The following is a 57,671-nucleotide window of genomic DNA, read 5'->3' on the forward strand; positions in this document are numbered from 1 at the left end:
TACCAGATTATCGGTAGTGTAAGTCTGGTTGTTTTGATCGTCGCGTTTTGGATTTCCATGCGCGCTTGGGTTAATCGCGGACTATCAAACGTATCTAAGCACCTAAATCGACTTACCGAACACAACTTCGCATCTTATATGACTTTACGTGGGCCAAATGAGTTAAAAGATGTCGCGTCACTCATTAATCAGGTGATCGTTTCGACCAGAAATTCACTCATTGTCGTGCGAGACAACAGCGAAAGCTTAAACAAAGTGGCCCAGAAAGGGTCAAGAGCAGCCAATCTTTCACACCATGGTATCAATGAACAACACAACGCTTTAACCAAAATGGTTACCACGGTTAGAGAATTAGAAGAATCGATCGGTGAAATCTCTAAGATTACCTACGACTCTTTTAATGATTCAAACAATGCGATTGAGAGGTGTAGCCACGGGGTGGGCGCCATAGATGAAAACCAAACCACTTTAATGTCTCTACAACAAACGCTCGATCTTAACGAAAAAACAATGAGCGAACTTGATGAACGCGTAGGGCAGATTAGCCAAATGGTCGATTTGATTGCAGGTATCGCTGATAATACCAATCTACTCGCACTTAACGCGGCGATTGAAGCAGCAAGAGCAGGTGAACAGGGTAGAGGTTTTGCAGTGGTTGCAGATGAAGTCCGCAAATTAGCCAGTGATACCTCAGATCAAACCAATCAAATACGCGAACGCATGCAAGGTTTGATATCCGCAGCGGAACAATCTAGAGAAGCGGTTGTTGAAACGCGTAAAGAGATGGATATGGCGATCCAATCGAGTAATGATGTTAAAGCCACCTTCCACGCTATCGAAAAAGCGGTCAATGAGATAGGTGAGCGGATTGGCGAAATTTCCGTAGCAACGGAACAGCAGGAAACTTCTACTGCAGACTTCACTCAGGCGATCACCAAAGTTCAAGAGCAAAGTCAGCAAACGCGAACTCAACTAAATGCATTAGTCGATACTTCAGAAGAAGTCGCGCAGATCGCGTTAGAGCAAAATGGTATGTTACAAAAATACCGTCTCAACCAAGTCTAATTATTTCTCTCTGAATGGCTGGGTCATCATTTGGTCCAGCCTCTGTTCCTTTCTTCCCTTAAACCGATCAATGCCAATTTTTACTTTGTCGTGTCCCTTTTCCGGTTGGGCAATGTAAGTACCAAACCAGCGATCCCAGACCGATAAACAGAAACCGAAATTTGAATGGGTTTCTCGCGTTATCTGAGAGTGATGAACGCGATGCATATCTGGAGTTACAACGATTTTTCGCAGCCATTTATCAAGGTTCAAGGACAGATAAGCGTTACTGTGATTAAACATGGCGCTGGCGTTTAGTAGTATTTCAAAAAGTAATACAGTCAGTGGTGAGACACCGAGCGCTATCACGACACCTATCTTAATCCACATAGAAATAAGGATTTCAATTGGGTGAAAACGAGCGCCAGTGGTCACATCAATATCTTGGTCGGCGTGATGCATACGGTGTAATCGCCAAAGCCAAGGAAGCCTATGAAAAATAAGGTGTTGAATATATATCGCTAAATCGAGTAATACGACACCCAGCACTACTTCTACCCAAGTCGGAAGAGCAAGCCAATAAAAAATCCCAATATGATTTTGCATCGCCCAATAAGCAGTTTCAAAAGCTAAAACAGGCATTGCCAATGTAAGCAACACCGAGTTAAAAGCAACCAAACCTAAGTTATTTAACCAGCGATAAACCTTATTTTGTGTTAGCCGCTTGCGGGGCGTAGCCCACTCCCAGAGCGCACAAAGGACCAAGACTGAGATAAAAATACTCAAACGTGCAGAATTAGGGTCCATAACTGACTACCTTACTTTTGCCAAAAGCGTATGCGAAATAATAATTGATAAAAGACTCCAGCCCAGTAAAATCGTGGCCCCAGTTAACTGAGAAACACAAACGATGCGCATTCACCAGTTTCACAAGCTTATTCAACATAGACAGGCTATTTCAACCAAACCTTTCAATGCAAGAGGAAGTAAAGTTGAGCGTTGTCAGTTGTGTTGTGTGAGCCTTTCACACTGTATATGCGAATTTTTGAAACCCTCTCAGTCTGACTTTTCTGTTTTGCTAATCGTATCTGGTAATGAAGTTTTAAAGCCGAGTAACACCGGACGACTAATCGCCGACATAGTGGAAGATACTCACGTCTACCAATGGCATCGTACAGAACCACAACCGAGTATGCTCGACTTACTCAATGATGAGAATATGTGCCCTATACTGGTTTTTCCAGAGCAGTACATAGAAAACAAAGACCGCATCGTGACTCATCCATCTGATTTACCGTTAGCAGACAAAAAGCCGCTTTTTGTACTGATCGATGGCAGTTGGAGAGAAGCGAGAAAAATCTACAATAAATCGCCTTATTTGCAGTCACTGCCTGTCGTGTCAGTCGCGGCTGAACGCGTGTCCGAATACATAATGAGGAAATCAGAAGGTGAGAACCATCTCGCGACTGCAGAAGTGGCCACCATGGTATTCGAGCAATTTGGCAAAAGCGCGGTCTCTAAAGAGTTATCCCTATGGTTTGAGGTGTTTAGAGAGGCATACTTGCTAAGCAAAACACGAATCAAGCCCGACTACACGCGCCCTGCGTTACATCGTTACCTGGAACTCGAACGGTAAAACCTTGAAGTGCCTCTAAAAATTTTCCCTTCATTGATGACGTCTTAATCAAGTATCACCCGATTCCATAATAAATCTGTTCTAGGTCACGGAACGTAGGCTTGGCTATGTGGATAATGCGAGGAGTTTTGAGATCAGGATTACTGTACTTCTTGTCTAGCGTTTTCTAGGTAAAAGTCGAGGCTAAAATAAAAGCGAAAGCTTGGGTTTGCAGGAGCGCCAAGACTTATCGTCAACATATCGAACTCGATTTTTATTCGTTCCTTATCCTTTTGCCTGTTTAGGGGAACTGCAAGTAGGGTTAGGGGGCAAGATTAGCCATGAAAGTACAAAGGTCCGCCTTATTTTATATCTGGGAGAGAACACATGTATTACGGCTTTGATGTCGGTGGCACTAAGATTGAATTTGGTGCATTTAACGAAAAGTTAGAACGCGTAGCGACAGAGCGCGTACCAACCCCTACAGACGACTATTCACTCTTAGTCGAAACAATCGCAGGCTTAGTTGCAAAATACGACCAAGAGCTGGGGTGCGAGGGTAAAATTGGTCTTGGTCTACCCGGTATGGAAGACGCTGACGACGACACTGTACTTACGGTAAACATCCCTGCGGCAAAAGGTAAGCCGTTGCGCCACGATCTTGAAGCGCGCATTGGGCGAAGAGTAAAAGTTGAAAACGACGCTAACTGTTTTGCGCTGTCAGAAGCTTGGGATGACGAACTGAAAGACGAAGAATCCGTGATGGGTTTGATCTTAGGTACTGGCTTTGGCGGCGGTCTTATTTACGAAGGAAAAGTGTTCTCTGGTCGCAACAACGTTGCCGGTGAAATGGGGCACATGCGTTTACCACTTGATGCTTGGCTCCACTTAGGAGAAAACGCACCAATGCTGGACTGCGGATGCGGTAACAAAGGGTGTATCGACAACTATTTGTCAGGCCGCGGTTTCGAACTTCTGTACGCTCACTACTTTGGCGAGAAAAAGAAAGCCATTGATATCATCGGAGCGTATAACGAAGGAGAAGCTCAAGCCGTTGAACATGTAGAACGCTTTATGGAGCTACTTGCCATCTGTTTTGCAAACCTATTCACTGCCAACGACCCTCATGTGGTAGTTTTGGGTGGTGGGTTGTCTAACTTCGAGCTGATTTACCAAGAGATGCCAAAACGCGTACCTAAACATCTACTATCTGTTGCTAAGTGCCCTAAGATTGTTAAGGCTAAACACGGCGACTCAGGTGGTGTAAGAGGTGCAGCGTTCTTGAATATCAAAGACTGATATACCTCAGATTCAAAAAAGGCTTGCTCAGGGCAAGCTTTTTTATGTGCTATTTTTTGCCGACGCCTCGGTTTTCTTTTTGCTTCATGGTTATTTTTTCAAACCCGAGCTTTCTAAAGTGGTTGTCGCGATAATTTCTTACTGCTTTGGTATCTGAAACCGCTTCAATCTGCTGCTCCATTTTCAAGTAATCTGAAATATCGATGCCTTCGGCATCGGCAACCGCTTCGTGAATGGATCGAAACTCTTGGTATGAAAATGTCAGTGTTTTTTCTTCACCCTTATAGGTGTAAATAATTGTGCGAGCCATAACTCTCTCTGTAGAACCTAGTGGTCATCAAATCTGGCTAGATTCTGCCTTGTAATGGGATAATTGTCACGGTTTCTCCTTCTTTTAGAGTATCTATGTGGGGCGGTATTTCTATTAAGCAGTTGGCCTCACTCATTGAGCGTAAAATTCCAGAACCTTGCTTGCCCGTCGTTGTTACCACCAATTTACCGTCATTGGCGATTGTAAACACACCCCGTGTAAATTCTGTTCGTCCTTGCCTAGAGCGCATATCCTCTGTAGCAACCGCGGTTATTTTTGTGCTTTCCCATCCTTGTTCTCCTTGGAGCTTTCGAATAGCTGGCTCGACAAAATTGATAAAGGAGACCATGACGCAACGGGATTGCCGGGTAATCCAAAAAATGGCACCGAACCAATTTGACCGAATGCAAGAGGGCGGCCCGGACGCATGTTGATTCTCCAGAAATCAATTTTTCCAAGTGTCTCCATTGCTTGTTTGATAAAGTCGGCATCACCAACGGATACACCACCAGAGGTGATGACAAGGTCACAATCACTAGCGGATTTCTCAAGTGCTTGAGTCATGCTTTTTTCATTGTCGTCTAGGATCCCAAGATCGACAATTTCGCATCCGAGTTGTTTGAGCATACCGTGAAGGGTATAGCGATTTGAATCGTATATAGAGTCTTCTTTCAATGTCGTACCGGGTAGTTGAACTTCATCTCCGGTAGAGAAAATAGCAACTTTAACCCTGCGATAGGTTTGACATTGTTTTAGTCCTAATGAGGCTAACATACCCATTTGAGAAGACTCAATACGGGTTCCCTTGGCGAACACCAGTTGACCATTTTTCAAATCTTCTCCGGCACTACGGACGTTCTGCCAGATCTAATTTTTGCTCCAGAAAACGTTACAATGTCACCATTTCTTTTCGATTCTTCACGCATAACTACCGTGTCAGCGTGCTCGGGTAGCGGAGCGCCTGTCATAATTTTAACGGCTTCTCCTTTTAATAAAGGCTTAGCGTAATGGTATCCCGCTTTAACCTCAGCCATTACCTGATAGCAATCTCTGCCAATGTCGTCACCGCGAATAGCGTAACCATCCATTGCTGAATTAGTGTATGCAGGCACGTTGATGGGTGAGATTACATCGTTAAACAATACTTTTTTATGCGCTGATGCAACGTCTTCTGTCCTCGAATCATCGATCGGCTGAATCCTAGCTAGGATTTTTTCCACACCTTCTGCAACTGATAGGAACGCAGGAGAAAGTGCATCGCAGCTAGTCGGTGTTACGCTCGGTTTGTTATTAAACTTATCCACGTATTGTTGAACAAAGGCTGCAATCGCATCCAAATTATTGATGTCCATAAACGGACAATTGGCGCCTTCTGGTCGAGAATCGGCAGCGATCGCAATGATGTTTGAATCATTGGCATACAACCAAGGTTTACCAACCACTTCACGATGCAATTCGATTTTTGGAAAGCAGATGTTTTTACATCCTTCAACCAACACAATATCGAGCTGTGTAGTGTCAAAGCGACTTAATAGATAATCAAATTCAGATTCTCTATCGGGAGTTTCTGTCATTAAAGCAAAACGATTTCTTGATGAAATCAACATTTGACTCGCACCGGCTTTTCTCAAACGGTAACTGTCCTTGCCGGGCTTATCGACGTCGAAGTTGTGATGTGCGTGTTTAAGTACCCCAACTCTTAGCCCCATATCAGTGAGCTTGGGCAAGAGTTTTTCGAGTAGGGTGGTTTTTCCTGTACCAGAATAGGCAGCAAAACCGAGTAGTGGGATTTCGAGTCTCTGTTTCATGAACTGATGTTTCCGTATTCTTCTAGCTCTTGCAAAGTATTGAGATTGATAAAACAGGGTTTGTCATCACTAAAATCGACGTAGTGGGTTCGGCACTCTTTGTAGAGTAGGATGATCTTTCTGTCGCCTCGCTCTAGAAACGCGGTAAGTTTTGCAAGTACCCGTTTGTGGTAGAGGGTAAAAACCGGTTGCTGATACTCTCCATCGTGGGCAACTAGGATATCCAACTCGTCCGTTGCCTGTTGGCTAAAGCGTTGAACCAGATCTAGAGAAATAAAAGGACTATCACAGGGAACAAACCCGACCCAATCACTATCGCAATAATTTAAGGCTGCGTGAATTCCGCCTAATGGCCCGGGATAATCCGAGATGTTGTCCGCGAACACCTCACCGTATTGACCGTAGATATCTGCATTTCGATTAGCGTTGATAAAAATGCGGTCGGTTTGCGTAGCCAACCGACTCAATACGTGTTCGATTAGAGGCTTGCCGTTTAGTTCGACCAAGCCCTTATCAATACCGTTCATTCTACTGGCTCTGCCGCCAGCTAAAATCACCCAACTAATTTGCGTTGGAAGTAACATATTCTTGCTCATGTGCTGTTTCTGGAATCACTTGTAAAAGTGGTGATTCCACAAGTGTGGCATTTTCAATTAACCAACGTTTATGACATAAGTTAGTTAACTCATTTTTTTGATGGCTTGTAATAACGATACTGGCGCCGCGATCGAGTAAGTCTTTGGCCATCACTACAATTCGCTTGATGGACTCTATATCTAGAGAGGCACTAGGTTCATCCATTAGAAGTATCGAAGGTTTGATCACCCACGCTCGTGCCATTGCAACTCGCTGGCGTTCTCCACCGGATAAAACCGAAATGTGTTCGTCAGCTAACGTTTCTAATCCAACCATTCTAAGCGCTGTTATTACACTATTTCTTTGTAGTTTGGAATCGTTACTATCGTATTTAATGCCATAAACCACATTGTCGTATACGGAACCATCAAACAGGTATGGCGATTGATGCAGATAGACGACGTCTGTGCGGCCTCTACGCGCCCAGAGTGTTTGTAGCCATGAGTCGTGACTCGCATTCACTTTACCCGTTGATGGTTTAATAAGGCCTGCCAATATCTTAAGTAGTGTAGTTTTACCTACACCATTATCACCGCTGAGATAAATCGCGTCGTTTGGTCCAATGCTCAAATTGGGAATGTGAAACAGAACCCGTTCTTTGTATCGCATCGAAAGCTGCTGAGCAGTAATTTGGATCGTCATAATTAGGTCCTCAGATAGCCTCTACCGCGCACGCTAGTCAGCAAAAAGTTGAGTAACAGGGCTAACGAGAGTAATACGAATCCCAACGCAACACCTTGAGCAAAAGCGCCTTTATGACTTTCCATTGCAATTGCGGTAGGGATATTGCGAGTTACGCCCATAATGTTACCGCCCACCATCATTGAGCAACCGACTTCCGTCACGATTCGTGAGAAGGCAGCAATGGCAGCTGCAACAAGTGGAAACCGCATCTCCCAAACCATAGTGGCGGCAACTCGCGGAATCGAAACCCCAAGAGTGATAGAAGTTTCTAACGCGCGTCTGTCACTGGATTGCAATGCTCCATGCATCATGGAAACAAGTAGTGGGAAACTGATCAGCATTTGTCCGAAGATCATCGCTTTTTGCGTAAATAGCATTTGCCAATCACCTAAAGGACCAGCTCTTGATAGGAGCATGTAAAGCAATAATCCGATAACAACGGTTGGGATCGCTTGAAGGGTATTAATAATAGAGAGAAAGAGCCACTTACCCCGAAAGTCGCAATAGGCCAAGACAAAAGAGAGTAGTATCGCTGGGAGTAAAACCAAGGAGATAGCCGTCAAAGAAACGCTGAAGGAGACCGCAACGATCTCCCACAGCTCTCTATCAAAACTAATTAGCAAAGCTAAAGCATCGGAGCTTGTTTGCCATAGATCCATAGACTATTTCTCGTTCGCGTTAGCAACGAACAGTTGCTTGCCGTTTAGCTTGAAATCGTTGATTAACTGCTGGCCGCGAGAGTTCACTAACCAATCGCTAAATACTTTTGCACCTTGATAATTAATGCCCGGATAACGTTCTGGATTGACTAGAATCACTTGGTAGGGGTTAAACAAGCTTTTGTCACCTTGGAACAGCACCGTGAGCGATAGTTTATTGTGGTAAGCCAACCAAGTGCCGCGATCTGTCATGGTATATCCCTGCATTTCTGACGCCATGTTTAGGGTGGGCCCCATACCTTGTCCAACGGATCGGTAACCGCCGAAATTAGGTTCAATCTCTGTTTGAGCCCACAGACCTTTTTCTTTTTTATGGGTGCCAGAGTCATCTCCACGAGAAACAAAAGTCGCGTTGGCATTTGCGATGTTTTTAAAAACTTGAGCAACGCTTTTCTCTTGCCCTACTTTTGCAGGATCGTCGCTCGGTCCAACGATAACAAAATCGTTGTACATCAGCTTGCGCGGTAGTACGCCGTAGCCTTTGTCGACAAAAGTCGCTTCGGCCTTTGGAGCGTGTGTCATTACCAAGTCAACATCGCCGTTTTGACCCATTTTGAGTGACTTACCCGTACCTGCAGCAATCACATTTACTTTGTACCCAGTGTCTTTTTCAAACTCAGGTAAAAGGTAATCGAGTAAGCCGGAGTGATAAGTACTAGTAGTAGTGGCTAAGCGTACTTGCATATTTTCTTCAGCACTCGTCGCTGAATAACTGACGATTGAAAGAGAGGCAATCACTAATGAAGTGGTTAGGTTTTTCATTTAGATAGTCCATTTTTTATTGTTAGGTTAGACATCCCGTACACCGTAGGGGAATGACTACATTTATACGTTCCAACAGGCATATAGCAAGCACGATGCCAAAAAAATGCCATCGAAATCGATATAAAAATCATGGCGTTACAATCCCGAAATTTGAACTAGGACAAAATGTCTCACATAAACACTAGGGACTTTTTGATTTCTTGGTACACTCTGTCCCAGTCACCTAGCACGAGAAAAAGTCCATGCCTCAATTGTTTGATCCAGTAAAAACCTCACAATACAAAGCGTTTTCTGTTTTAGTAGTTGACGACGAAGTGGGGATGCAGGCCATATTAAACAAAGCCCTTAGCAAGTGGTTTGGAAGAGTAGACTGCGCAGAGAGCGTAGAAAAAGCGGAAGAACTTAGGGTTACGGTCCACTACGATCTCATTATTCTTGATATCAACTTACCCGGCCGTTCAGGTATTGAGTGGGAAGAAGCCTTTAACGATCCAGAGCGCAAACCGGATATCATTTTTATGACGGGTTATGCCGACTTGGAAACCGCTATCAGTGCTCTTAAACTGGGTGCTAACGACTTTATTCTCAAACCGTTTAATCTCGACCAAATGCTTCAGGCTGTCAGCAACTGCATGGACAAAAAGCTGACCGAACGAAATTACCAAGCCCTACAACACGAGTTCCAACGCCACGTCGCTACCGAAATTATCGGCGGCTCGGATAAAACAAGACAACTTAAGCAGCTTATAAGCCAGTTCGCACCATCGCGAGCTGCGGTACTGATTGAAGGAGAATCAGGTACAGGTAAAGAGCTAGTTGCTCGCGGCATCCACGACGCTAGCTTGCGCAATGGCCCATTTGTTGCGATTAACTGCGGTGCAATCGCCGCTGAACTTTTAGAAAGCGAACTGTTTGGTCATATTTCAGGGGCGTTTACTGGTGCGAAGAAAGGGAGAGAAGGGCTCTTTCGCGTAGCAAGCGGCGGAACCCTTTTCCTCGATGAAATAGGTGAAATGCCCCTTGCTATGCAAGCGTCTCTGCTTAGGGTTTTGGAGCAAAGAGCGATACGACCTGTCGGTGGAGAAAAAGAGATTCAAATCGATGTACGTGTAGTCGCAGCAACCAACCGGAACTTGCAAGAAGAAGTGAAGGAAGGCAACTTTAGAGCCGACCTCTATTATCGATTAAATGTGCTCAAAATTGATGTTGCTCCTTTAAATGAGCGCAAGTCAGATCTTATTGAGCTTGTGCCACACTTTACTCGTATCCTATCGAAAGAGCTGGGTATTGAAGATCCCAAATGGGCACACGAAGACATTCAGGCAATGCATGACTATGACTGGCCGGGAAATATCCGAGAACTTAAAAACCTGATAGAACGTTGTTTATTGCTGCGCCAACCGCCAGCGCATTATTGGCGCGAATCGCTGGGCGCTCAGCCTCCGGCACATATTTCTATGACGGTATCTCACAGTACCGAAATTCCAGAAATACCCGAAAGACTAAGTAACCCTCAGGCGGGCTATCCCGACAGTTGGACGCTCAAGCAAGTAGAAAAATCCCACATACAGCAGGTTGTGTCTCTGCACGACGGCAATAAGTCTGCGGCTGCTCGCGATCTCGGCGTTGCAAGAAAAACACTCGAGCGCAAATTTAAAGAGTGGGAATTAGAGGAAGACGATTATGCATAACAATCGATCGTTCCTTGGTCTATGGCACCATAGATTTAAAACCATGGTGCGCTATCGACTTCTATTTCTGACTTCGGCTCCCATTCTTCTCACCTTGTTGGCACTGATTGCGATTACAATTTACTGGTCGATTCACTATACATGGCAAAGTGCTCTTATCGATGTATCTGAGCGCTTGGAAGTCGCAAACAACAGTATTGACCTGATCCAAGAAAAGCAAGTGAGCAGTATTCGTTCCCTGTCCGAGTCCTATCAATTTCAGATGCAACGACAAGAAGCACACAAGATACAAACCTGGGTAAAGAATCAAAAAGAGCGATATGAACTCGACTTCCTTACCTATAGGCCTATTAACGCGATCAATGATCCTGAGCGTTTAGAAAAGCTCGCCAAGCAACCCTCCTTTTTCGATGTTCTTTCTCCCCAAGAGTTGCGACAACTCGATAAAGACCTCACGGTTAGAGCGCAAATTCCTATTTTAAATAGCCAAAGCATAGAAGATCGCGGATTGGTCAGTCGCACGGTACTCCCTGTTATCGATGAATACAACAACACTATTGGCTACTTAGACGGGGGGCTAATACTCAACAACAGCACGGTGCTAGTCGATCGATTAAGAGATTTGATTTACCCCAGCTCTCAAGACTCACTAAGGCCGGTTGGCACGGTAACGGTATTTTTGGACGACTTGCGCGTTAGCACAAACGTTCCACTCGACAGTAACGAACGCGTTGGTCGAGCGATAGGAACCAGAGTATCTAGTGAAGTTAATCGCACTGTTCTCGGTCAGGGAAAATCATGGATTAATCGAGCTTTTGTCTATGACGCATGGTACATCACAGCATACCAACCTCTGGTCGACCATGAAAAGAACGTTATTGGCATGCTGTACACCGGCTACCTCGTTTGGCCTTTTATCTCTGCTTACCTCACTAATATCGTTGAAATCAGCGTCTTTACTATTGCACTGCTAATTTTATCGGGAATCGCAGTGTATCGAGGCTCAAGAGACCTTTTTAGGCCGATTGAACGGATCCACCGTGTTGTTAAGATGGTTCAACTGGGCAAAGATCAAAGGATTGGTCAGTTGGGACTTGATGAGCAACATGAGTTGGCGCAACTGGCTAAGCAATTTGACAATATGTTAGATCTGCTAAATCAGCAAAAAACAGAGCTGGAAAAGTCGGCGATAGAATTAGAAGGCAAAGTGGAAAAACGAACCGCTAGCCTTAAAGACAAAACGCAACAATTAGAGCACCACATTGAACTACTTAATGACACTCGTGACAAACTGATTGTTAATGAAAAGCTGGCAGCCCTAGGCGAGCTCACTGCCGGAATTGCCCATGAGATAAATAACCCGACGGCGGTGATTCTCGGCAATGTGGAATTGATACAGTTTGAGTTAGGCTCGGAATGTGAACGCGTCGACGAAGAGATCAAAGCGATCCTCGCGCAAATCGACCGAATCAGGAACATCACAAGGAGTTTATTGCAATACAGCCGACAAGGCGGTATTCAAGATGAGATCACATGGCAACATATCAACCCGATCATTGAGGAGAGTGTGACCTTAGTAAAGACAGGGGCTAAAAAGCGCAAAATCGAGTTTGAAGTCCATTTAAATGCGCAGACGAGTGTCGAGATAAACCGACATCAGCTCCTGCAAATACTCGTCAATCTTCAAATGAATGGAATCCATGCGATGAAAGAGCAGGGCACCTTGACCATTAGTAGTGAAGATTGGATTGAAAATGGCGAGAGCATTGGTGCGTTAATCCATATAGAAGATCAGGGGTGCGGTATCAAAGAAGAGCAATTAAAACGCATCTTTTCGCCATTCTTTACTACTAAACGCAATGGAACCGGGCTCGGTCTTTCAGTTTCACAAAGTATACTTAGCCAAACTGGTGGAGAATTAAAAGTCGCATCCCAATGGGGGGTAGGTAGTAAATTCAGTATCTATTTGCCTAAAAAAGCACAGATTAAGCTGCTAGCTACAACATAGTTAATAGAAAAAAGCCAGCGCAGACGCTGGCAAAGGTGGAACTTGTGACAATGTCACACTTAAGGATCAGTATTTAAATTGAGCCACTATGGTTTCGAGTTTGTGGCTGACATCAGCCACTTGCTCGCTGCAACGCACTGACGTTGATACAACTTCATGAGTGTCGCCAGCCAACTCAGCTATTTGAGTAATATTTCGGTCTATTTCCGCAGAAACCATTGACTGCTCTTCCGAAGCCGTTGCGATTTGACTATTCATATCAAACATTTCAGAAACTTGATCAACAATACCGCCGATCGCATCAAGAGCTTGCTTAGTCAGTTGATCCGTATCGTTCGCTTGTTCCAAACTACTGGTCATCAACCGAACTGTCTTATCGATCCCATCCGTTAACGTTGTGATGGTAGATTCAATTTGGTGGGTAGAGTTGTTTGTCATTAAAGAGAGCTGTCTCACTTCATCTGCAACAACCGCAAAACCACGACCGCTATCACCAGCACGAGCAGCTTCAATCGCAGCATTTAGTGCCAATAGGTTGGTCTGTTCTGCAATTCCTTGGATAGTAACGATAATACTGTTTATCTCTCGACTTTGCTCTTCCAGCTTGCGCACCAAGTCTTGTGAACCAAGGATATTTTCCGTCAAACTATGCAGGCTTTCTCCGGCACTATTGGTGAGCTGTAAACCTTTTTCAGCTTCAGTTTTAACTCGGTTCGCGGTTTCAGCGGCATGTTCAATATTTGCAGTGATCTCATTACTGGTCATCACTAATTCATTTACCGCTGTGGCAACAGACTCAGATTCGGCTTTTTGCTGTTTAGCGTTATCCATGCTCTTTTGAGCTGCCGATTCTGAACTACAGGAGGATTCGCCGAGCACACTCATCACATTCGCGACATCTTTGATGTTGCCGTGCAGTTTACTTACGAACTTATCAAATGAGTTTGCCAACTGAGCGAGCTCATCGTTACCTTTAGCATCAATTCTGACAGTCAAGTCGCCGTTTCCTTCGGCGATGTCCTTCATCAGCACATTAATAGACATGATTCGCTGAGTAATGCTTTTTCCCACCAGTAGTAGTAGTACAGAAACAATTAAGGCACACACAATCCCTAGCGCGTGAAGTTTAGTTTCTACCTTCGCCGCTTGCTCAACGATGAAGCTATCAATATCAGCTTGTAGCGCTTCAAAGCTCTGCTCTGTCTGGTGTACATTGCTCCTCAATGCACCTTTCATTCCCTCATTGGCAGATAAGCCGAGTTCTTGGTTTGAAACAAACAGCTCGTTGACCACTTTTTGGGTAGACTCTAGTTGGGGGTGAATGGAAACAGGAGATAGCGCATATAGCTGCGAATATGCGGCTTCAAACTCTTGCTGTTTCGCGGACGAAGGAGCGATCAAATAACTCGACAAACTCTCTGAAAGCGCAAAAAAACTCTCAGACACTGGCCTAACATTGAGTTGCTTAACCACCTTGGTTAACGACTGTTTTTCGACAATTACTTGAGCCAATAAACCAGATTCAGAATCCAACCCAATTCGCTCTACTTGCCCAGCGAGTTGGTGAAACTGACCTTGATATAGTGCCAGCGTTTCCGAAAGCTGTTCCGCTTTGCGTTTTGTCTCAGGAGAGAGTGTTGCGAAAAAATTGCTCAGCGCGCCAACCCGAGTAGAGATAGTTTGATAGCTTTTATCAAACTTATCTATGTATTTGAGTTGTTTACGAGCGAGGAAATCTTTCTCGTGCCGCCTTAACATAAGTAAGTCATTGGCACTTTGCAGGTTTAATGAAGAGATGTGTTGAAGTTGATTAAGCTGCTTTAAGCTGTACTGCTCATATAGAGCGTAAGTAACAATGCCTAGCGCCAACACTGCAGTAATGATCCATAGTTTTGCTTTAATGGATAGCGATGAGAGCAACCCCATTTTTGCTGGTGTCCCTGTCATGGGCACCTCCCTAGCTAGTCTGACATAATCCACGCAATGTTAAATATTAATTAAATTTATGTGACGCGTAGTTATAAAACTAATAGCACTAGGGACGCTATTTGCAAGTTAGATTCGACTCATCTCACTAATTAGTTTTTCCCTTAACATCGAAGTCAATCTTCTCTGACCCGGTAAAGACTTGAAAACGCAATCCTTTTGCTCTTGCGATAGTGGTTATGCCAAATTGTGCAGCCAGATCCAAACCCATCTGAGTGACGCCCGATCTCGACAATAAGACGGGTATTCCCATTTGTGCAACCTTGATAACCATTTCAGATGTTAGGCGACCTGTTGTATAAAAAATTTTGTCCTTACCCAATTGTTCATCAAGCCACATTTCGCCTGCAAGCGTATCTACCGCATTGTGGCGACCTACATCCTCGACAAAAGAGAGAACCTTGTTGTTAAGACATACAGCACAGCCATGGACCGCACCCGCTTTTTTATAGGTGTCGTTATAGTGGGTAAGTGCCTCAAGCGCAGAATAGATTTCTGATTGCTTTATCTTTACTTGAGGTACTTGGTACCCCTCAAGTTGCTTCATGACGTTGCCGTACATGGTGCCCTGACCACACCCAGAAGTAACGGTCTTCTTTTCTAACGCCTTATCAACACCTTCAATTTTTTCTTTTGTGATAACGGCGGCGGAGCTGGTTTCCCAATCAATTATTATCGACTCCAACAGCGAGGAGTCCGAAATAAATCCTTGATTCTTTAAATAGCCTAGCACTAGATGCTCTGGCCTAGAGCCCAGCGTCATTAACGTCACTATCTCTTTCCAATTCAGCATCACGGTCAAAGGGCGCTCGCAGGCAATTTCTTTGCTCAGAGGTTCGCCATACTCATCTACGACGGTTACCTGCATTGTTTGGAGTGGGTTTTCGCTCGTTTTAATCAGTTTTGGTACAGACAAGTTCTTATCCTTATAAAAGCAGACGACTCAAAATATAGGTATTTGACGCATCGTTGCAAGTTGCGTACCCAATAAAATGGTCTTAATACGGTACAGTCCTTGCTATGTTTTTTTGCAATACTCAAAACAGTATAAGGTAGTGAGTCATGTCGTCTAACGAACCAAAGAAAAATCAAGTGCAATGGCCTTTGTCATTCGTTCTGCAAGAAGAACAAATAACCACGGGTATGTGGCAGACAAGTCAGTGGTTATTACAAGACATTCTGCTTAGTGAAAAAGACGTAGAGGGAACCATCTGTAAAGCGACTCTCCATCTTCACCGCGATGAAAGGACGGATTACAGGTTTAACCTAAGCTCTGTAAATCCCAAACTATTTGTTGTTCTAGAAACCACAGGACAAGCTACTATTTCTATCCACGATGTGACGGTTTCACAAAGTGTCGCTGGCCACTATCTGGATGGAGACTACCTAGTACTATCGAAAGAGATGCCCCTCGCAATCCAAGCATGGGTTGAGGCATTTATAGGTCGCAATGGCGAGCTACTAGAACAGAGAAGAAAGAAGCGAAAAGGTGCGGGGAGGTCTAGTGGAAAATAGTTTTTTCTCCCGTTGGTCGAAACGAAAGCTCGACAGTGAAGAGCGCGATTCAAACGTCGATTCAATTAATGAAGAGCTAAAAATCAATGAGGAAGAAGTTCAACAGGAAGGCTCTCTCGGCTCTTTGTTGGTAAGTGAAGCAAGCGAAGCCGTTAAAAAACAGGCGTTGCGCAATCTATTCCAGAGTCCAGAATTTCAAGTTGTAGACAAGCTGAATGACTATGATCACGACTTCGATAAAGTCGCTTCTCTGCCTCAGGCCATTAGTGAAACACTGCGCGATTGGGTAAAAGAGAGCGTCGAAGATCGTTCACCACAACAAGCGCAAAAACCCGAATTTGAAGAACAAAACAGCCAAACAGAACATCTTGATTTGGAAACCAATAAAAACATCGACGATAACCCAGAATAAAATTAGGGACATTTTGTCCCACTTGTTATTTTTGTCCTTAGACAATTTGTCCAGGTCACGACCAACAAGCTTTTGAAATGACTTAACCAATTGAATTTATGTGATTATTTTTATGGTATAGCAATTGCTATTGTCTCTGTATAAGCACTGCAAGCAATGGACAATAATAACAATGCTAAATCAGATAATCGACTCAACAAACGGGTTAGCTCGACAATACGCTTTAGAAAATACCGTTGAATTAACCAATTTAATTCCCCCGACCGTCAGCTACGAAAGTGGGGGGCACACACTTATCATCGGCCCCACTGCAATTGTAGAAAGCACTGCTCAACAGTTGTCGACGCTTAATAGCGTTACCTTACTATCTACCGATGGCGCAAGTAGTGACTCTAGGCAGTTATATTTTGCAGAAGCGGTTTCCGTTTCCGGCTTCTTGGGCGCATTCTCCGTAAATGTGACTCAAGACGGTGTACAGCATAATCTCGCAAAGATCGCCATCAATAGTGATTGCTTCGATATTGTTTTAGACCTCTGCTTAGATAGCTGTATGAGCGAAGAAATCCCTGCTCCCGGATATTATCCCGTCGGAAGGGGCCAGCCCAAACTGGCAGATGCTTTGCAAGCCATACCAAACCTTATGGGTACCTTTGATAAACCCAAGTTCTTCCGATTGGATAGCGATTTATGTGCTCATAGCTCACGTGGCGTTAAAGGGTGTGACCGTTGTGTCTCTTCTTGTCCAGCTGGAGCACTTTCAAGCGAGGGTAGTGATGACACTGGTTATCAGATCGCAATCAATCCATATCTGTGTCAGGGGATAGGAACATGTGCTACAGCATGTCCGACAGAAGCTATTAGCTACGCGTTGCCAGAACCCAAACAAACTCAGACCTTTGTCGAAAAACTACTGAATAACTATCGATCAAAGGGCGGAACCCATCCCATTGTTATGTTTTGCAGTAGCCGGCACGAGAAATACAACGCAGCGCTATTGTCGCAACTACCAGATAACGTTATTCCAGTAGCACTAGAAGAACTGACCTCAGTGGGAATAGATACTTGGTTAGCCGCGCTGGTTAACGGAGCAAATCAGATATGGTTCGCCGCGAGCAGGCACATGCCTGAAACGATTTTGCGGGTCCTTAACGGTGAAGTAGAAATGTTAAGGACACTGCTTGGCCAGTTAAATATCAATGCCAACATCATTGAAATTATCTATTTTGAAGAACTTAAACACACCCAGCCCAAGGTGCAATGCTTTGATAATTCAATGACATACGGGGAGTTACAGGGTAACAAAAGACAGCGAGCCTTTGCGGCGTTAGAACACCTTACCACAGTTTTTGAAGCACCCACCAGAGTTGTAGCGCTACCGGAAGGAGCCCCATACGGGAGCGTGAGTTGCGCTTCTCAGGATTGCACATTATGTATGAGCTGTGTGGCAGTGTGTCCAACTAGCGCACTTCACAGTGATGGTGAGTCGCCGAGTTTGATGTTTACCGAACAAGACTGCATTCAATGTGGTATGTGTGAAAAGGCCTGCCCAGAGAACGCGCTAAGCACTACTTCACGCTTTAACTGGAACCACGAAGAGCGTTCGACACCCAAAACATTGCATCAAGAAGAGGCGGCTAAATGTATACGCTGCCACAAGCCCTTTGCGCCTAAGTCAATGATTACAATGCTTCAAAATAAGTTACGCGGTCACTCTCATTTTAGTGATCAAGCAGCGTTTAGCCGCCTTGAAATGTGCGAAGACTGCCGCGTAGTAGACATGTTTGAAGCGTTTGACCAAGACCCCACTAAACAGCTCAAGGTATAGGGAAAATTTTATGAATAACGACTCACTAGTTTCAGAAATATACCTTTTGCTCGCGACTCTTTATCGCGCGGCACCGGAAAACGACCTGCTTGCTCATTTAAGTCAGTTAGACCCTATTGATGGTGGTAGCCAAATAGACAAAGCGTGGACTGAGTTAAAACACGCATCGGCAAAAGCCTTAAATAGTAATGTACACGATGAGCATCAAGACCTTTTTATAGGAATAGGTCGAGGCGAGGTCATGCCATTTGCTTCATGGCACCTAACTGGCTCACTGATGGAAAAACCATTGGCAAACATTCGCGAATCCCTAGTTCTGCTTGGATTTGAAAGACAAGAGCACGTCAAAGAGCCAGAAGATCACATTAGCGCACTATGCGAAGTGATGTCCCAGTTAGTTGAATACTCAGAACCTGAGAGCCAAGCATTTTTCAATCAGCATATCGAAACTTGGTTTCCATCGTTTACCAAACAAATTCGAAGCGCGCAAAACAGCGATTTCTACTTAGCCGTTGCAGAGCTTACTGATGCATTTTTAACCATAGAGAAAGTGAAATATTCACAAGTCCAAGTGCATCACAATGCGAGCAACTCAAAAGTAACCAAAAACAACAATTACATTGAAGAAGCAAATATTGATTAGGGGATAAGAGGGGCATAAGCCCCCAGCTCACTCTAACCGAGTAAGGAAGGAAGCAATGACTAAACAACAGAAACCAGATAGTACACGAAGAAACCTCCTCAAGGGTATTGCGGGAGCCGCTGCTGCTGGCGCAATGGCGGGAACAGTACAAGCAACGTCAGAAAATACCAAACCAATTGAAGATACTGGCAAAGAGTCAACGGGCTATAGAGAAACTCAGCACGTCAAAGACTACTACGACACTTTATAAAGGAGTAGTGTATGAAACTGGTAAAACGCTCCGACTCAGTGAGCAAAACTCATTCAACATTAGGTCTATCTCGACGCAGCTTTATAAAGAATTCTAGCTTAGCGGCTGGTGGCGCTGCTGGGGCCTATCTACTCAGCCCCGCGATGATTAAGAAAGCTGAAGCTAAGTCAGTGGACCCAAATGCAGAAGTTTCCATCAAGCGAACGATTTGTTCCCACTGCTCGGTAGGTTGTGGTATCTACGCCGAAGTACAAAACGGCGTTTGGACAGGTCAAGAACCTGCGTTCGACCATCCGTTCAACGCCGGAGGACATTGTGCTAAAGGTGCGGCGCTTCGTGAACACGGCCATGGAGAGCGCCGCCTCAAATATCCGATGAAGCTCGAAAACGGCAAGTGGAAAAAACTTTCATGGGAACAAGCGATAGATGAGATTGGCGACAAAATTTTAGATATTCGCCAGCAATCTGGCCCCGATTCCGTCTACTGGCTTGGCAGTGCTAAGCACAGCAATGAACAAGCTTACATGTTCCGAAAAATGGCATCTTTATGGGGCACAAACAATGTGGATCACCAAGCGCGAATCTGCCATTCAACTACGGTTGCAGGTGTCGCTAATACTTGGGGCTACGGTGCTATGACTAACTCTTTTAACGATATGCACAACTGCAAATCTATGTTGTTTATTGGGTCAAACCCCGCCGAAGCGCACCCAGTAGCAATGCAGCATATATTGATCGCTAAAGAGAAGAACAACTGTAAGATCGTCGTTGCCGATCCTCGCCGAACCCGCACTGCTGCAAAGTCAGATCACTACGTTTCATTGAGGCCAGGATCTGATGTAGCGTTTATTTGGGGCATTCTTTGGCACGTGTTCAAAAACAAATGGGAAGATAAAGAATTTATTCGACAACGCGTTTTCGGAATGGACGAAATCCGTTTAGAAGTTGCAAAGTGGACACCAAAAGAAGTCGAACGCGTAACTGGTGTATCAGAAGAAGACGTCTATAAAACGGCAAAAATGCTGTCTGAAAATCGTCCCGGTTGCGTTGTCTGGTGTATGGGGGGGACTCAACACACGACGGGAAATAACAATACGCGCGCGTACTGTGTCCTAGAGCTTGCCCTTGGCAACATGGGTAAATCTGGCGGTGGTGCTAACATCTTCCGTGGCCACGACAATGTACAAGGCGCGACAGACTTAGGCGTTCTTTCACATACCTTACCGGGTTATTACGGTTTGTCAGATGGTGCTTGGAAACACTGGTCAAAGGTTTGGCAACTTGACTTTGATTGGGTGCAAGGCCGATTTGACCAAAACAAATATCACGCAAGAAGCCAATGAACAATATGGGTATTCCGGTATCACGTTGGATCGATGGCGTATTAGAAGACAAAGACAATATCGAACAGAAAGACAACATTCGCGCCATGTTTTATTGGGGCCACGCAGTCAACTCACAGACTCGTGGTGTGGAAATGCGCCAGGCGATGAAAAAGCTCGATATGATGGTTATTGTCGACCCATATCCAACCGTTGCGGCGGTAATGAATGATCGCACTGATAACGTCTATCTCTTACCTGCAACGACACAGTTTGAAACCTACGGCAGTGTAACCGCTTCGAACCGCTCCATACAGTGGAGAGATAAAGTTGTAGACCCTCTGTTTGAATCAAAACCTGACCACGAAATCATGTACTTACTGACGAAAAAGTTAGGTTATTCCGACAAACTTTTCAAAGGGGTGAGAATCGAAAACAATCAGCCCAGAATCGAAGATATTACACGTGAGTTCAATAAAGGAATGTGGACCATTGGCTATACGGGGCAAAGTCCAGAGCGTTTAAAAGCGCATCAACAGAATTGGCACACCTTCCACAAAACCTCTTTGGAAGCGGAAGGAGGGCCAGCTCACGGTGAAACATACGGGCTGCCGTGGCCGTGCTGGGGTACACCAGAGATGAAGCATCCTGGCACTCATATTCTCTACGATACGTCTAAGCCAGTGGCCCAAGGTGGAGGAAACTTCCGTGCGAGATTTGGCGTTCAGTTCGAAGGCAACAACTTGTTAGCAGAGGATAGCTACTCCAAAGGGAGTGAGATCCAAGATGGCTACCCAGAGTTTAACGACAAACTTCTCAAACATTTGGGATGGTGGGACGACCTCACTGAAAGTGAAAAAGCCGCCGCAGAGGGTAAAAACTGGAAAACCGACCTTTCAGGTGGGATCCAACGCGTGGCAATTAAGCACGGATGTATGCCTTTTGGCAACGCGAAAGCTCGTGCGGTGGTCTGGACGTTCCCCGATCGCGTGCCATTGCACCGTGAGCCTCTCTATACGCCACGCAGGGACTTAGTTGCCGATTATCCGACATGGGATGACAAGGCGTCCATTTATCGCCTGCCAACCATGTACAAATCGATTCAAGCGCAAGATAAATCAAAAGAGTATCCCATTATCTTAACGTCTGGCCGATTGGTCGAGTATGAAGGGGGAGGAGAAGAGACACGCTCAAACCCTTGGTTAGCAGAACTTCAACAAGAGATGTTTGTTGAGGTTAACCCAAAAGACGCAAACGACTTAGGCTTTAGAGATGGCGAAGAAGTGTGGGTGGAAGGAGCAGAGAAAGGACGAATTAAGGTCAAAGCATTGGTCACCAGACGAGTAAAAGCGGGAATGGCTTTCATTCCATTCCACTTTGGCGGTAAGTTCCAAGGCGAAGACCTACGAGAGCGTTACCCAGAAGGTTCTGATCCTTATGTCATTGGCGAAGCGGCAAACATCGCAACCACGTACGGCTATGACCCTGTGACCCAAATGCAGGAAACCAAAGTCACTCTATGTAACATTCGCAAAGCGTAAGGATGATCAAAATGGCTAAAATGAAATTTCTATGTGATACCAAGCGCTGCATTGAATGTAACGGGTGTGTCACTGCGTGTAAAAACGAAAACGATGATGCGCTGGAGTGGGGAATACAAAGACGTCGCGTGGTCACACTAAACGACGGTGAACCCGGCGAGAACTCCATTTCTGTAGCTTGTATGCATTGTACCGACGCTCCTTGTATGGCGGTTTGTCCTACCGATTGTTTTAAGCAAACGGACGACGGAATTGTTCTACACAATAAAGACCTTTGTATAGGCTGCGGATACTGTCTATTTGCGTGCCCATTTGGTGCACCACAGTTTCCAAAGCAGTCTGCGTTTGGTGAGCGCGGGAAAATGGACAAATGTACATTCTGCGCTGGCGGACCAGAAACGGAAGACGGTTCTGTCGAAGAGCGCCAAAAGTACGGTGCCAATCGCATATCAGAAGGCAAAGTCCCTATGTGTGCCTCACTTTGCTCAACCAAAGCGCTTCTAGCTGGAGATGCAGACAAGATTTCCGAGATTTTCCGTCAACGGGTGGTGGAGCGAGGAGCTAAAGGTGCTGGTTGGACTAACGGTGAAGATCTTTCTTACGATGCCACAAAAAGTTAGGGAGTAAACAATGAGTTTGATTCGTGTCTTGTTAACCATGGCTTTTAGTTTCTGCCTGATCAACTCGGCCATAGCTGATGACAACCAAACAGCTAGTGCCAAGCAAGAGATTGCCCAACTCGCTGGCGCCGATTACTGGCGTCAGGTAAAAGACGGGACGGAAGGCTATACAACAGCTCAAGGCGATGAAGCTGGCGTTCTCATTAACACTACCGGACAGTTGTGGCGCGAAATTCGAAACAAGTGGATTACCCCGATAGGCGTTGCCATGATCGCTGTGTCATTTGGTTCGCTAGCCTTGTTCTATTTTTGGGCAGGCCAAATCAAGTTGGACAAACCTAGGAGCGGTAAGAAAATCCTCAGGTGGACGCCATTTGAACGCGCACTTCACTGGTACACGGCATTGCTCTTTATCATTTTAGCGATATCGGGATTAACTCTGATGTACGGCAAGTACGTGCTAAAGCCTGTCATGACCGATGGGGTATGGGCAAACTTAATCATGGCAGCCAAGGTGTCACACAACTATCTTGGACCACTGTTTGTAATCGGTATTGTACTAATGCTTGTCAAGTGGCTGAAAAACAACTTCTTCACAAAAGTTGACTTGGAATGGTTTAAGCAGGGAGGAGGGATCATCCCCAATGGTAACCACCCGTCAGCGGACTTTTGCAACGGCGGAGAGAAGATATGGTTTTGGCTGTTAGCGACTGCAGGGCTCACCGTTTGTATAACTGGGCTAATAATGGATTTCCCAATGTTTGGTCAACTTCGACAAGATATGCAGATTGCAAACATTTTGCACGCCGTCGCATCTCTCGGTTTGATCGCCGCTTCCTTTGGGCACATTTACATTGGCACCATTGGTACCGAAGGTGCCTTAGAAGGAATGAAAACGGGCTATGTCGACGAAACTTGGGCCAAACAGCATCACAACCTTTGGTTCGACCGAGTTAAAGATCAGCAGTAACACAAGGGTTACCCCCGATTTAACGCCACCAATTTGTGGCGTTTTTTTTGCCCTTAAGTTTGGTTACACCTCACAAATTCAAACTCAGGATGGGCTTCATGCGACCATGGTCTAATCCCTGCTGCTACTGTTGTTTTTCTAACGGTGCTATGCTGGTCTTATGTTACTCAAACAGGGAAGTAGTATGAGTTTTCCTTATCGAAATGTGGTCGTTTTAACTGGCGCAGGTATATCAGCAGAATCGGGGATACAAACTTTCCGAGCTCAGGATGGGCTTTGGGAAAATCACCGAATAGAAGATGTCGCAACACCAGAGGGCTTTGCCAGAGATCCTGATTTAGTACAAGATTTCTACAATCAGAGACGCAAAAAACTTCAAGACTCAAGTATCGAGCCTAACGCAGCGCATAGCGCCTTGGGCAAACTGGAAGCAGCGCTGGATGGTACAGTGACGATCATCACGCAAAACATTGATAACTTACACGAGCGCGGGGGGAGTTCAAACGTGATCCACATGCACGGCGAGCTGCTAAAGGCGCGTTGTAGTGAGTCTAATCAAGTGATCGAAGAGAAAGGGGACATTTTGACGGGAGACCTTTGTCACTGCTGTCAATTACCGTCACAGATGCGTCCCCATGTGGTTTGGTTTGGTGAGATGCCTCTGCGCATGGGCGATATTTATGCCTCATTGGAAGAGGCTGATTTGTTCGTCTCCATCGGTACTTCTGGTGTTGTATACCCAGCGGCGGGATTTGTGCACGACGCCCGGATGCACGGGGCACACACTATAGAAATAAACTTGGAGCCAAGTGCTGTTGAAAGTGAGTTTGAGGAAAAAAGATATGGGAAAGCGAGCATCGAAGTACCCAAGTTAGTTGAAGAGATCCTCGCACTACAGCAACCTAATCAGCAGCAGGCCTAGACTTTTTTTGGCCGTGTTTCATTTGATACATGGCCTTATCTGTTTTTTCTAACGCTTCAAAGAATCGCGAGCGAGTTGAGCGTTCAATACCGTAGGAAAAAGAAATAGCGCTATCTTTAAGACCGTATTTCACTTTTTCAACAAACACTTTTCCTCGTTTGGGATGGAGCAGTACAACAAACTCATCCCCACCAATTCTAAACGCTTGTTCTGGAGATTCGGTAAACTCATTGAGGGCGTTTGCAAATTCTATTAGCATCAAATCGCCTTTTGCATGACCTTGCAGGTCATTGATAGCCTTGAGGCCATCAATATCGATATACACTAAGTCAAAGTCTTCCAGGCGAATAGCATTGAGTTTTTTGCGGTTGTACAAGCCAGTGAGTTCATCTCTGGCCGCGTTTTCCCTTACTTTGTGCAGCATCGAGGTTAGACCAAAGGCGATAAACAGATAGGCGACCTGTAGCGTTCCATCTTCGATAAATACGTCAATAAGTTCATGCTGGTCCGCTAATCGGTCAAGGTAGGCTATCTCTGTAATCAAGTCATAGGCCGCATTAAACAACAATAAACTCAAGCCCGTGATAATCAGGCGATTCGATGAACGTATCTGACGAGAGATGTGAAATATATAAATCAGCACCATCAAGGTTGTGGTTTCAAAAAGCAGATCGTACTTAGAGTCTACCTCGATGTAATACGCCAGCATCAACATAATGAATGGGACGGCGCACAAGGTAGTAAAAATTGCCAAGGGCAATGTGAAAAGTGTTGGTTGCTTTTTATTCTTCATCAAACGCTAAACACTCGTGTGGCTCATAATGAAATAGAGCGGCATAAGCCGCTCTATTAATCTTAATAGATATTTAGCAAAACAGTTAGTTACTCACTTTTAGCTTTTGGAAGTACTCATCATACATCACGCTAGCTTCGCCAACTTCATCTTGCCATACGCCACTTTCCATAACTTCTTGCGGAGGGAAAATGCTTGGATCGTTAGCAAACTCTTCAGGTAGTAACTCGTGAGCAGTCTTAACTGGAGTAGGGTAACCAATCTCTTGCGCTATTTTTGCTGCGTTTTCAGGGCGAAGCAGGAAATTAATCATCTTATGTGCCGCGTCGACATTTGTAGCTTCTGTTGGTATTGCTAGGCTATCCATCCAGAAGATCGCGCCTTTTTCAGGCCAAATAATATCGATTGAAGCACCTTCTTGGCGGGCCATGTAAGCAGAACCATTCCAAAGCATGCCAAGTGAAACTTCTCCTGCTAGGTATGGGTTTGCGGGAAAGTCCGAGTTAAACACCAACACGTTTGGCATCAGCTTTTTCAACTCGTTATAAGCCGCTTCAATCTCTGCTGGGTCAGTTGTGTTTGGCGAATAGCCAAGTTTAGTTAAAGCAATATGGAAAACTTCGCGGGAATCGTCCATCAACATTAGTTGACCTTCCCACTTGCTATCCCAAAAATCATCCCACTTTGTGATAGAGCCCTTGTCCAGCATATCGGAATTTATGCCAATTCCGGTCGCTCCCCAAATGTATGGGATTGAGTAACTGTTGTCTGGGTCAAAAGGTTTGTCTAAAAAGTTAGTATCCAGATCGGCGAAGTGTGAAAGCTTGGACTTGTCGATTTTTTGTAACATGCCTTCTTTGCGCATTTTAGATACAAAGTAGGTAGAAGGAACAACCAAGTCATAGCCCGAGCCTTGAGTTTTTAACTTAGCGTACATGCTTTCGTTAGACTCATATGTCGAGTAGATAACTTTTATTCCAGTCTCTTTGGTAAAGTCTTCTAAAACTTCATTCGGTATGTATTCAGACCAGTTGTAGAAGTACAGTTCCTGATCGTCAGCCATTGCAGGGGAGGCAATAAGCGTGGCTGCGCAAAGCGCACTCGCGTAGATTTTTTTCATTATTAATCCAGTAATCACTAAGCCTGTGAGACATCTTGTGCACTCAGTCAGGCGTTGAAAACAAAATTTGTTATTGGTATTTGTAACCTGTACTCCATCAGTATATCAGCCGAATAGAAAAATAGGCAGCAAATGCCACCTATTTTCGTGTGTTTTTACGTGCTTGATGATAGTTTAATCAGTATTTCATATTTCTATCTATCTAGCTAGTTGATAACTCTGTCTAATATAAAGTGTCTATTCATCCACCGGAGTTTATCTCTATTATAGTGAGTTATAAGGCGAGTATAACTTTAGGCTTTTTCCCGTGCGATAAGTTGAGAAAGCACAACCAAGACTAAAGAGACTATCAGCATAACCGTAGCCAACGCGTTCACTTCTGGTGAGATACCCACCTTAACCATTGAGTACACTTTTAAAGGCAAGATCTCATAGGTAGGTCCAGTAACAAATGAGCTAATAATTACATCGTCTAAAGATAGTGTGAAACTGAGTAACCAACCGGCTGCAACTGCTGGTTTGGCCAAGGGTAAGATAATCTGCTTGAGGATCACCCATTCACTTGCGCCCAAATCTTTTGCCGCTTCAAGCATTTTCACATCAAATCCATTAAGTCGGCTATATACGGTTACCACAACAAACGGCAGACAGAACGTGATATGCGCCACTAGCAATGTGAAAAAACCCAACTGAGCACCCAAAACCAAAAACAGTGCAAGAAGAGAAATGGCCATGACAATATCCGGAGACATCATAACAACAAACAACATGCCATTGACTGCTGCCTTGCCTTTAAATCTATAACGGAATAGGGCTACAGCAGTCAGGCTGCCTATGATGGTGGCCGCCGTCGCAGAGAATACCGCAACATTTAATGAATGCCACGCTGCTTGCATTAGGCTGTCATTGTTAACTAATGCTTCGTACCATTTGGTTGTGAGTCCTCCCCATTTCATCCCAAACTTGTTGGCATTAAATGAGTTAACGATAAGAACAACAATTGGCAAATACAAAAACGCATACACCAAAGCCATAAAACTATACTTCGCGCTACGCCCCATTATTCAAGCTCCACTTTTTTGTTAAGCAGCTTACCGGCCCGGTAATAAGCGTATAACATCACTGCCATTGCAGTGGTTAACGCGATACTGGTGGCAGCACCAAACGGCCAATCACGAGCATTGAGCACCTGACTCTTAATAACATTACCGATCAATAAGTTTTTCGCGCCGCCCAGAAGGTCGGCGATATAGAACATACCTAATGCGGGCAATAGAACAAGAAGGCAACCGCCAATAATTCCCGGCATTGTCAGAGGTAATATCACCTTAGTAAATGTCTGAATCTTACTCGCACCCAAGTCTTTTGCCGCTTCAATATAGGTGTGATCCAGTTTTTCGATTGCAGAGTAGAGCGGTAGGATCATAAAGGGCAGTAGGATGTATACCAAACCAATCATTACCGCTGTTTCGGTGTACATGATTCGCAGCGGTTTATCAATGATATCTAGTGCCAACAGGCCTTTATTGAGTACGCCTTGAGTACCCAAAACAATCTTTAAGCCGTAAGTGCGGATCAGCGAGTTTGTCCAAAAGGGGACAATGACTAAAAACAGCATAAACGGTCGCCATTTGGATGGCATCTTGGCAATCGTGTAAGCAAATGGATAGCCAACCATCAAACAGATCAACGTCGCGACAATCGCCATGTAAAAAGAGTGGAGCAGCACCTTGGCATACAAGGGGTCCAATAATCTTACGTAGTTGTCGAAGGTAAAGGACAGTTCAATTAAGTTTGATTCGTGTCGAGTCAAGAAACTGGTACCAACGATCATCAGATTTGGTACCAATACAAATAAGCCAAGCCAGCCTACGATAAGAGCTATGATGGCGTTTTGCAGACTAATCTTGCTGCTCTTCATCGAGTACCACCTCCCAGCTTTCAACCCATGTGATAGCCACTTTCTGCTCCAAAGAGTGGTCAACGTCGGGATCGTCTTCGTTAAAGAATTCACTAACCATAACCTTGAGACCTGATTCAAGTTCGATGACAGAATCTAGCGTCATACCTTTATAGGTGCGTTCTTTAACATGGCCTACAATGCCTTTTTCTTCGCTCTCCTTTATCTCTTCGATACGGAGATCCTCAGGTCGAAGTAAAACCTGCAACTGAGCACCTTGCTCGGCATTTCCTTGGTAGTACACCACTGACTCAACGCCTTCAATCATCGCCTTTATTCGTTTGTCGTCTATTCGTTCTAACATTGTCGCGGAAAAGACGTTTATTTCTCCGATAAAGCGCGCGACGAAGAGGTTTTTAGGCTCTTCGTAGATCTCTCGCGGCGAGCCATCTTGCTCTATAACACCTTCGCGCATAACAATAATGCGATCAGACATTGAAAGGGCTTCTTCCTGATCATGGGTGACAAAAATAAAGGTTATGCCTAGTTGACGTTGCAGTTGTTTTAGTTCGATCTGCATCTGTTTTCGCAACTTGTAATCGAGCGCCGAGAGCGACTCGTCAAGAAGTAATACTTTCGGTTTGTTTACTACCGCTCGCGCAATTGCAATTCTCTGCTGTTGTCCGCCAGAAAGCTGATGGGGCTTTCTACCGGCCATTTGTTCAAGCCGAACCATTTTAAGGGCTTCTGTTACGCGAGGTTCAATTTCAACGGCAGGTACTTTTTGCATCCGCAAGCCAAACGCGACGTTATCAAATACCGTCATATGGGGAAACAGTGCATAACTCTGGAACACGGTATTTACATGTCGCTGCTCAGCAGGAGTGTCAGTGACGTCTTGACCATCAAGCAGGATCTTTCCTTTATCCGCATTTTCAAAGCCTGCGATCATCCGCAAAACCGTGGTCTTTCCACAGCCGGAAGGGCCTAGAATAGTTAGGAATTCGCCGTGATTTACATCGAGGTTAAAATGTCCAATGATCTCTTTGTCATCGAAACTTTTGCTGATACCGGTCAGCTGAATCACCGGTTTTTCTGCTTGCTGCGTGCTATTCAACGTCTGTTTTTCTCCCACTTAATGACCGTTTGAAGCTTAGGTAGAGATATAAAAAAATTAGGCGCGAATCATAATCACCAATAGTGTGAATTCAAAGCATTTTTTAATCGTATTACGCAAAAAATTTTACAGGTAAAAGTAAACATTTTTTACCATACTCAAAATAGGCTTTAGGTGGCTAATTATAAGTCACTTTTTTACATGCTGATTCAACAATTTTAGTGTTGTGTTAATTGAAGTATAATAAGCACAATTTTTATCAACAAGTTAGCCTGACAAATTTAACATCAGGCTTGGATTCACTAAATGAATAACGATATAGAAAGAGATTTCAATTTAGGTGGCAGTATAGAAAAAGCGCTATCTGGCGACTATAAACTCAACGCTGGGGACGTGCTGAAAGAAGCGTGGGGGCACACTGTTAAGCATTTTGTGCCATTTTCGCCAGCCATCGTCACGCTTGTCGCCCTACAGCTCATCATTTTTTATATTGCTCTAAAATTACAGCTTGGTAATCCAGGAATCATATTAGATGCGGTGTTAAACCCTGACCAGTTTAACCAAGGTATCGTTCAGGCCATTATGGTGGCGCAGTTTAGCTACGAAGTAATTAGTGCCCCTATATACGCTGGTATTAGTTTAATGGCAATGAGCCACGCTGCCGGATTAGCGACAAAACCTCGACACATCACGAAAGGGCTGCAGTTCACTATTCCCGTTATTATCGCGACATTGGTAAGCCTTACCCTACAAACCACGGCAAGTATGTTTCTGCCATTTGTCTCCATGTATCTCTCTTTAGCGTTTAGCCAGTCAATTCTTCTCATCTGTGAAAAACAGGTTCCGCCAATGCAAGCCTTGTTGCTGTCACTACGAGCAGTAAACAAGAAAATCATTGCGATCACTGGCATCTACATTGTTCTCGCTCTTATGTTGTTAGCTGGCGCTATGATGTATGGCATTGGGTTGGTTTTTGTCGTGCCATTTTTCTTCCATGTAAAAGGCGTTCTCTATCGAAACATGTTTGGTATCAAGTTGAAAATCGTCGCGGCGGAAGAACCAAAAGACGACGACAACGATGATGATTCTCAGGTATTCAATGCGTAAATTTGAAGTTGTAACGCTTGGGTTAGCCGTAGCAGTAGCAATCTACGGCTTTACCACTTACCAACACCCGGCTCCAAAAACAGAAAGTGATAAATCTGAGTTAGTGATTCTACCTGTAGGTAATGCGCCTGATTTTGCTGCCATCGATAATACCAAAGAAAAAAAGCAAGCCTTCTTCGACTTTCTCAGACCGGGAATAGCGATAGAAAATTCTCGAATTAACAAAGAGCGCAAACGCTTGTTGGCCATTCAGCAACATTTCGAAGCCAATTATGTTTCCAGCGAAGATATGGCTTACGCCCAACGACTTGGAAAACTGTACTCGAATCCGATTCCTGCTACTGGCATCGATGAACGCTGGCTCACCAGTATGTTAAAAAGCGTCAACGTTCTTCCCGAATCTCTTGTGTTAACTCAAGCTGCCAATGAATCGGCGTGGGGAACGTCTAGATTTGCACGTGAAGCTAATAACTACTTTGGCCAATGGTGTTACACCAAAGGATGTGGACTTGTTCCCCTTAAACGCAGTGAGGGGATGACCCATGAAGTCGCTAAGTTTTCATCGGTTCAAGAGTCGATTCACCGATACTTTATGAACGTTAATCGCAACAGAGCCTATCGAGAGTTAAGAGACATTCGATCGATTCGAGATATGGAACAATTGGCGATGACTTCACCCGAGGCGGCTGTTGCATTATCTGAGGGACTTCTTAGATACTCTGAGCGCGGTGAGGCATACGTCAAAGACTTACAGACGATGATCCGTCACAATCAAACCTACTGGCAATAATCTTTTTAATTATAACTATGAAAAAACTCCCTTTAAGCCTACTTGTTGGTGCTTTGTCACTGAGCCTTAGCGCACCAACCATCGCTCAAGAATACATGTTCACTTACTCAAAACTGTTCACTCAAATGAAGCAAAATGCTAAAGAAGGGCATGACGATGTAAAAATCGGTTTCTTCTTTACCAACGCGGCGACTAAACAGCTTTGTAATATTGAAAAAGCATGGATGGAAAAAGAAGAACACTATGAAATCTTGCAAGTTTCTCCGCATAAAGAGTTGCTTGTCCCACTAGATAGTAACCTTCGTGAAGCCAATCCTTTGGTTTTTGTTCGAACTCCTATGGACCAGCGTTGTGATTTTTCAATGGTGGTGATGACCAAACAACCTATGTCGGGCACTGTCGATTACCAAAACATTGAAGTACTCATGCCGCAAATGCAGGCAATGCTTGAAGATCTCGGCGGTATGTTTGCAAGTTGGTTTACACCGGATGTGGAAGGCGTCACTCTGGAATTTGTCGCAGGAACTGAAGGCGTAGTTCGTTTTTCAAATGGCAAAGAGAAGGCACTGGTTAACAACAAGGTTCAGATCTCGTTAAGTGAAATAGGTGAGGGCGGCTCTATTACTCTTCCAAGCGAAACAGCTCGCGTACTTCCCTACCTGCCTAAAGCGAGTAAGTAGCAAATAGAACAAAGGGTCGCAATGCGACCCTTTTTAACATTGAGAGATTTACGATAAGTTGGTGACTTTTAACTGAAGAGTTGGGTCAAACTCTTGCACGAGATCTTCATCTATAGGCTGCTGCTGGGGCATCTCTTCCTTATCAAAACCTATATCACCACCATTGATCACACCTGAATCTTTATCGATTGATTTAAAATCAAATAGTTCAAAATCCGCGAGATGGCTTGGCACTACGTTCTGCATGGCTCTAAACATGGTTTCGATGCGGCCCGGAAAACGCTTGTCCCAATCGTTAAGCATCTGTTTGATGTTTTGTCTTTGCAGGTTTGGCTGCGAACCACATAGGTTACATGGAATAATTGGATATTCGCGCATCTCAGAGAATTTAATAATGTCTTTTTCACGACAGTAGGCAAGGGGACGAATGACCACGTGTTCACCATTGTCAGAAACTAGTTTAGGCGGCATACCTTTCATTTTCCCACCGTGGAACATGTTCAGGAACAGTGTCTCTAAAATGTCATCGCGGTGATGTCCTAGGGCTATTTTGGTGGCACCGATCTCTTTTGCCGTACGATACAAAATACCACGACGCAAGCGCGAACAAAGTGAACAGGTTGTTTTGCCTTCTGGGATCTTATCTTGAACAATGGAGTAAGTATCTTCTTCAATGATCTTGTACTCAACGCCCAAACTATCGAGATATTCTGGAAGAATATGTCCAGGGAACCCCGGCTGTTTTTGATCGAGATTGACGGCGACAAGCGAAAAGTTAACTGGTGCGCTTTTTTGAAGACTCATAAGAATATCCAACATGGTAAAACTGTCTTTACCACCGGATAAACACACCATAATACGATCGCCTTCTTCAATCATATTAAAGTCTTGGATCGCCTGACCAGTATTTCGGCGAATGCGCTTTTGTAATTTATTAAAGTTGTATTGTTGCGCTTTAGTTCGGTCTTGAGTTTGCTCAGTCATCTGCTTGCAGTCTTTCTTCAACACAAAATGAAGTGCGTATGATACGGATAATAGCGGCAGATTCCAGAGATATTCGACAAGCAAGAAAAAAATCCCCTCGCACTGGCGAGGGGAACATCGTTTAGATGGCGGTTTGAGGATCTAGTGGGCTGATATAACCATTTGGTTTGAGAGCCAATACGTCGCAGTTGATTTTATCAATAACGTGTTCAGCGGTATTGCCGATAAAGACCGCGGACAAGCCAGTTCGCCCAGTGGTACCAATAATAACCATAGCGGCGTTTAACTCGGCGGCGTGCTGAGGAATGATATCTTCAGGTAAACCTTGCTCAACTATGGTTTGCTCTTCATCGATACCGTGTGCTTGGCGAAGGGCCTTCATTGACGTGAGGTGATGACCTCTCACTGCATCGGTATATGTCGTTGGGTCAAACTCTGGTAGCTCAATCGTAATATTGGCAGGCGTAACTGGATAGGCGTTGACCAAATAGGGTTTAGCTTCCAACCGCTCACACAGGTTTTGCATCTGTCTAACCATGCAATCATTGAGATCTTGATGGGTAGGGTTTTCAGAACCGACGTGTACAGAGGCGAGAATACTAGCTTCTTCGGGCCATTCTGCGTTTTTAACAAGAAGGACAGGTTTGGGGCATTTTCGCAGTAAATGCCAGTCAGTGGGAGTGAAAATGACCGACTCTAATACATCGTGCTTTCTAGTGCCTTTTATAACGATGTCGTGCTCACCGGAATAGACTTCGGCGATGATGGCCTCATAAGGGCGATTATGCCAAACCACCACCACGTTGAACTCTACGTTCTCTTCTAAGTAGGGCTTAGCGACTTTCTTCATCCACTGTTCCCGTTGATGAATCACACCTCGGCGCATTGCATCTCTCTCATCAACAGAAAGCATTGAAGTCATGTCATAGGAAAAGTCATAAATGGACAAAAAGAAGGTGACTTGACTAGGGGAACGACTCTTTTTTGCCAATTGCATGGCGCGAGCCAGAGCGTGTTGTTCGTCGTGATTGATGTCAGCAACAACCAAAATCTTATTATAGATACTCATACTAAACTCCTAGTAAAAGAGGAGACTCATATGATTAATGTAGCCTAGTTGCGGTAAGAATTTTAGAAAAACAGAAGGAATTATAGGAGAAGTATGATGTAGCTCATTTTAGAGCTACATCAATAAGTTAATTAGGATTCCGTTGAAACGCCAGCCAGTTCCATCAGGGAATCGTGGTCTAGGATGGTGATGTATTTACCCTTAACGCTAAGGATGTCCGCTTTTTGGAAACGGCCTAAAAGACGACTAATCGTTTCTACAGTGAGCCCCAAATAGTTACCAATGTCACCACGGGTCATGGTGAGACGAAATTCTCTTGGGCTAAAGCCACGCTGCGAAAAACGGGTAGAAAGATTGTATAAAAATGCAGCGAGACGCTCCTCAGCGTTTTTCTTGGAAAGCAGAAGAATCATTTCTTGGTCGCCTTTGATTTCACTACTCATCAAACGCATAATTTGCTGACGTAGCTTAGGCATTTTGCCCGAAAGATCATCTAGAATTTCGTATGGGATTTCACAAACCATTGAAGTTTCAAGTGCTTGTGCAAAACTTGGGTGGCAATCACCAGTGATGGCATCAAAACCAACCAAGTCACCCTCTAGGTGGAATGCCGTAATCTGCTCGTCACCTTGTTCGGTAATGGTGTAGCTTTTTATCGTTCCTGAACGAATAGCGTAAAGAGACTTTAAATCGTCACCTGCTTTAAACAGCTCTTGGCCTTTCTGTATTGGCTTTTTACGTTCGATGATCTGGTCTAGCTGATCTAACTCGGACTCGTTAAGAGTGAAGGGAATACACAATTGACTAATACTGCAATCTTGGCAGTGAATTGCACAACCACCGGATTGAACTCGTTTAGTTGCAGGCTTTTCAGAAATCATAACAATCTTTCACTATTTGATATACATCAATATTTTAGCACTCCTAAATCACAAAGGGTAGTGAAAAAAGGCCTTCTAAAACAGTCTTATACTAATTTAATGACAAGAGAATCAATGCATCGTAGGCAGTATAGAGTCCATAAGCGAGCAGCAAAATCGCTGCGATATTTCTAAAACTTACAGACTGTTGCAGAGTGTGTAAAAATCGAGCGCCGTAGCCGATCAATAGCATTGCAGGCAAAGTTCCTAAACCAAATGCCAACATAATACCTGCACCATTAATCGCACTACCCGATACTGCGGCCCACGTTAGGGTCGAATAGACTAACCCACAGGGTAACCAGCCCCAAATGAAGCCAAAAGGTAGGGCATGAAGAGAACTTTTTAAAGGGAGGAAAGATTTACCTGCGGGTGAGATCACCTTCCAGAGCTTTTGGCCAAGCTTTTCTACTGCAAGTAGACCAGTCCACCAGCGACCTATGTATAAAGCAAGTAACACCATAAACAGTGCCGCAGCCAAACGAAGCCAAACTAAAGCGTGGTTGGCTTGGCTAACATCAGCCAAACCAGCAATAGCGCCACCGATAATCGCCCCCATAACAGAGTAACTGATCAAACGGCCGATATTGTAAAACAACACCACAAACGGTTTATTTGGCGAAGAGCCCATGGTGAGCATGCCTGCAATACCGCCGCACATCCCCATGCAGTGACCAGCACCGACAACTCCAATTAAAAAGGCTCCTAACCAATCCGGGTTCATGATTTGTCGCGCTTCTCTTTATCGTCTTCGTCAAACAAGATGTTGTGACCTTGGCGCTCAAGGTCTTCGAACTGTTCACTTTTTACCGCCCATAAAAAGATACCTACCGCAACACAGACGAGTACGATCGCAATAGGGATAAGGATATAGAGGCTTTCCATTACTTATTCTCTTCCTTTAGTAAGCGCAGAGAGTTCGATACTACAATAATTGAGCTACCTGACATACCTACAACCGCAAAATATGGTGCAACTAGACCGGCCACAGCGAGTGGTAAAATCAATAAGTTGTATCCCAAAGACCAAGCTAAGTTTTCGCGAATGATTTTGCGCGTTTTAATCGCTAGCTCCCTTGCTTTGAGAATTCTATCTAACTGATCGCCAAGTAGTACCATATCAGCAGAAGCTTTGGCCACGTCGGCACCTCCGCCCATAGCGACAGACAAATGAGCGCCAGCTAGAGTTGGGGCATCATTAATACCGTCCCCGATCATCATGGTAATTTCGTTCTCATCTAGGCTTTTTAAATAGGCTAGTTTGTCTTGTGGCTTAGCACTGGCTATCACTTTGTCGATACCCATTTCTTTTGCCACGGGTAGGGCATTCGCTTCTGAATCACCCGTCAACAAAGTAATGTGGATTCCGGCATTTTGGAACTGTTCAATAAGTCCCTTAGCTTCTTCACGGATTGGGTCTTGGTAAACAAAAGTGGCAATGTGTTGACCCTCTAGAGATAAGTAAACCGCATTGGCTTTTACTCGATCGCTAGTGACCTCAATATAAGCCGCACTACCAATCTTGACTTCAGAGCCTCGATATAGGCCTTTGATACCAGAGCCGATTATATTCTCGATTTCGTCAACCACAACGTCATCTTTTGCAAAGGCTCTAAACGCCTTAGCAATAGGATGGTTAGCATGGCTTTCCAACGAAGCCGCGATAGCTAAAGAGTGTGCTTTATCTAAATCCGAATGCAGAATTACATCCGAGATCTCAATGTCACCATGAGTCAGCGTACCTGTTTTATCAACCACTAAGTGATTTACTTTACACAGAGTTTCAAATACGTGGCCTTTGCGAAGAAGAATACCGTAGTTACCCATGCGAGAAGTGGCACAAGTTAGTGCAGTAGGAGTCGCCAAAGACAATGCACAAGGCAGGTGGCCACCAATACAGCTAACATGATCCAAAACGCGTCTTCAGGTTGGGTCTGGTGCCAAAAAAACCATGTGCCCGCTGCAATCAGCAATATAATACCCACAAAGTAACGCGCCACTATGTCTGCTATCTCGGCAATTTTTGGTTTTGAAAGCTGAGCTTCATCTTGTAGACGGACTATATTAGAAATCATTGAGTCCGCTTTAGAGCTCGTTACCTCTAGTTCAAACGCCTCTTCTCCGTTTAGCGTTCCCGCGTAAACATAATCATCGACACTTTTTACAACAGGAACCGATTCACCCGTTAACATCGATTCATCGATATGAACGCGACCTTTAATAATCTTGCCATCAGCAGGAATGTGCTCACCGGGTAAAACTCGTATTTTATCGCCTATGTTTAAGGTTTTTACAGGGACTTGATCACCGTCGAGTTTGGTAGCTATCGCAGGGATTAGTTTCAGCAGGTTGCCACTGGCCGCAGCTGCTTTTCTTCGAGCGCGCATTTCCAAAAAGCGTCCTACAAGTAGGAAGAACGCGAACATTGAAATAGACTCAAAGAAAACTTCGCCTTGCTCAGTAATGGTGGCAACCATACTCGCTATATAGGCAAATATCATTGCAATTGAAACTGGGACATCCATACCCAAAGTACGGCTTCGAATACTGCGCCATGCGTTTATGTAAAAAGGCAGAGCAGAGTAGAGCATTACCGGCGTGGCGAAGATCAAACTTACCCAACGGAAATAGTTTTTAAACTCTGCGTCTAGGTCACCAAACACTTCAAGGTACAGAGCGACGGCCAGCATCATTACCTGCATGGTCGCAAGACCAGCAATTCCCAAACGATATAGGTACTGCTTCATTTGGCGATGATAAGAGGCTTCCTGTTTGTCCGCCTCAAATGGCGCGGCTTTATAACCGAGCTTGTGAATTGAAGAGAGCAGTTCACTTAGCCGAACTTTCGTTTTGTCCCACTTTAATAGGGCGCGGTTGGTCGTAGTATTGACTCGAATCGTAACCACACCGGATTCAGCAGCGACCTGCTTTTCAATAAGCCATGCACAGGCAGCGCAAGATACACCCTCTAGTGACAACGTCACCTCAGATAGATTCTCGCTGTTTCGTACGAATTCTGATTGTACTTCTTCATTGTCATAATGAATAAGCGCTTGAAGCTGTTCGGGAACTAAATCGGCTTTTTCGGCAGGTGCAGTACGATATTGGTAGTAAGATACCAGACCGCTTTCCACAATAGTTTGTGCGACCGTTTCGCAACCGGGACAACACATTTCACGAACTTCACCGAGTATTTCTACTTTAAAATCCGTGTCCGCTGGTACTTCTTCACCACAGTGATAACAGGACTTACACATAGGCTTAATCGGTCAATTTTGTTGGAGACGATGAAGGGAAAGTCACTCGGCCTTGAATCAACCACTCTGAGTTATGAGGAGTGAGCTCAACAAACCATGGACCTTGTAGTTCTTGTTCTAAAGTAAATCGGTAATTTCCGTTCGCATCCGACGTCAGCAGGCGACTAAAATCGCGATCCGGTAGGGTGCGATGAGCAAACATAACGTTTAATGCCGGATAGTGCTCTAGTTTCCCTTTATCAAGTTCAACCACGATTGAGTTGCCATCAGAATAGATAGTCGCACCAAGCGCTAACTCTTTACCTACATTGATTTTTGATAGGTCAATGTTTATCCCTTTACCTTTTTTATAGTAATCCTCAGTCACCAGTGAAACAGAATTGTTTGCAAAAACGATCACCGTAATCACCGTCCACACCACTACCGTAAGCGGCAAAATGATTAGGAACCACGGCCAGAATTGTTTATACCAAGGCTTTACCATAAAAAAGTTCTCAACAACGAAATGAAATTAGGCTAAAAATTTATAGAAATGACGGCCTCTTAGAAAGAGGCCGTTATTGAAATGTTACTTATTATCTGAGTTAGATAAACTCCAAACATATGCCGAAACTAGCTGGACTTTATCTTCACCGATAATGTCTTTCCAAGCTGGCATCACACCAGAGCGACCGTTCATAACAGTCTCTGTAACGTCTGCACGGCTACCGCCGAACAACCAGTACTGGTCCGTTAGGTCTGGGGCACCCACTAGTGGGTTACCTTTACCATCTGTACCGTGACAGGCTGCACATACTGCGAATTTAGCTTTACCAGCCTCTGCTTCGCGAGCATTTACAGAACGTCCAGAAAGGCTAAGAGTGTAAGTTACAACTTCTTTTACACCTTGCTCACCAAGCGCGTCTTTCCAACCAGGCATTTGACCGATACGGCCGTGCATGATTGTATTGACGATTGCTTGTGGTTCGCCACCGTATAACCAAGCATCGTCTGCAAGGTTAGGGAAGCCTTTCATACCACGTGCGTCTGAACCGTGACACTGAGAACAGTTCTGAAGGAACAAACGCTGCCCAACTTTTACTGCTTCACTGTCACCAGCGATATCAGGGATAGAGCGAAGCTCATCACTGTTTTCGACATATGCCAAGCGCTTAAATGCTTCACCGAAGTAGGTTTCAGCGTCGTCCAGCTCTTTGGCATACTGGTCCAGTTGCTTGTTGTCTTGAGAAGCCGAAATAGACGCTTTAGATTGTGCAACAGTTGTTACAGTTTGGTCTGAACTTGTCCAGCCTAAAAGGCCTTGAAAGTTACCCAAACCAGGGTAAAGCGCTAAATATATTGCGGCAAATACGAACGTACCTACAAACAAGTACGTCCACCACTTAGGAAGTGGATTGTTTAACTCGCGAATACCATCGTACTCATGGCCCATGTCTGCACCATCTTCGACGCCCATTTTGTCTTTCAGGCACCAAACAAGTAGAGCAGCACAGCCTAATAGCGTACCAACGGTAATAACGATGATCCAAAGACTCCAAAATGTAGTCATTTCTTAGTCACTCCTTGTTCTTTAGAGGGTGCGTCTTGTTCTTCATCAGCAAAAACAAGGTTCGCAGCTTCGTCGAAACGCGCTTTACGACTCTTGCCGTAAGCCCACCAAACGACGCCAATAAAGCTTGCAAACAACACTATGGTCCAAATACTGTGAATAGTACCTATATCCATAATTTCACCCTTACTTCATTGCGTGACCCAGAGATTGAAGGTAAGCGATGATGGCATCCATCTCGGTTTTTCCTTCGACATCTTTAGCCGCGTTTGCTATTTGTTCATCAGTGTATGGAACACCAAACTGGTTGCGGAAGATCTCAAGTTTTCTTTGAGTATCTTTGCCGTCGAGTACATTGTCTGCAAGCCATGGGAATGCAGGCATGTTTGACTCAGGAACCAATTCACGCGGATCGATCAAGTGAACGCGGTGCCACTCGTCAGAGTAACGTCCGCCTACACGTGCCAAATCCGGTCCAGTACGTTTTGAGCCCCATAGGAATGGATGCTCGTACACACTTTCACCAGCAACAGAGTAGTGACCGTAACGTTCTGTTTCAGAACGGAAAGGACGGATCATCTGGCTGTGACATACGTTACAACCTTCGCGGATGTAAACGTCACGACCTTCCATTTCAAGCGCTGTATATGGACGTAGGTTGTCCACAGCTTCAGTAGTTTGCTTTTGGAAAATCAACGGAGTGATTTCAACCAAGGCACCTAAACTGATCGCGAATACAATACAAATCGCTAGTAAGCCAACATTGCGTTCAACAATTTCATGGCGATTGTTAGAATTAGAACTCATTATCTAATCTCCTTATGCCGGTTGTTGAATAGCTTTTAGGCTATTTTTAGGTGCTGCAATTGTCTTATACGCGTTGTAAGCCATCAGGAACATACCCACTAGGAATATGAAGCCACCGATGAAACGAACGGTATAGTACGGGTAAGACGCTTGTACTGACTCTACAAAGCTGTAAGTCAAAGTACCGTCAGAGTTAACTGCACGCCACATCAGACCTTGCATAACACCTGAAATCCACATAGCAACGATGTACAGAACCGTACCGATAGTTGCCAGCCAGAAGTGCGCGTTAATCATACTCACTGAGTACATGCGCTCCTGACCAAATAGGCGTGGGATTAGGTGGTATACAGAACCGATGGATACCATTGCAACCCAACCAAGAGCACCAGAGTGAACGTGACCAATCGTCCAGTCGGTATAGTGGGATAGGGCGTTAACGGTTTTGATCGACATCATAGGCCCTTCGAAGGTAGACATACCGTAGAAAGACAGAGATACGATCAGGAATCTTAAGATTGGGTCGTAGCGAAGTTTATGCCACGCACCAGATAGTGTCATGATACCGTTGATCATCCCCCCCAAGACGGAGCGAATAGAACCAAGGACATCACCATACCTAGCGACTGAGTCCAGTCTGGCAGCGCTGTATAGTGTAGGTGGTGAGGACCAGCCCAAATATACAAAGACACTAGTGCCCAAAAGTGAACGATAGACAGACGGTATGAGTAAACCGGACGTTCAGCTTGCTTAGGTACAAAGTAGTACATCATACCTAGGAAACCGGCTGTCAGTAGGAAACCTACTGCGTTGTGTCCATACCACCACTGTACCATTGCGTCCACTGCACCAGAGTAAATCGAGTAAGATTTACCAAGGCCAACAGGGATCGCCATGCTGTTTACGATGTGCAACACCGCAACAGTGATAATAAAGGCACCGAAGAACCAGTTAGCTACGTAGATGTGAGAGGTATTACGCTTAATCAGTGTTCCAAAGAACACAACCGCGTAGGCTACCCAAACAACCGCGATAGCGATATCGATAGGCCATTCTAGTTCTGCGTACTCTTTACCTGAGGTATAACCCAAAGGCAGAGTAATAGCAGCGGCTAAAATGATTGCTTGCCATCCCCAAAAGGTGAATGGGACAAGAGGGCCTCCAAATAGACGTGTTTGACAAGTACGCTGCACAACATAATAAGATGTTGCGAACAGTGCACTAGTACCAAACGCAAAAATAACCGCATTAGTATGCAGAGGACGTAATCGGCTATACGTCAGCCATGGCGTATCAAAATTCAACGCTGGCCACACTAACTGAGCGGCGATCAAAACACCAACAGCCATACCGACAATTCCCCATAGTATGGTCACTAAGGTAAATTGACGAACGACCGTATAGTTGTAGTTTTGTTCAAGCTGCTTTTCTTGGCTCATTGCATGCTTCCAATTTCTAATTAACTACACTTCACTTCCAACACGACAGTAGTCGTAATGCCACCCAAATCGTTGGGAAAATTATTTCTGTTATCAGCAATTTATTTTCCTTGCCGACTTTAAAAAAAAGTGGCATTTTCAGCGTCCAACTATACTGCAATTAACATATCAATGACAGGTAAGTAACCTTACACTTGATCTGGATTTGATTTTTTATGTCAAAACTTTGAAGTTTGTTACACGGAGAAGACCCGACCATGCCCGCACAAAAGCTGACACGTGGACGTTTTGCTCAAATAATCATCACCTTAACGCTGCTGATTATCGCTTTTACATGGCGAACAATGACTCATACATCCGAAGAAATGGTCCAATGTGAATTGAAACCAAACTGTACTTTTGATGTTAACAGTTCGTCATTCGAAATAACCAACAACGAAGACGGTTCTCTCCAGCTCACGACTACAAATAAAGGGTGGACATAATCATAGATTCTTCCACTTATCACGTGGAGCAAAGTTCAGAAATGAGCTGGCAGCTTGTAGAAAAAATGAAACGCGAGGAAAACTCTGTTTCATTGATAAGCAAGGGTCAAAAGATCAAAGCAAAGATCCTTGTAAAGTAGAAGCGTTAATAGATAGCAATATCGATAAGATATAAAGGCAGTAAAAACTGCCTTCTTTTATATAGCTTTATATAAGTCTTCTTTTACCCTTAACTAAGCACACCTCACTGACGGTTAACCGCATCTAGCCAAGCGACTATAGAATGAGAGACTTGCTGGTCAAAAGTCGTGTCAATTTCCACGTACTCCTCAGGTAAACCTTTATCTGCCGGTTGGAACATGTGATTCAGATCCTCAAACGTTTCAACGCGTGAGTGTTCATGCGTCAATGCGTGTTTGGCATTGGCAAAGTTACGTTTAGCGTCAACCTGTATATCTTTGCCACCGAATATTGCGTACATAGGAATATTAAGTGTTTGCAGTGTCTGCTCTGGATCGTAGTTAAGTGCGTGCTTAAACCAGGCAAGTGGTAGGGACTGGAAAACATCACGCATATGGCGGGGGCTTAAGCCCAGTTCTTTTGCGTACGGCTTGAACTCAGCATCGAACAAATCTTGATACCCTTGGGTACTAGGAGTGTGTTCAACTAAGTGAAAGAAGCGCTGCAACCAAGCGTTTTCAGTCTCAATCCAAGCAGTATCTTTTCCAGATAAGATAGCGATATCTCGACTCTGATTTTGTAGTATGTTTTCAATATCGTCGAACGGCCCAGCTAAGTGGACGATATGCTTAACCTTGTCACTTTTGGTTGCGGCCATTGTGGCGACCATACTTCCGGATGAATGGCCAATTAAACCAATCTTATTGGCGTCAACTTTGGGTTGTTTTTCAAGCCAAACAATAGCTTTAACGGCATCATTGGCAAAGTCATCCATAGTCGCCGTTTGGTAGTTCCCTATGCTTTTACCAACACCGCGTTTGTCATATCGCAGAACGGCGTAACCCGCTTTGGTCAGCTCGTCAGCCAAAACCATAAAAGGCCTATGCCCGTAAAAATGTTCATCTCTGTCCATTGGACCAGAGCCCGCAATCAAAATGACAGCCGGATAACTGCCTAACTTTCTAGGAGCTGTGAACTCTCCGCGAATTTCTACGCCTTCTTCAGCACCTTTAATCACAACAGATTCGACGTGGTAAGGGCGCTCTTTTGGGGTTTGCGGTCTACTGGGGTTAAGCCAGCTAGTACATGCCGCTAGGGAAGGGACAATCATACCAACAGCAATAATGGTTTTGGCATACATCTTAAATGGAAGTGAAAACAGCCGTTCAATCAATGCACTCATACATGACTCCTTAGGTATATAAGTGGTGAAACGTTAGCCAAAGGCAACTTGCACAACCACACTTTTTGCGTTTTTAACCTTCACAGTTTGCACTAATTTACACAAACAACTCTTAAGCAAAACCGGACACTTTTATCAGACAGGTAACTGTTAAAACTGAGAGAAAAACATTTGTCTTCCTAAAATCTATTTCAGGTTTCTAGTATTGACACTGTTAATAATAAAAATATATCCAGAGTTAGCATACAATGTAAAAGCGCGTCTATATGAAAAATATTAATGATTCGATTTATTTAACTTCATATAAAAACGGATTGCTAAGTAATTGAGATTACCAATTTATACTAGTATCGATTTAATACTAAAATTCACATTTGTTAATATTTATAACGCCATGTTCCAATAATGTTTATTAATTATTGATTTACTTGGAGCTGCATCTGGTATTAACAAAACCTTTAACCCAGAAACAAAAATCCCACAAATCCATTTAAATCAAAATCTTAACGATATTTATCTGATGACAGCGACAGATTTTATGAGTGAACCGTTTGCTAGTACTAGCCGCTTTAACTCAGGGGTGAAATCAAAAAAAACCGTCTTTCCATTAATTTACATTTCTATTTATTTAAAACTTGGGTATATTTTAAAAAGTTAAACAATTGTGTTTTGCTAAATTATTTAGAAGCGGTTTACAAAAATCGCTTACGGTGAATCAGGTGGCAATCCTGAACTGTACCCGCAACTGTGTTCGATATTTTTTCGTAAGTCAGATCCCACTAAATAAAAAATATATCCAACTGGGCGGGAGCACTCAGAGTCATATATCACTTCGATATCGACACATGCCCCCATTGTATCTAAACCTTTTTGAGAAGTGACGTGGGCAAACTCAAACGTTCCAAATCAAACCAAGATCTTCGCGGTGGTTATACCACCGGAGCTTGTGCCGCAGCCGCTGCGAGAGCATCGGTAAGAGCCCTGATCGAAAAGCAATCGGTTGACGAAATAACGATACAAATCCCCAATCGAGAGTGGGTTACCTTCCCGATAAACCGTCTTGAACAATCGGATACGGTTCTTTGTGGTGTGATTAAAGATGCGGGTGATGATCCAGACTGTACTCATGGTTTAGAAATTCAGTGCAAAGCCAGACTCGTCAATGATAAAGGGATAAAAGTTCTCGGTGGTCTCGGTGTAGCCGTTGTCACTAAACCCGGTTTAGAGCTTAGTGTGGGAGAACCCGCCATCAACCCTGTTCCCAAAGCGAATATTATTGAAATGGCCTCCTTGGAGTGGTTGAACGCTTCAAAAACCCTTCAAGATACATTTGGTCTTGAACTGACCATCATAGTTCCGGATGGCGAGAAAGCGGCAACGGAAACAATTAATGAACGTCTGGGACTCGTTGGCGGCATCTCTATTTTAGGTACCCGCGGCACCGTTAGACCGTATTCGACCTCTGCATTTGCCGCTTCAGTAAGACAAGCGATACAGATAGCGAAAACCAATGGTGAGCAACACGTAGTACTCACAACAGGGAGCCGTTCAGAAATCGCGGCCAAAAAAATTATACCGACATTAAATGAGATGGCTTTTATACAAGCGGGCGACTTTATTGGGGTAGGCCTGCGTTCGGCAAAGCGCTACAAGGTTAAACAGATCACTGTCGTTTGTATGATAGGCAAGCTAGGTAAGCTTATCTCTGGTCGAATGATGACCCATGTGTCAGGTTATGGCATTGATTTCAGTTACCTAAGTAGATTGGCTCATCAAGAAGGTATCGAGTCAACGCTCTGTGAACATATTGCCAGCGCCAACTCAGGTCGGCATGTACTTGACCTTGTTCGCGATAGCAAACCAACTAATTTTTATAACCGACTGTGTAAAGAAGCGCAGCAACACGCTGCTAAGTACGTCAGTAATGCGCTTGATGTCGAGGTTATATTGATCGACTTCAATGGTGAACCCATTGGCAAGAGTCGAAGTGAATAAACTGACAAGGAATAGAATGAAGGATCACCACAGCGAGTTTGTTGCGCCGAAGAGCATGCAGCAAATGACACAAAAAGGTCATCAGATTGAAGAAGACTCTTTTTCGATTATTGATCGCGAAATAGATGAGATTCACGGGGGACATTCTCACAATAAGCAGCAATGGCAAGTGGTTCGCAGAGCTATTCACACTACCGGAGACTTCGAGTTTTCAGACTTGTACCGCTTCAGCGAAAATGCCGTTGATACAGGTATCAAAGCACTTATCAACGGCTGCCCGATAGTCAGTGATGTTACCATGATCAAAAGTGGGATAAGTCCAGTTCGTACAAAAATCCACGGTAATGCGACCCATTGCTTTATCAGTGACGCCGACGTAATTGAAAACGCCAAGCTGCCGGTGATACACGAGCTGTATGGGGGATGAAAAAAGCGAGAGACTTAGGTCTTCTCGATGGATCTATTGTCGCTATCGGAAACGCGCCAACCGCGTTATACGAGGTACTGAGAATGGTAGAAGCAGGTGAAGCAAAGCCAGCCTTAATCATTGGTATTCCAGTCGGTTTTGTAAAAGCCCTAGAGTCTAAGCAAGCTTTGGTTGAACAAAATCGCGTTGAGTACATTGCCAGTGTAGGTCGCAAAGGGGGAAGCCCGCTTGTGGTCTCCACAGTTCACGCACTTTTGTATCAGACGGTGTAATGGCGATGGCAAGAATTAGCGTAGTTGGCATTCCCGAAGACGGTTGTATAAGCCTAACAAGCAAGGCCGTGAGCCTTGTTACTGAGTCTAGAGTCGTTGCAGGACATCCTCGTCATCTAGAGTGGTTCCCGCAGTTTCAGGGGACCTTTCTATCTATGGAACAAGGATTTTCGACTTGGTTAAACCAAGTGATTGAAGAGAGCGAAGAGGGCGATGTTGCGATTTTAGCATCTGGAGATCCGCTCTTTTTTGGCATTGGCACGACATTACTCAAAAAGTTTCCCGCTAAAGAGCTAGCGTTTATCCCCACTCAAAGCTCTGCACAATTGGCCTTTGCCGCGTAGGGCTGCTTGGCACCAAGCACAATTTTTATCAGTACACGGCAGAGCACTAGCGGGTATATCAGCCAGATGCAAGTGGGCGATCTATTCGCAATCTTAACCGATTACCAAAACACACCACAAAAAATAGCGTCGCACCTTTTGCAGTTTAACAACCATCACTGGACACTCTACGTTTGTGAACAGTTAGGTGGGTTAGAAGAAAGAGTCCGGTCATACTCCGTTGCTGAGCTATCAGAAACTAGCGACACTTTCGACAAACTCAATATTGTGGTCGCTAAAAGAAAAGAGGCGGCCTCTCAATTGCATTGGGGCGGCCACAGGCAGTTTGCCCAAGACAGTAGCTTTAGCAAGCGCAAGCCAATAAACGGTCTTATCACCAAAGAAGCGGTGAGAAACCTCGCACTCACTCAGTTGAAACTATCACCGCTAGACACTGTATGGGATATCGGCGCAGGCTCTGGTTCTATAGCTATTGAAGCGGCAAAATTTGCCGTAAGAGGCAGCGTTTTCGCAGTTGAATGCAACGTCGATTGCTTTGACGTTATTGAAGAGAATATCAAGGCGCACAGCACCGACAACGTAACACTTGTAAAGATTAAAGCACCAGAAGGACTCGACCAGTTACCGAGCCCAAATGCCGTGTTTATCGGTGGCTCTCGCGGTCAAATGGACGGAATTTTAGATCAAGCGTGGCTGCAACTATTAAATGACGGACGTCTTGTCGTCTCTGCGGTCACAGTCGATACCGTAGGAGAGATATACCAATGGGCTAAGCAAAACAGTCTTGAGTTTGATGCCAAACTCATCAACGTATCCCATTTACAACCGCTAGCACATTACCAAAGATATCAGGGAGATAATCCAATTCACCTGTTCACTTTTACCAAACAACAATCCATACCTTTAACGTCAGAAATCTCAGAGGATCCGATATGACCATTTCATCACTAGGCAAACTTTATGCGGTTGGCGTCGGAACCGGAGACAGTGAACTGCTCACACTTAAAGCGGTTCGACTTATCAAAGAAGCTGACGTAATCGCAATTCCAGAGAAAAACAAAGGAAAAGCCGACTCGTTTGCTTGGCAAATCGTAACTGGTGCCGTGCCAGAGGCAGAAATCTCAGCAGAATCGTGTTACTTACACTTTCCGATGACCAGAGATCCGTCGGTAAACATACCGGCATGGCAAACCGCCGCACACACCATTTTGCAGAGACTACAAGCAGGTAAAAACGTCGTCTTTATCACCGAAGGGGATCCTTCTGTTTTTAGCACTTGGTCCTATGTTCAAGATGAGCTTTCCGAACTAATTCCTGAGCTCAAGCCAGTAATAGTGCCGGGGATCACCTCTATTACCGCCGTACCTGCAGCAACCAAAATTCCGTTAGCTGAGGGAAAAGAGAAGTTTTGTGTCGTACCTGCTACCTATGGCATTGAGTGTTTGGAAAACTTGGTAAAAGAGTTTGATACCATCATGTTAATCAAAGCAGGTCGCATGATCCCAGCGCTTTCGGAAAAGTTGAAAAAGCTCGGCATACACGATGTTGCAACTTATGTTTCCCATGCCAGCAGCGAGCAAGAGGAAATATACGACGACCTTGATGACGTCCCCAATTCAAATCGATATTTCTCCATGGTTCAGCTCTCAATCCGCACTCGAAAAGGGGTTCTAAGAGGACAGCAACCCATCACGGTAGAGGCAAGTTTCTCCTCTAGTCGCGCTGTAAATTAGTCGTGGGGTTTGTCGTAACATGAATAGAATCGCGATCTACGCTATTACCAAACACGGAGCCAAACAGGGTGAAAAGCTCAAAAGAGGGCTGCCATTTGCTGACTTGTATGTTGCGCCGGTCGCCTATGAGCTGACTATAGGCGCAAAACAACTTGATCTACCACTTTCTTCTTTTGTATCACGCCAGTTTACCGATTACGACGCGCATATTTTTATCTGCGCTACGGGTATTGTCATGCGGATGTTGGCTCCGCTTATAGAAGACAAAAGATCAGACCCTGCGGTGGTCTGTCTCGATGAACAAGCCACATTTGCCATTTCAATGCTATCAGGTCATCGCGGAGGTGCAAACGAGCTGACCCATAGGGTTGCCCATATAGTCCATGCAACTCCTGTAGTGACCACTGCGTCAGATGTATCGGAAAACGTATCAGCAGATATGTTGGGCGCTCGATTTGGTTGGCATCTCGACCCAATCTCCGAGCCTTCAATTACTTCAGTATCGGCAGCCATAGTTAATGACGAGTCGGTTCTGATTGCACAACAAGCGGGCGATAAAAACTGGTGGCAGTATGACAAGCGTATGCCGGCCAATATTTTGTGTCACGACACGCTTGAAGGTATTGATAACCAAGCGTTTGACGCCGCAATTTTGGTGACTGATCAGCAAGAGATAGACCTAGAGCCTTGGCAAGGGAAGTTGGTAGTTTGGCGTCCTAAATCACTAGTATTAGCTTAGGTTGTGACAGGAACACGCCAATTTCCACGATTCTCGCTGGACTCAAGACATTTAGTGAAAAATTCAACTTGTCTCTGGAGTCTGTAGCCAGTTTTGCCAGTATCGATCTAAAAGCCAATGAGGTAGCGCTCAATCAGCTATCTGAGCAAAGACAATGGCCATTTACGACGTATGCCGCCGAAGAATTAGATGACATTAAGGGTATTGAAAACCCTTCTGAATACGTAAAGAAAGTCACTGGTAGTAACTCAGTAGCCGAAGCGGCTGCCTTAAAGCTGGGTTCTAGTGAGCGTTTAGTTGTTCCAAAGTGGGCATTCAAGAAAGATGGTTACAATATGACCATTGCGTGCTGTCGCCTTGAGTTCAGCGAATCTCTCGTCAAGCACAAGCGTAAAAATTGGCTTGGAGAAAAGCGTCACGGCAAGAAAGATAGTGACAACGTAACTAAAAAACCCGTAAAACGTAACCTCTATGGCAACGAAGTTGTCGAAGGTTATCAGTGTAAGCCCAAGCACGTTGATTTAAACCGTCCCATGCTATTTCACACTCACCACCTGTTGTTATGTGAAGGCACGCGCTGTGCCAAAGCAGGGGCTAAAAATCTCGCCCATGACCTGCGCACCGTATTAAAAGAGGTAGGCCTAGCATCGGGGCGTAAAAGGATCAAAATCAGCCGTAGCATGTGTGTTGGAGCTTGTAGAAATCGTTCTGCATTGGCCATTTATCAACGACTTATACCTAACTGCGACAAACCATTAACCAACCACGGTATTTGGCTGCGCGGTATTGAAGAATTTTCAGAATCGACATGGCGAGAGCTATTTATCGCTCTTGCCAAAAATCAACCAATTTCAGAGGTCATTGAGCCTCGATTTTTTGCACCGTTTGAGGAATCAAAGGAATGAAAAGATTAAGACATTACACCAAAGGGACCGCAATTGTACTAAGTTGCTTTGGCTCGGTAGTAGAACAAAAGCGCTACCTAGAACTGAAAGAAAAAGTACAAGCGCGCTATCCAAACTGCGAAGTAAGGGTCGCCACAAGTTCCCGTATGGTAATCAAAAAGCTAGCATCGGAAGGTAAAGATTATCAGCATCTTCCTTCGGTGTTGGCGAGCTTAGATCTAGAAGGTTATCAACGCATACTGGTGGCTTCTTGTTACTTGTTCCCAACTGATGAACACAAGCAAGTCGAACTCATTACGCAAGGGTTTAAAAACTTTTCACTCTCTGCCATTGACCATACACCAGCGATTATCCATCACACGCACTGTGCAACAGATTTACTAAGCGCCATAAATGAGCGCTTTAGTCATGGCAGCGACCTAAATCTATTCGTGCATCATGCGCCCCTTATTTGGACAATCCGGGTCACCAAGCAGTGACTTACTGCGATACGTTCCTTTCTCAGCTTTCTGAGAAAAACGTTTCTTGTTCTTTAGAAGGTGCTATGCCGTTCCACACGATTAAAGCTTCGTTGCAAAGAACGCTTAAAGACTCTGGTAGTTTACCGAAACTGCGCGTTATTCCTCTGCTGTTGGTCTCAGGCAACCACTTTGTGAAAGATATGAACGATATCAAATCCCAGCTCGATGCTCTGTGTGATGTCGAATTGGCTCATGCCGAAGATGGAACATCGTTTAACTTGTTGTCGCTACCAGAAGTGACAGACATTATCTTTAAGCAAATCGATGAAGGTCTGATTCGTTTGCGCGCGCCAGAACAGGACCATCACAATGGCTAAGCTATACCTCGTTGGATTGGGGCCGGGTAGTCTTGACTTGATGTCAGTGCGCTCTCAACAGGTCATTCAAAACGTTGATATCGTGGTGGGCTACGGACCGTACGTAAAGCTCATAGAATCTCTAATTCACAGTCAGACTCTAGTAAGAACTGGAATGACCAAGGAATGGCAAAGCAGATTCGGCAATCAAACACGTACAAGAAGGAAAGAACGTCGCTTTAGTCTGTTCTGGTGATGCTGGTGTCTATGCCATGGCGCCTCTGATCTTTGAACTGTTAGCGACCAGCCAACACCAAATTGAAGTAGAAATTGTTCCGGGCATTACTGCGGCTAACTCTTGTGCATCACTCGTTGGTGCACCTTTGGGCCATGATAGCTGTACGATTTCTCTCTCTGATTTGTTAACACCTTGGGAAGTTATTGTTCGCCGCATCGAAGCCGCCGCCGCGGCTGATTTCGCTATTACCTTCTACAACCCTCGCTCAAAGAAAAGACAGAGCCATATTTTAGATGCTCAGAAAATCTTGCTAAAGCATCGACCGAAAGACACTCCAGTTGCTGTCGTTAACGCAGCATATCGCGACGAGCAACGGGTTGAGCTGTCTACTTTGGAAGAATTTACCTCTCTTGAGTTTGGCATGAACTCGGCGGTAATTGTTGGTAACGAAAGTAGCTACCGATTTAATGATTGGATAGTGACACCGCGAGGCTACAAAAATAAGTACTCTCTAGAAGATGGCACGACCAAAGAAGGGCAGATTCCGGGGCGTTCACTTAACACACAAGCTCACAACGATTTGAGCAAGGAGAGCGTGTGACCGTTTATTTTATAGGGGCAGGACCGGGTGATCCTGATCTGATCACCGTAAAGGGAGCTAAATTGGTAGAGTCGTGTCCCGTAGTATTATACGCCGGTAGTTTGGTTCCAAAAGCTGTGATTGAACGCGCCCACCCAGACGCGCAAGTATTCGACTCCGCTAGTATGGATCTGGACGAAATCACCAAGGTCTACACCGATGCTCATAAAAAAGGGCAGGATGTCGCTCGGGTTCAAACTGGTGACTTATCTATTTATTCCTCGTTAGCCGAGCAAACCAGAAGATTAAATGAGTTGGGAATCGACTGGAAAGTGATCCCTGGCGTCTCTTCTTTTCAAGCTTCTGCCGCTGCATTAGGTCAAGAGCTAACACTACCGGAAGAGTGTCAGACCATTATTCTTTCAAGGGCTTCAGGGCGAACGCCCGTGCCCGAGAAGGAAAATCTAAAATCATTAGCGCAGCACGAGGCCACCCTTTGTCTGTTTCTTAGCGCTACTTTGATTAGGAAAGTAGTGAGAGAACTGAGTGAAGTATACCCACCTCATTGGCCGGTATGTGTGGTGGAAAAGGCTTCTCATCCCGAACAGCGCATCATTCGAAGTACCCTTGAAAACATTGCCCACGAGATGCACAAGGCCAACATCCGCTCTACAGCAATGATTATTGTCAGCAAAGTTTTTGCGATAGACGATTTTGTCGATTCAAAACTATACGACCCAACGTTTTCTCACGCGTGTAGGAAAGCCAAGGTCGTCGACTCAAGTGATTAAAAATAGCAGCTCAAACAAGGTTTGGATGAGGTGCTGATAGCTGTGCGCATACAAAGTAAGGAACTGAAATGGAACCGATAAGTTGCCCCGCGCTCGTCGTTGCAGCACCGAGCTCAGGTAGTGGTAAAACGACAGTCGTCGCAGCGATTGCTCGCCACTTCACTAATCTTGGTAAGAAGGTGCGGGTGTTTAAAACAGGCCCTGATTTTATCGACCCGTCGTTTTTGGCTATGGCGTCGAAGGAGCCCGTCTATCAAATTGATTTTTGGATGTGTGGAGAACAGCACTGTAAACGCTTGATTTGGGAGGCCGCTCAAGACGCGGATCTGATCCTAATTGAAGGGGTAATGGGAATGTTTGATGGTCAGTGCTCTAGCGCTGATATCGCTGCCACACTTGGAATTCCAGTTTTGGCAGTCATCGACGCTGGAAAGATGGCGCAAACATTTGGCGCTTTGGCTCATGGACTCGCAACCTACAGAGACGACATCCAGATGTATGGTGTCTTCGCTAATTACGTTGCTTCCACTGGGCACTCTGCAATGCTAGAAACGTCTTTGCCCAATACACTAAAGTACTTTGGTTATCTGCCAAAAGATATGGATATGTCGCTACCGGAAAGGCATCTAGGTTTAGTGCAAGCCCAAGAGTTAGAGGATATTGAGCAAAGATTAGATCAAGCCGCGAGTTTATTAGCTAGCCATAGTGATATTCAACTACCGCCACCAGTTACTTTTGAATTTGTTGAGCAAACTCATTTTGAGAAAGGGCTAAAAGGCCATCGAATTGCCGTCGCCAAAGATAAAGCATTTAGCTTTATCTATCAGGCCAATATTGAACTCCTTGAAAGTCTTGGTGCGCAAATCGAATTTTTCTCTCCCATTGCCGGAGATAGCTTACCCGCTTGTGATGCATTGTACCTTCCTGGTGGCTATCCCGAGCTTTATCTTGATGAGCTAGAACAAAACCACTCTTTAATGGCGCAAATTCGGGAGCACGCTCTGGGAGATAAACCGATCCTCGCCGAATGTGGAGGCATGCTCTATTTAAACCAAAGCCTCACCGACCTCAATGGCAAAACGGTACAACTCTGCTCGGTGCTCGGTGGCGTTTCTAAAATGGAACCGCGATTAAAAGCACTGGGGTTGGTTGAAAGCCAACTTTTAACACACTCTACGTTACGCGGTCACACGTTTCATTATTCAAGTACCGATTCTAAAGAGTTCGAGTTTAACCGTCCCTTGTCTCAACGAGGGAAAGAGATGGATCCGGTGTGGGTAAAAAACAAAGTAGTGGCTTCTTATGTGCATTGGTACTTCCCGTTTAACCCTGAATTAGTCAACAAGATTTTCAAGGGCGAACTTAGCTAATTAGCAAGTCATTTTGTCAAGGAAACACCATGGTTACAGCGCGTAAAATTCCAAAATATGAGTAGATAACATGCATATAGTTGATGGGGTACTAAGTCTTCCCGTTTTAGCAGTCAATGCCAGTATTGCTGTCGTGGGTTGCTACTTAGGATTAAAACAGTTAAGTGATAGTAAAATCCCTCAGGCCGCCGTATTAGCGTCGTGCTTTTTTGTCGCGTCTTTGATTCACGTGCCCATTGGTCCATCGAGTGTGCATTTGATCTTTAACGGACTGATTGGCTTATTACTCGGTCGGAGTACGTTTCCAATCGTCTTAATAGGGCTTATTTTACAAGCCGTTTTCTTCGGGTTTGGAGGAATCATCGTTCTAGGTGTCAACGCGGTCAATATTGCTCTGCCAGCGGTTTTAGTCGGTGTTGTTTTGAAACCCTATATGAATAAATGGTCTCCGAAGGTAGTTGGCTTTCTCAGTGGGTTTAGCGCGGTCTTCTTAACCAGTTTACTCGTTGCTATATCACTTACACTGTCTGGTGATGTGTTTATTAACAGCGCATCACTGGTCATTGCTGCCCACTTACCTTTGGCATTGGTTGAAGGCTTTATATGTGCCTATCTTTTCAGCCTGTTAATCAAACTTCGACCTGAAGCCTTGGCTCCGCAAGCACAATAGGAACATAAAAAATGAAACCAATATACTTAGTTAAACTCTTGTCGCTGCTGCTTATTACGCTGTTATCAAGTTTTTCTGTCAATGCCCACAACTTGCGCATGTCTGTATATGTTGAGGGGGATGGGCTAGAGGGTGAACTCTATTTTGTCGGTGGTGGTAATCCCGCAGCAAAAAATGCCTCCGTTGAACTTTATTTTGATGGGGAAGTCATCGCTACCGCGAAATCAGACGAGGAGGGGATTTTTATTTTTCAATCTGTTAAGCCTTCAGATTATTTAGTGAGAGCAGATGCCGGACAGGGCCACGTCGCGACGTACGATTTGAAAAGGCATGAGTTCCCACAAGCACAACCCGATACTACCGAAGGTGAGCTGACCTCAAAACCCACCCATACAGCGCAGCCTCTCAGCAACGATGTCAACCTACAGCAAATGCGAACCGAAATTGCCAAAGCAATACGACCACTGCGGGAGCAAATTGAACGTTACGAATCCAAGACGAGAATGCACGATATTCTTGGTGGAATAGGGTATGTGTTTGGCGTTTTTGGCTTGTTTGTCCTTTACAGACAAAGGAAATCAGCTTGCAAGCCGTCTTAAGCGAACACGTGAATAGGGCAGCAATACCTCCCCACACACGAATACTATTGGCACTAGCAATAATACTTTGTCTTATCGTTTCAAAGTCTTTGTACGCCTTCGCAGGTTTTGGCTTGATAGTGATACTGCTATGGCAATTGAGCGATGTGAGTGTAAAAGAGGGCATTCGTAGACTTCTTTTAATCGACAGCTTAATCATTTTAACCATATTGCCTTTGCCATTTTCTTTCACTGGTGGTGCTACGCTGATAGTTGGTTGGTTTGAGCTTTCACAAGAAGGGCTAATAAAAGCGCTTGAAGTGCTGATTAAGTCCACGTTATCGGTTTCTATCACATTAACTCTGTTAGCGGGTATGAATGATATTCAGCTAGCGCGAGCCTTACAGCGACTAAAGTTTTCAAGTCGTTTTATTGTTTTACTACAGTTTACGGTTCGCTACATCTCGGTTATGCAGCAAGAGCTGTTCAGACTTAAATTGGCTTTGAGAGCCATAGGTTTTGGCAAAGGGCCAACGCTACATACTTGGAAAAGTTATGGCTACCTGTTTGGGACACTGTTTGTAAGAGCATTGGCACGAGCAGACCAAATTTGGCTGGCGATGAAGTGTCGAGGTTTTCAAGGAAAATTTTCACAAGTAAAACAAGACCATAGCAAGCTTCTTGATAGGCGCTCTAAAATTGTGATTGCCACTTCACTACTGATCGTCATTGCTGATGTCTTTTATTTACTTCCGGGATTTAGATTTTAAACGTGGAACAACCTATGAATTACCTTATCGAACTTAATGGTGTTTCTTTTCACAGACCGAATGGGTTAATTTGCGCACAGCAGCTGAATTTTTCCTTATCAGACCAGCAAAGAATTGCGATTACTGGAAGCAACGGTTCCGGTAAAAGCACGCTGTTGCAAATGATCCTTGGATTGTTAGAAGGTGTGACTGGTGAGATTAAACTGTTTGGCAATTCCTGCATGTCTGAAAAGGAGTTCTCGGAGTTTAGACCGCGTATTGGCTATCTTTTCCAAGATTCTGACGACCAACTGTTTTGTCCTACCGTTATTGAAGACATTTGCTTTGGGCCAATTAATCAGGGGTATTCGCAAACAGAAGCAGAAAATTTGGCTTTAGATACCTTGCAACAACTGGGTATAAAACATCTTGCCAATCAAACGAGCTATCGGTTATCTGGGGGTGAGAAAAAGCTGGTTTCTCTTGCCACAATACTGGTTATGAAGCCTGACGTATTGCTTCTCGACGAACCGACTAATGGACTAGACAACAAAAATTACCAACGTTTTATCGATATTATTAGCGCATTAAATTTGCCATTAATTTTAGTGAGTCACGATGTTCATTTACGAAAAACACTAACAAACACGGAATACCAGTTACTTGATGGGCGTTTAACACTGCAACTATAAATCACAGGTCATAAGTCGAATGGGTTTGAATCAACTTCGCGCAGCCAACCGACTGAAAAAGGGATGCCACAAAAGATCTTATCGTGTCACGATTGTTTTGAAAGATATCCACCATTTTATAATGATAACCATTATCATTTAAGGTATCCTCTCGCTTTCATCGGTGGAGGAGTAACCTATGCTAAGTCTTTCTAAACTGAACAAAATTTTGGGATTGGCCTGTTTAATTCTACTTATTGGCTGTAGTGAGGAATCGCCGCCAAATAAAACCGAAAACCAATTGACCATATCAGATGGATGGCCAAAGTACATCGTTGATAGCTACGGTGAAACCACCCTTGATCAACCGCCAACTCGAATTGTATCGACCAGTGTTACCCTGACAGGCACTCTGCTCGCAATTGACGCACCACTGATCGCTTCCGGTGCCGCTCGTACCAACACCAAAGTGGCTGATGATATTGGCTTTTTCCGTCAGTGGAGTGATATAGCGTCCGAAAGAAACGTGATATCCCTTTATCAAGGTGAAGCTAATGCAGAAACTGTAGCCAAGCAAAAGCCAGATCTTATCCTCGTTTCCGCTACTGGTGGCGACTCAGCATTAAAACTGTATAAACAGTTCTCAACCATCGCCCCAACGATCGTTATCAACTATGACGACAAAAGTTGGCAAGAGTTGGCTGGTGTACTAGCCCAAATTACTGGCCGTGAAGATCGTGCCAATGAGGTGATAGAAGATTTCGAACACCGCCTCTCCCTTGTCAAAGAGCAAATAGAATTGCCACCGCAGCCTACGTCAGCTTTGGC

General features: G+C 44.6%; 54 protein-coding genes, 6 pseudogenes and 1 riboswitch (2 of these 61 running past the window's edge). Of the genes and pseudogenes, 34 read left to right on the forward strand and 26 right to left on the reverse strand.

The features are described 5' to 3' along the window. Positions 1-1,065: the 3' portion of a methyl-accepting chemotaxis protein gene (locus BLO31_RS20970; RefSeq protein ID WP_070971460.1), read on the forward strand. Its footprint begins 969 nt before the window's first position; only the last 1,065 of its 2,034 coding nucleotides appear in the window; its start codon lies off the left edge, out of view; it ends in the stop codon at positions 1,063-1,065. On the opposite strand, the gene BLO31_RS20975 is transcribed toward BLO31_RS20970, so the two are convergent. Then, positions 1,066-1,851 carry a sterol desaturase family protein gene (locus tag BLO31_RS20975; RefSeq protein WP_070971464.1) on the reverse strand — a complete coding sequence of 262 codons (786 nt, stop codon included), beginning with the start codon at positions 1,849-1,851 and terminating at the stop codon, positions 1,066-1,068. 103 nt (positions 1,852-1,954) lie between these two features. Here BLO31_RS20975 and BLO31_RS20980 point away from each other — a divergent pair, with 103 nt between their 5' ends. Next, positions 1,955-2,680, forward strand: a complete 726-nt coding sequence (locus tag BLO31_RS20980; RefSeq protein WP_070971467.1) for a tRNA-uridine aminocarboxypropyltransferase — start codon at positions 1,955-1,957, stop codon at positions 2,678-2,680. Positions 2,681-3,046: 366 nt separating this feature from the next. Beyond that, positions 3,047-3,958, forward strand: a complete 912-nt coding sequence (nagK, locus tag BLO31_RS20985; protein WP_070971470.1) for an N-acetylglucosamine kinase — start codon at positions 3,047-3,049, stop codon at positions 3,956-3,958. A 49-nt stretch (positions 3,959-4,007) separates the two neighbouring features. Here the strand turns inward: nagK and BLO31_RS20990 are convergent, their stop codons facing one another. The 6 genes and pseudogenes from BLO31_RS20990 to BLO31_RS21015 form a co-directional block, all read right to left on the reverse strand. Then, complete coding sequence (locus BLO31_RS20990; protein ID WP_070971473.1) at positions 4,008-4,268, reverse strand: DUF2960 domain-containing protein; 261 nt, start codon at positions 4,266-4,268, stop codon at positions 4,008-4,010. Positions 4,269-4,305: 37 nt separating this feature from the next. Then, positions 4,306-6,076, reverse strand: a pseudogene (locus BLO31_RS20995) (bifunctional molybdopterin-guanine dinucleotide biosynthesis adaptor protein MobB/molybdopterin molybdotransferase MoeA). After that, the gene (gene mobA, locus BLO31_RS21000; RefSeq protein ID WP_070971475.1) at positions 6,073-6,660 is read right to left on the reverse strand and encodes a molybdenum cofactor guanylyltransferase MobA; all 588 of its coding nucleotides are present in this window, start codon (positions 6,658-6,660) and stop codon (positions 6,073-6,075) included. The pseudogene BLO31_RS20995 and the gene mobA overlap by 4 nt, the downstream one beginning before the upstream one ends. Further along, complete coding sequence (locus BLO31_RS21005; RefSeq protein WP_070971478.1) at positions 6,638-7,354, reverse strand: energy-coupling factor ABC transporter ATP-binding protein; 717 nt, start codon at positions 7,352-7,354, stop codon at positions 6,638-6,640. Before BLO31_RS21005 ends, mobA begins: the two co-directional genes overlap by 23 nt. A gap of 2 nt (positions 7,355-7,356) precedes the next feature. Next, positions 7,357-8,055: an ABC transporter permease gene (locus tag BLO31_RS21010; RefSeq protein WP_070971481.1), complete on the reverse strand. Its 699-nt coding sequence runs from the start codon at positions 8,053-8,055 to the stop codon at positions 7,357-7,359. Between the two features lie 3 nt (positions 8,056-8,058). After that, entirely contained in the window at positions 8,059-8,877 is an 819-nt protein-coding gene (locus BLO31_RS21015; protein WP_070971484.1) for an ABC transporter substrate-binding protein, read from the reverse strand. 245 nt (positions 8,878-9,122) lie between these two features. Here BLO31_RS21015 and BLO31_RS21020 point away from each other — a divergent pair, with 245 nt between their 5' ends. Further along, positions 9,123-10,571: a sigma-54-dependent transcriptional regulator gene (locus tag BLO31_RS21020; protein WP_070971488.1), complete on the forward strand. Its 1,449-nt coding sequence runs from the start codon at positions 9,123-9,125 to the stop codon at positions 10,569-10,571. Next, positions 10,564-12,579 carry a sensor histidine kinase gene (locus BLO31_RS21025; protein WP_070971492.1) on the forward strand — a complete coding sequence of 672 codons (2,016 nt, stop codon included), beginning with the start codon at positions 10,564-10,566 and terminating at the stop codon, positions 12,577-12,579. Before BLO31_RS21020 ends, BLO31_RS21025 begins: the two co-directional genes overlap by 8 nt. 66 nt (positions 12,580-12,645) lie before the next feature. Here BLO31_RS21025 and BLO31_RS21030 read toward each other — a convergent pair whose 3' ends face one another. Both BLO31_RS21030 and BLO31_RS21035 read right to left on the reverse strand, forming a co-directional pair. After that, positions 12,646-14,526 carry a methyl-accepting chemotaxis protein gene (locus tag BLO31_RS21030; protein WP_070971494.1) on the reverse strand — a complete coding sequence of 627 codons (1,881 nt, stop codon included), beginning with the start codon at positions 14,524-14,526 and terminating at the stop codon, positions 12,646-12,648. Between the two features lie 127 nt (positions 14,527-14,653). After that, a complete protein-coding gene (locus BLO31_RS21035; protein WP_070971672.1) occupies positions 14,654-15,433 on the reverse strand; it encodes a formate dehydrogenase accessory sulfurtransferase FdhD in 780 nt (259 codons plus the stop codon). A 194-nt stretch (positions 15,434-15,627) separates the two neighbouring features. On the opposite strand from BLO31_RS21035, the gene BLO31_RS21040 reads away from it, so the two are divergent. The 9 genes and pseudogenes from BLO31_RS21040 to cobB all read left to right on the forward strand — a co-directional run bounded on the left by BLO31_RS21040 (position 15,628) and on the right by cobB (position 24,585). Further along, positions 15,628-16,080, forward strand: coding sequence for a DUF3305 domain-containing protein (locus tag BLO31_RS21040; RefSeq protein ID WP_070971496.1), 453 nt, complete (start codon positions 15,628-15,630; stop codon positions 16,078-16,080). Then, entirely contained in the window at positions 16,070-16,492 is a 423-nt protein-coding gene (locus BLO31_RS21045; RefSeq protein ID WP_070971500.1) for a DUF3306 domain-containing protein, read from the forward strand. Before BLO31_RS21040 ends, BLO31_RS21045 begins: the two co-directional genes overlap by 11 nt. Positions 16,493-16,664: 172 nt before the next feature. Then, positions 16,665-18,317: a 4Fe-4S binding protein gene (locus BLO31_RS21050; protein ID WP_070971503.1), complete on the forward strand. Its 1,653-nt coding sequence runs from the start codon at positions 16,665-16,667 to the stop codon at positions 18,315-18,317. 10 nt (positions 18,318-18,327) lie between these two features. Continuing rightward, complete coding sequence (locus BLO31_RS21055; RefSeq protein ID WP_070971506.1) at positions 18,328-18,960, forward strand: TorD/DmsD family molecular chaperone; 633 nt, start codon at positions 18,328-18,330, stop codon at positions 18,958-18,960. A 55-nt stretch (positions 18,961-19,015) separates the two neighbouring features. Continuing rightward, positions 19,016-19,210, forward strand: coding sequence for a twin-arginine translocation signal domain-containing protein (locus tag BLO31_RS21060; RefSeq protein ID WP_070971509.1), 195 nt, complete (start codon positions 19,016-19,018; stop codon positions 19,208-19,210). 11 nt (positions 19,211-19,221) lie between these two features. Then, positions 19,222-22,073: pseudogene (locus BLO31_RS21065) on the forward strand (formate dehydrogenase subunit alpha). An 11-nt stretch (positions 22,074-22,084) separates the two neighbouring features. After that, positions 22,085-22,693 carry a formate dehydrogenase FDH3 subunit beta gene (gene fdh3B, locus BLO31_RS21070; RefSeq protein WP_070971674.1) on the forward strand — a complete coding sequence of 203 codons (609 nt, stop codon included), beginning with the start codon at positions 22,085-22,087 and terminating at the stop codon, positions 22,691-22,693. 10 nt (positions 22,694-22,703) lie between these two features. Further along, positions 22,704-23,663, forward strand: coding sequence for a formate dehydrogenase subunit gamma (locus tag BLO31_RS21075; protein WP_070971512.1), 960 nt, complete (start codon positions 22,704-22,706; stop codon positions 23,661-23,663). A 184-nt stretch (positions 23,664-23,847) separates the two neighbouring features. Next, a complete protein-coding gene (gene cobB, locus BLO31_RS21080; RefSeq protein ID WP_070971515.1) occupies positions 23,848-24,585 on the forward strand; it encodes a Sir2 family NAD+-dependent deacetylase in 738 nt (245 codons plus the stop codon). Here cobB and BLO31_RS21085 read toward each other — a convergent pair. The 5 genes from BLO31_RS21085 to potA all read right to left on the reverse strand — a co-directional run bounded on the left by BLO31_RS21085 (position 24,566) and on the right by potA (position 29,533). Then, complete coding sequence (locus BLO31_RS21085) at positions 24,566-25,378, reverse strand: GGDEF domain-containing protein (protein WP_070971519.1); 813 nt, start codon at positions 25,376-25,378, stop codon at positions 24,566-24,568. The genes cobB and BLO31_RS21085 overlap by 20 nt on opposite strands. An 85-nt stretch (positions 25,379-25,463) precedes the next feature. After that, complete coding sequence (locus BLO31_RS21090) at positions 25,464-26,501, reverse strand: extracellular solute-binding protein (protein ID WP_139159081.1); 1,038 nt, start codon at positions 26,499-26,501, stop codon at positions 25,464-25,466. A 290-nt stretch (positions 26,502-26,791) separates the two neighbouring features. Further along, positions 26,792-27,559, reverse strand: coding sequence for a spermidine/putrescine ABC transporter permease PotC (gene potC / locus BLO31_RS21095; RefSeq protein ID WP_070971524.1), 768 nt, complete (start codon positions 27,557-27,559; stop codon positions 26,792-26,794). Continuing rightward, positions 27,559-28,419, reverse strand: a complete 861-nt coding sequence (gene potB, locus BLO31_RS21100) for a spermidine/putrescine ABC transporter permease PotB (protein ID WP_070971527.1) — start codon at positions 28,417-28,419, stop codon at positions 27,559-27,561. Before potB ends, potC begins: the two co-directional genes overlap by 1 nt. Next, positions 28,400-29,533, reverse strand: a complete 1,134-nt coding sequence (potA, locus tag BLO31_RS21105) for a spermidine/putrescine ABC transporter ATP-binding protein PotA (protein ID WP_070971533.1) — start codon at positions 29,531-29,533, stop codon at positions 28,400-28,402. The genes potB and potA overlap by 20 nt, the downstream gene beginning before the upstream one ends. 288 nt (positions 29,534-29,821) lie before the next feature. Between potA and BLO31_RS21110 the strand changes: the two genes are divergently transcribed. The 3 genes from BLO31_RS21110 to BLO31_RS21120 are packed head-to-tail and all read left to right on the forward strand — an operon-like array spanning position 29,822 to position 32,092. Continuing rightward, on the forward strand, positions 29,822-30,622 hold the full coding sequence (locus BLO31_RS21110) for a hypothetical protein (RefSeq protein ID WP_070971536.1): 801 nt from the start codon (positions 29,822-29,824) through the stop codon (positions 30,620-30,622). Next, positions 30,615-31,412, forward strand: a complete 798-nt coding sequence (locus tag BLO31_RS21115) for a glucosaminidase domain-containing protein (RefSeq protein ID WP_070971539.1) — start codon at positions 30,615-30,617, stop codon at positions 31,410-31,412. The genes BLO31_RS21110 and BLO31_RS21115 overlap by 8 nt, the downstream gene beginning before the upstream one ends. A 17-nt stretch (positions 31,413-31,429) precedes the next feature. Continuing rightward, positions 31,430-32,092 carry a DUF2987 domain-containing protein gene (locus tag BLO31_RS21120; protein WP_070971542.1) on the forward strand — a complete coding sequence of 221 codons (663 nt, stop codon included), beginning with the start codon at positions 31,430-31,432 and terminating at the stop codon, positions 32,090-32,092. Positions 32,093-32,140: 48 nt separating this feature from the next. On the opposite strand, the gene ttcA is transcribed toward BLO31_RS21120, so the two are convergent. The 12 genes and pseudogenes from ttcA to BLO31_RS21185 all read right to left on the reverse strand — a co-directional run bounded on the left by ttcA (position 32,141) and on the right by BLO31_RS21185 (position 43,964). Then, positions 32,141-33,076 (reverse strand): tRNA 2-thiocytidine(32) synthetase TtcA, encoded by a 936-nt coding sequence (ttcA, locus tag BLO31_RS21125; protein ID WP_070971544.1) that lies wholly within the window; start codon positions 33,074-33,076, stop codon positions 32,141-32,143. A 121-nt stretch (positions 33,077-33,197) separates the two neighbouring features. Then, a complete protein-coding gene (gene uspE / locus BLO31_RS21130; protein ID WP_070971547.1) occupies positions 33,198-34,145 on the reverse strand; it encodes a universal stress protein UspE in 948 nt (315 codons plus the stop codon). 131 nt (positions 34,146-34,276) lie between these two features. Next, positions 34,277-35,026, reverse strand: coding sequence for a fumarate/nitrate reduction transcriptional regulator Fnr (locus BLO31_RS21135; protein WP_070971550.1), 750 nt, complete (start codon positions 35,024-35,026; stop codon positions 34,277-34,279). A gap of 91 nt (positions 35,027-35,117) precedes the next feature. Continuing rightward, a complete protein-coding gene (locus BLO31_RS21140; protein ID WP_070971553.1) occupies positions 35,118-35,789 on the reverse strand; it encodes a sulfite exporter TauE/SafE family protein in 672 nt (223 codons plus the stop codon). Continuing rightward, complete coding sequence (ccoS, locus tag BLO31_RS21145; RefSeq protein ID WP_070971556.1) at positions 35,786-35,950, reverse strand: cbb3-type cytochrome oxidase assembly protein CcoS; 165 nt, start codon at positions 35,948-35,950, stop codon at positions 35,786-35,788. Before ccoS ends, BLO31_RS21140 begins: the two co-directional genes overlap by 4 nt. Continuing rightward, positions 35,950-38,321: pseudogene (locus tag BLO31_RS21150) on the reverse strand (heavy metal translocating P-type ATPase). Before BLO31_RS21150 ends, ccoS begins: the two are co-directional and overlap by 1 nt. 4 nt (positions 38,322-38,325) lie before the next feature. Continuing rightward, a complete protein-coding gene (locus tag BLO31_RS21155; RefSeq protein ID WP_070971559.1) occupies positions 38,326-38,805 on the reverse strand; it encodes a FixH family protein in 480 nt (159 codons plus the stop codon). 84 nt (positions 38,806-38,889) lie between these two features. Continuing rightward, complete coding sequence (gene ccoP / locus BLO31_RS21160; RefSeq protein WP_070971562.1) at positions 38,890-39,870, reverse strand: cytochrome-c oxidase, cbb3-type subunit III; 981 nt, start codon at positions 39,868-39,870, stop codon at positions 38,890-38,892. Continuing rightward, on the reverse strand, positions 39,867-40,046 hold the full coding sequence (locus BLO31_RS21165) for a CcoQ/FixQ family Cbb3-type cytochrome c oxidase assembly chaperone (RefSeq protein ID WP_070971565.1): 180 nt from the start codon (positions 40,044-40,046) through the stop codon (positions 39,867-39,869). The genes ccoP and BLO31_RS21165 overlap by 4 nt, the downstream gene beginning before the upstream one ends. 10 nt (positions 40,047-40,056) lie before the next feature. Next, positions 40,057-40,677, reverse strand: a complete 621-nt coding sequence (ccoO, locus tag BLO31_RS21170; protein WP_070971568.1) for a cytochrome-c oxidase, cbb3-type subunit II — start codon at positions 40,675-40,677, stop codon at positions 40,057-40,059. A gap of 12 nt (positions 40,678-40,689) precedes the next feature. Then, positions 40,690-42,116 (reverse strand): annotated as a pseudogene (ccoN, locus tag BLO31_RS21175) (cytochrome-c oxidase, cbb3-type subunit I). Positions 42,117-42,845: 729 nt separating this feature from the next. Further along, positions 42,846-43,964 carry an alpha/beta hydrolase gene (locus tag BLO31_RS21185; protein ID WP_070971577.1) on the reverse strand — a complete coding sequence of 373 codons (1,119 nt, stop codon included), beginning with the start codon at positions 43,962-43,964 and terminating at the stop codon, positions 42,846-42,848. Positions 43,965-44,629: 665 nt separating this feature from the next. Further along, a riboswitch (cobalamin riboswitch) is annotated at positions 44,630-44,762 on the forward strand. A gap of 84 nt (positions 44,763-44,846) precedes the next feature. Between BLO31_RS21185 and BLO31_RS21190 the strand changes: the two genes are divergently transcribed. The 17 genes and pseudogenes from BLO31_RS21190 to fepB all read left to right on the forward strand — a co-directional run. Then, positions 44,847-45,959, forward strand: coding sequence for a cobalt-precorrin-5B (C(1))-methyltransferase (locus BLO31_RS21190; RefSeq protein WP_070971580.1), 1,113 nt, complete (start codon positions 44,847-44,849; stop codon positions 45,957-45,959). Between the two features lie 64 nt (positions 45,960-46,023). Then, a pseudogene (locus tag BLO31_RS21195) lies at positions 46,024-46,658 on the forward strand (precorrin-8X methylmutase). 5 nt (positions 46,659-46,663) lie between these two features. Further along, a complete protein-coding gene (locus tag BLO31_RS24670; protein WP_245688535.1) occupies positions 46,664-47,002 on the forward strand; it encodes an SAM-dependent methyltransferase in 339 nt (112 codons plus the stop codon). A gap of 66 nt (positions 47,003-47,068) precedes the next feature. Then, a complete protein-coding gene (gene cbiT / locus BLO31_RS21200) occupies positions 47,069-47,938 on the forward strand; it encodes a precorrin-6Y C5,15-methyltransferase (decarboxylating) subunit CbiT (protein ID WP_245688536.1) in 870 nt (289 codons plus the stop codon). After that, positions 47,935-48,735: a precorrin-2 C(20)-methyltransferase gene (gene cobI / locus BLO31_RS21205; protein ID WP_070971583.1), complete on the forward strand. Its 801-nt coding sequence runs from the start codon at positions 47,935-47,937 to the stop codon at positions 48,733-48,735. The genes cbiT and cobI overlap by 4 nt, the downstream gene beginning before the upstream one ends. A gap of 19 nt (positions 48,736-48,754) precedes the next feature. Beyond that, a complete protein-coding gene (locus BLO31_RS24675) occupies positions 48,755-49,474 on the forward strand; it encodes a cobalamin biosynthesis central domain-containing protein (RefSeq protein ID WP_245688537.1) in 720 nt (239 codons plus the stop codon). 29 nt (positions 49,475-49,503) lie between these two features. Beyond that, entirely contained in the window at positions 49,504-50,379 is an 876-nt protein-coding gene (locus BLO31_RS24680; RefSeq protein ID WP_245688543.1) for a cobalamin biosynthesis protein, read from the forward strand. Continuing rightward, positions 50,376-50,858: a sirohydrochlorin cobaltochelatase gene (locus BLO31_RS24685; protein ID WP_245688538.1), complete on the forward strand. Its 483-nt coding sequence runs from the start codon at positions 50,376-50,378 to the stop codon at positions 50,856-50,858. Before BLO31_RS24680 ends, BLO31_RS24685 begins: the two co-directional genes overlap by 4 nt. Continuing rightward, on the forward strand, positions 50,831-51,217 hold the full coding sequence (locus BLO31_RS24690; protein ID WP_245688539.1) for a hypothetical protein: 387 nt from the start codon (positions 50,831-50,833) through the stop codon (positions 51,215-51,217). The genes BLO31_RS24685 and BLO31_RS24690 overlap by 28 nt, the downstream gene beginning before the upstream one ends. Positions 51,218-51,257: 40 nt before the next feature. Beyond that, positions 51,258-52,035, forward strand: a pseudogene (gene cobJ / locus BLO31_RS21220) (precorrin-3B C(17)-methyltransferase). Continuing rightward, the gene (gene cobM, locus BLO31_RS21225; RefSeq protein ID WP_070971587.1) at positions 52,032-52,805 is read left to right on the forward strand and encodes a precorrin-4 C(11)-methyltransferase; all 774 of its coding nucleotides are present in this window, start codon (positions 52,032-52,034) and stop codon (positions 52,803-52,805) included. The pseudogene cobJ and the gene cobM overlap by 4 nt, the downstream one beginning before the upstream one ends. Positions 52,806-52,873: 68 nt before the next feature. After that, positions 52,874-54,175, forward strand: coding sequence for a cobyrinic acid a,c-diamide synthase CobB (locus tag BLO31_RS21230; RefSeq protein ID WP_070971589.1), 1,302 nt, complete (start codon positions 52,874-52,876; stop codon positions 54,173-54,175). A 70-nt stretch (positions 54,176-54,245) separates the two neighbouring features. Continuing rightward, positions 54,246-54,845 (forward strand): cobalt transporter CbiM, encoded by a 600-nt coding sequence (gene cbiM, locus BLO31_RS21235; protein ID WP_070971592.1) that lies wholly within the window; start codon positions 54,246-54,248, stop codon positions 54,843-54,845. A gap of 11 nt (positions 54,846-54,856) precedes the next feature. Beyond that, on the forward strand, positions 54,857-55,444 hold the full coding sequence (locus tag BLO31_RS21240) for a carboxypeptidase-like regulatory domain-containing protein (protein WP_070971595.1): 588 nt from the start codon (positions 54,857-54,859) through the stop codon (positions 55,442-55,444). An 8-nt stretch (positions 55,445-55,452) separates the two neighbouring features. Then, the gene (locus BLO31_RS21245) at positions 55,453-56,193 is read left to right on the forward strand and encodes an energy-coupling factor transporter transmembrane component T family protein (RefSeq protein ID WP_281182302.1); all 741 of its coding nucleotides are present in this window, start codon (positions 55,453-55,455) and stop codon (positions 56,191-56,193) included. 14 nt (positions 56,194-56,207) lie between these two features. Beyond that, on the forward strand, positions 56,208-56,864 hold the full coding sequence (locus BLO31_RS21250) for an energy-coupling factor ABC transporter ATP-binding protein (RefSeq protein WP_070971601.1): 657 nt from the start codon (positions 56,208-56,210) through the stop codon (positions 56,862-56,864). A 178-nt stretch (positions 56,865-57,042) separates the two neighbouring features. Continuing rightward, a protein-coding gene (fepB, locus tag BLO31_RS21255; RefSeq protein ID WP_070971604.1) for a Fe2+-enterobactin ABC transporter substrate-binding protein crosses the window boundary here: on the forward strand, positions 57,043-57,671 show its 5' portion. Its footprint extends 376 nt past the window's final position; only the first 629 of its 1,005 coding nucleotides appear in the window; its start codon is at positions 57,043-57,045; the stop codon falls past the right edge of the window.

Origin of the sequence: Vibrio sonorensis (assembly GCF_001854765.1) — a bacterium.
Classification (GTDB): Bacteria; Pseudomonadota; Gammaproteobacteria; order Enterobacterales; family Vibrionaceae; genus Vibrio; species Vibrio sonorensis.

Coding starts and splice junctions, on each gene's coding strand:
- BLO31_RS21050 (WP_070971503.1), top strand. CDS start 16,665: ATGCTAAATCAGATAATCGACTCAACAAACGGGTTAGCTCGACAATAC.
- mobA (WP_070971475.1), bottom strand. CDS start 6,660: ATGTTACTTCCAACGCAAATTAGTTGGGTGATTTTAGCTGGCGGCAGA.
- BLO31_RS21005 (WP_070971478.1), bottom strand. CDS start 7,354: ATGACGATCCAAATTACTGCTCAGCAGCTTTCGATGCGATACAAAGAA.
- BLO31_RS21010 (WP_070971481.1), bottom strand. CDS start 8,055: ATGGATCTATGGCAAACAAGCTCCGATGCTTTAGCTTTGCTAATTAGT.
- nagK (WP_070971470.1), top strand. CDS start 3,047: ATGTATTACGGCTTTGATGTCGGTGGCACTAAGATTGAATTTGGTGCA.
- ccoO (WP_070971568.1), bottom strand. CDS start 40,677: ATGAGTTCTAATTCTAACAATCGCCATGAAATTGTTGAACGCAATGTT.
- ccoP (WP_070971562.1), bottom strand. CDS start 39,870: ATGACTACATTTTGGAGTCTTTGGATCATCGTTATTACCGTTGGTACG.
- BLO31_RS21075 (WP_070971512.1), top strand. CDS start 22,704: ATGAGTTTGATTCGTGTCTTGTTAACCATGGCTTTTAGTTTCTGCCTG.
- BLO31_RS21030 (WP_070971494.1), bottom strand. CDS start 14,526: ATGACAGGGACACCAGCAAAAATGGGGTTGCTCTCATCGCTATCCATT.
- BLO31_RS21155 (WP_070971559.1), bottom strand. CDS start 38,805: ATGGTAAAGCCTTGGTATAAACAATTCTGGCCGTGGTTCCTAATCATT.
- BLO31_RS21025 (WP_070971492.1), top strand. CDS start 10,564: ATGCATAACAATCGATCGTTCCTTGGTCTATGGCACCATAGATTTAAA.
- BLO31_RS20980 (WP_070971467.1), top strand. CDS start 1,955: ATGCGCATTCACCAGTTTCACAAGCTTATTCAACATAGACAGGCTATT.
- BLO31_RS21020 (WP_070971488.1), top strand. CDS start 9,123: ATGCCTCAATTGTTTGATCCAGTAAAAACCTCACAATACAAAGCGTTT.
- BLO31_RS24675 (WP_245688537.1), top strand. CDS start 48,755: ATGAATAGAATCGCGATCTACGCTATTACCAAACACGGAGCCAAACAG.
- cbiT (WP_245688536.1), top strand. CDS start 47,069: ATGCAAGTGGGCGATCTATTCGCAATCTTAACCGATTACCAAAACACA.
- BLO31_RS21040 (WP_070971496.1), top strand. CDS start 15,628: ATGTCGTCTAACGAACCAAAGAAAAATCAAGTGCAATGGCCTTTGTCA.
- BLO31_RS24670 (WP_245688535.1), top strand. CDS start 46,664: ATGGCAAGAATTAGCGTAGTTGGCATTCCCGAAGACGGTTGTATAAGC.
- BLO31_RS21035 (WP_070971672.1), bottom strand. CDS start 15,433: ATGCAGGTAACCGTCGTAGATGAGTATGGCGAACCTCTGAGCAAAGAA.
- BLO31_RS20990 (WP_070971473.1), bottom strand. CDS start 4,268: ATGGCTCGCACAATTATTTACACCTATAAGGGTGAAGAAAAAACACTG.
- uspE (WP_070971547.1), bottom strand. CDS start 34,145: ATGAGTATCTATAATAAGATTTTGGTTGTTGCTGACATCAATCACGAC.
- BLO31_RS21110 (WP_070971536.1), top strand. CDS start 29,822: ATGAATAACGATATAGAAAGAGATTTCAATTTAGGTGGCAGTATAGAA.
- cobI (WP_070971583.1), top strand. CDS start 47,935: ATGACCATTTCATCACTAGGCAAACTTTATGCGGTTGGCGTCGGAACC.
- BLO31_RS21185 (WP_070971577.1), bottom strand. CDS start 43,964: ATGAGTGCATTGATTGAACGGCTGTTTTCACTTCCATTTAAGATGTAT.
- BLO31_RS21120 (WP_070971542.1), top strand. CDS start 31,430: ATGAAAAAACTCCCTTTAAGCCTACTTGTTGGTGCTTTGTCACTGAGC.
- BLO31_RS21135 (WP_070971550.1), bottom strand. CDS start 35,026: ATGATTTCTGAAAAGCCTGCAACTAAACGAGTTCAATCCGGTGGTTGT.
- BLO31_RS21115 (WP_070971539.1), top strand. CDS start 30,615: ATGCGTAAATTTGAAGTTGTAACGCTTGGGTTAGCCGTAGCAGTAGCA.
- BLO31_RS21060 (WP_070971509.1), top strand. CDS start 19,016: ATGACTAAACAACAGAAACCAGATAGTACACGAAGAAACCTCCTCAAG.
- ccoS (WP_070971556.1), bottom strand. CDS start 35,950: ATGGAAAGCCTCTATATCCTTATCCCTATTGCGATCGTACTCGTCTGT.
- BLO31_RS21250 (WP_070971601.1), top strand. CDS start 56,208: ATGAATTACCTTATCGAACTTAATGGTGTTTCTTTTCACAGACCGAAT.
- BLO31_RS21015 (WP_070971484.1), bottom strand. CDS start 8,877: ATGAAAAACCTAACCACTTCATTAGTGATTGCCTCTCTTTCAATCGTC.
- BLO31_RS21085 (WP_070971519.1), bottom strand. CDS start 25,378: ATGAAGAATAAAAAGCAACCAACACTTTTCACATTGCCCTTGGCAATT.
- BLO31_RS21240 (WP_070971595.1), top strand. CDS start 54,857: ATGAAACCAATATACTTAGTTAAACTCTTGTCGCTGCTGCTTATTACG.
- BLO31_RS21165 (WP_070971565.1), bottom strand. CDS start 40,046: ATGGATATAGGTACTATTCACAGTATTTGGACCATAGTGTTGTTTGCA.
- potC (WP_070971524.1), bottom strand. CDS start 27,559: ATGGGGCGTAGCGCGAAGTATAGTTTTATGGCTTTGGTGTATGCGTTT.
- BLO31_RS24685 (WP_245688538.1), top strand. CDS start 50,376: ATGAAAAGATTAAGACATTACACCAAAGGGACCGCAATTGTACTAAGT.
- cobB (WP_070971515.1), top strand. CDS start 23,848: ATGAGTTTTCCTTATCGAAATGTGGTCGTTTTAACTGGCGCAGGTATA.
- cbiM (WP_070971592.1), top strand. CDS start 54,246: ATGCATATAGTTGATGGGGTACTAAGTCTTCCCGTTTTAGCAGTCAAT.
- potB (WP_070971527.1), bottom strand. CDS start 28,419: ATGAAGAGCAGCAAGATTAGTCTGCAAAACGCCATCATAGCTCTTATC.
- BLO31_RS21140 (WP_070971553.1), bottom strand. CDS start 35,789: ATGAACCCGGATTGGTTAGGAGCCTTTTTAATTGGAGTTGTCGGTGCT.
- ttcA (WP_070971544.1), bottom strand. CDS start 33,076: ATGACTGAGCAAACTCAAGACCGAACTAAAGCGCAACAATACAACTTT.
- BLO31_RS20975 (WP_070971464.1), bottom strand. CDS start 1,851: ATGGACCCTAATTCTGCACGTTTGAGTATTTTTATCTCAGTCTTGGTC.
- BLO31_RS21230 (WP_070971589.1), top strand. CDS start 52,874: ATGGAACCGATAAGTTGCCCCGCGCTCGTCGTTGCAGCACCGAGCTCA.
- BLO31_RS21055 (WP_070971506.1), top strand. CDS start 18,328: ATGAATAACGACTCACTAGTTTCAGAAATATACCTTTTGCTCGCGACT.
- fdh3B (WP_070971674.1), top strand. CDS start 22,085: ATGGCTAAAATGAAATTTCTATGTGATACCAAGCGCTGCATTGAATGT.